This is a genomic window from Pseudoalteromonas sp. NCCP-2140, assembly GCF_023708065.1.
GTDB lineage: Bacteria > Pseudomonadota > Gammaproteobacteria > Enterobacterales > Alteromonadaceae > Pseudoalteromonas.
The window spans coordinates 461,371-504,315 of record NZ_BRCZ01000002.1 but is presented as its reverse complement, the minus strand read 5'-3'; the positions used below and the strand labels follow the sequence as shown (position 1 = coordinate 504,315).

General features: G+C 41.1%; 35 protein-coding genes, 12 tRNA genes and 2 pseudogenes (1 of these 49 only partly in view). 21 read left to right on the top strand and 28 right to left on the bottom strand.

Annotation, left to right across the window (positions count from 1 at the left end; translation table 11 throughout):
* From NFU46_RS06205 to NFU46_RS06185, 5 genes are all read right to left on the bottom strand, one after another.
* Positions 1-73 (bottom strand) — tRNA-Glu (locus tag NFU46_RS06205).
* A gap of 168 nt (positions 74-241) precedes the next feature.
* Positions 242-317: transfer RNA gene (locus NFU46_RS06200), tRNA-Glu, on the bottom strand.
* A gap of 169 nt (positions 318-486) precedes the next feature.
* Positions 487-562: transfer RNA gene (locus NFU46_RS06195), tRNA-Glu, on the bottom strand.
* Positions 563-692: 130 nt separating this feature from the next.
* Positions 693-768 (bottom strand) — tRNA-Glu (locus NFU46_RS06190).
* Between the two features lie 39 nt (positions 769-807).
* Positions 808-883 (bottom strand) — tRNA-Ala (locus tag NFU46_RS06185).
* A 642-nt stretch (positions 884-1,525) separates the two neighbouring features.
* Here NFU46_RS06185 and NFU46_RS06180 point away from each other — a divergent pair.
* The 10 genes from NFU46_RS06180 (at position 1,526) to NFU46_RS06135 (ending at position 7,962) form a co-directional block, all read left to right on the top strand.
* A tRNA-Val gene (locus tag NFU46_RS06180) sits at positions 1,526-1,601 on the top strand.
* 36 nt (positions 1,602-1,637) lie between these two features.
* A tRNA-Val gene (locus NFU46_RS06175) sits at positions 1,638-1,713 on the top strand.
* 67 nt (positions 1,714-1,780) lie between these two features.
* Positions 1,781-1,856, top strand: a tRNA-Val gene (locus NFU46_RS06170).
* 37 nt (positions 1,857-1,893) lie between these two features.
* Positions 1,894-1,969, top strand: a tRNA-Val gene (locus NFU46_RS06165).
* A 43-nt stretch (positions 1,970-2,012) separates the two neighbouring features.
* Positions 2,013-2,088, top strand: a tRNA-Val gene (locus NFU46_RS06160).
* A 52-nt stretch (positions 2,089-2,140) separates the two neighbouring features.
* Positions 2,141-2,216 (top strand) — tRNA-Val (locus NFU46_RS06155).
* Between the two features lie 101 nt (positions 2,217-2,317).
* A tRNA-Val gene (locus NFU46_RS06150) sits at positions 2,318-2,393 on the top strand.
* A gap of 605 nt (positions 2,394-2,998) precedes the next feature.
* Positions 2,999-4,633, top strand: coding sequence for a response regulator (locus NFU46_RS06145; RefSeq protein WP_251600623.1), 1,635 nt, complete (start codon positions 2,999-3,001; stop codon positions 4,631-4,633).
* Between the two features lie 6 nt (positions 4,634-4,639).
* Positions 4,640-6,016: an extracellular solute-binding protein gene (locus tag NFU46_RS06140; RefSeq protein ID WP_130166749.1), complete on the top strand. Its 1,377-nt coding sequence runs from the start codon at positions 4,640-4,642 to the stop codon at positions 6,014-6,016.
* Positions 6,013-7,962, top strand: coding sequence for an ATP-binding protein (locus NFU46_RS06135; RefSeq protein WP_251600620.1), 1,950 nt, complete (start codon positions 6,013-6,015; stop codon positions 7,960-7,962). The genes NFU46_RS06140 and NFU46_RS06135 overlap by 4 nt, the downstream gene beginning before the upstream one ends.
* A 29-nt stretch (positions 7,963-7,991) precedes the next feature.
* Here the strand turns inward: NFU46_RS06135 and msrB are convergent.
* A pseudogene (msrB, locus tag NFU46_RS06130) lies at positions 7,992-8,354 on the bottom strand (peptide-methionine (R)-S-oxide reductase MsrB); the annotation flags it as partial.
* Positions 8,355-8,373: 19 nt separating this feature from the next.
* On the opposite strand from msrB, the pseudogene NFU46_RS20520 reads away from it, so the two are divergent.
* Positions 8,374-8,454: pseudogene (locus NFU46_RS20520) on the top strand (hypothetical protein); the annotation flags it as partial.
* A 61-nt stretch (positions 8,455-8,515) separates the two neighbouring features.
* Here NFU46_RS20520 and NFU46_RS06125 read toward each other — a convergent pair.
* From NFU46_RS06125 to NFU46_RS06080, 10 genes are all read right to left on the bottom strand, one after another.
* Positions 8,516-8,968, bottom strand: a complete 453-nt coding sequence (locus NFU46_RS06125) for a hypothetical protein (protein ID WP_251600616.1) — start codon at positions 8,966-8,968, stop codon at positions 8,516-8,518.
* Positions 8,969-8,977: 9 nt separating this feature from the next.
* On the bottom strand, positions 8,978-9,466 hold the full coding sequence (locus NFU46_RS06120; RefSeq protein ID WP_054553711.1) for a DUF2919 domain-containing protein: 489 nt from the start codon (positions 9,464-9,466) through the stop codon (positions 8,978-8,980).
* Positions 9,463-9,807 carry a DUF3392 family protein gene (locus tag NFU46_RS06115; RefSeq protein WP_058586219.1) on the bottom strand — a complete coding sequence of 115 codons (345 nt, stop codon included), beginning with the start codon at positions 9,805-9,807 and terminating at the stop codon, positions 9,463-9,465. Before NFU46_RS06115 ends, NFU46_RS06120 begins: the two co-directional genes overlap by 4 nt.
* Positions 9,800-11,821, bottom strand: a complete 2,022-nt coding sequence (gene ligA, locus NFU46_RS06110) for an NAD-dependent DNA ligase LigA (RefSeq protein WP_175082781.1) — start codon at positions 11,819-11,821, stop codon at positions 9,800-9,802. The genes NFU46_RS06115 and ligA overlap by 8 nt, the downstream gene beginning before the upstream one ends.
* Before the next feature lie 82 nt (positions 11,822-11,903).
* The gene (gene zipA / locus NFU46_RS06105) at positions 11,904-12,638 is read right to left on the bottom strand and encodes a cell division protein ZipA (protein WP_251600613.1); all 735 of its coding nucleotides are present in this window, start codon (positions 12,636-12,638) and stop codon (positions 11,904-11,906) included.
* A gap of 33 nt (positions 12,639-12,671) precedes the next feature.
* Positions 12,672-16,070 carry a chromosome segregation SMC family protein gene (locus tag NFU46_RS06100; protein WP_251600611.1) on the bottom strand — a complete coding sequence of 1,133 codons (3,399 nt, stop codon included), beginning with the start codon at positions 16,068-16,070 and terminating at the stop codon, positions 12,672-12,674.
* A 60-nt stretch (positions 16,071-16,130) separates the two neighbouring features.
* Positions 16,131-16,862, bottom strand: a complete 732-nt coding sequence (locus NFU46_RS06095; RefSeq protein WP_175082784.1) for an RNA methyltransferase — start codon at positions 16,860-16,862, stop codon at positions 16,131-16,133.
* A 128-nt stretch (positions 16,863-16,990) separates the two neighbouring features.
* Positions 16,991-17,437, bottom strand: a complete 447-nt coding sequence (locus tag NFU46_RS06090; RefSeq protein ID WP_251600608.1) for a flavodoxin — start codon at positions 17,435-17,437, stop codon at positions 16,991-16,993.
* Positions 17,424-18,197 carry a tRNA pseudouridine(65) synthase TruC gene (truC, locus tag NFU46_RS06085; protein ID WP_063527466.1) on the bottom strand — a complete coding sequence of 258 codons (774 nt, stop codon included), beginning with the start codon at positions 18,195-18,197 and terminating at the stop codon, positions 17,424-17,426. The genes NFU46_RS06090 and truC overlap by 14 nt, the downstream gene beginning before the upstream one ends.
* 1 nt (position 18,198) lies before the next feature.
* Positions 18,199-18,513, bottom strand: a complete 315-nt coding sequence (locus NFU46_RS06080; protein WP_251600605.1) for a YqcC family protein — start codon at positions 18,511-18,513, stop codon at positions 18,199-18,201.
* 106 nt (positions 18,514-18,619) lie between these two features.
* Here NFU46_RS06080 and NFU46_RS06075 point away from each other — a divergent pair, with 106 nt between their 5' ends.
* Both NFU46_RS06075 and NFU46_RS06070 read left to right on the top strand, forming a co-directional pair.
* Positions 18,620-19,648, top strand: coding sequence for a DUF3549 family protein (locus NFU46_RS06075; RefSeq protein ID WP_251600602.1), 1,029 nt, complete (start codon positions 18,620-18,622; stop codon positions 19,646-19,648).
* Positions 19,649-19,948 (top strand): DUF3301 domain-containing protein, encoded by a 300-nt coding sequence (locus NFU46_RS06070; protein WP_054553721.1) that lies wholly within the window; start codon positions 19,649-19,651, stop codon positions 19,946-19,948.
* A gap of 661 nt (positions 19,949-20,609) precedes the next feature.
* Here NFU46_RS06070 and NFU46_RS06065 read toward each other — a convergent pair.
* The gene (locus tag NFU46_RS06065; protein ID WP_054563618.1) at positions 20,610-21,257 is read right to left on the bottom strand and encodes a GNAT family N-acetyltransferase; all 648 of its coding nucleotides are present in this window, start codon (positions 21,255-21,257) and stop codon (positions 20,610-20,612) included.
* A 147-nt stretch (positions 21,258-21,404) separates the two neighbouring features.
* Between NFU46_RS06065 and NFU46_RS06060 the strand changes: the two genes are divergently transcribed.
* The 3 genes from NFU46_RS06060 (at position 21,405) to NFU46_RS06050 (ending at position 22,830) form a co-directional block, all read left to right on the top strand.
* The gene (locus NFU46_RS06060) at positions 21,405-21,635 is read left to right on the top strand and encodes a DUF2789 domain-containing protein (RefSeq protein ID WP_036969581.1); all 231 of its coding nucleotides are present in this window, start codon (positions 21,405-21,407) and stop codon (positions 21,633-21,635) included.
* Between the two features lie 155 nt (positions 21,636-21,790).
* The gene (locus NFU46_RS06055; protein WP_055021916.1) at positions 21,791-22,057 is read left to right on the top strand and encodes a hypothetical protein; all 267 of its coding nucleotides are present in this window, start codon (positions 21,791-21,793) and stop codon (positions 22,055-22,057) included.
* Positions 22,057-22,830, top strand: coding sequence for a Zn-ribbon-containing protein (locus tag NFU46_RS06050; protein WP_175080957.1), 774 nt, complete (start codon positions 22,057-22,059; stop codon positions 22,828-22,830). The genes NFU46_RS06055 and NFU46_RS06050 overlap by 1 nt, the downstream gene beginning before the upstream one ends.
* A gap of 61 nt (positions 22,831-22,891) precedes the next feature.
* Here the strand turns inward: NFU46_RS06050 and syd are convergent, their stop codons facing one another.
* Positions 22,892-23,431 (bottom strand): SecY-interacting protein, encoded by a 540-nt coding sequence (gene syd, locus NFU46_RS06045; protein WP_054563617.1) that lies wholly within the window; start codon positions 23,429-23,431, stop codon positions 22,892-22,894.
* A gap of 59 nt (positions 23,432-23,490) precedes the next feature.
* Here syd and queF point away from each other — a divergent pair, with 59 nt between their 5' ends.
* Positions 23,491-24,336, top strand: coding sequence for an NADPH-dependent 7-cyano-7-deazaguanine reductase QueF (gene queF / locus NFU46_RS06040; RefSeq protein WP_251600599.1), 846 nt, complete (start codon positions 23,491-23,493; stop codon positions 24,334-24,336).
* Between the two features lie 68 nt (positions 24,337-24,404).
* Here queF and NFU46_RS06035 read toward each other — a convergent pair whose 3' ends face one another.
* Positions 24,405-25,439, bottom strand: coding sequence for an isoaspartyl peptidase/L-asparaginase family protein (locus tag NFU46_RS06035; protein ID WP_054563615.1), 1,035 nt, complete (start codon positions 25,437-25,439; stop codon positions 24,405-24,407).
* Between the two features lie 125 nt (positions 25,440-25,564).
* Positions 25,565-26,269 (bottom strand): SapC family protein, encoded by a 705-nt coding sequence (locus tag NFU46_RS06030; protein WP_054563614.1) that lies wholly within the window; start codon positions 26,267-26,269, stop codon positions 25,565-25,567.
* Positions 26,270-26,512: 243 nt separating this feature from the next.
* Here NFU46_RS06030 and NFU46_RS06025 point away from each other — a divergent pair, with 243 nt between their 5' ends.
* On the top strand, positions 26,513-27,223 hold the full coding sequence (locus NFU46_RS06025) for a DUF6445 family protein (protein ID WP_251600596.1): 711 nt from the start codon (positions 26,513-26,515) through the stop codon (positions 27,221-27,223).
* A 38-nt stretch (positions 27,224-27,261) separates the two neighbouring features.
* Here the strand turns inward: NFU46_RS06025 and NFU46_RS06020 are convergent, their stop codons facing one another.
* The 5 genes from NFU46_RS06020 to pgi all read right to left on the bottom strand — a co-directional run bounded on the left by NFU46_RS06020 (position 27,262) and on the right by pgi (position 36,204).
* Complete coding sequence (locus tag NFU46_RS06020) at positions 27,262-28,773, bottom strand: tryptophan halogenase family protein (protein WP_251600594.1); 1,512 nt, start codon at positions 28,771-28,773, stop codon at positions 27,262-27,264.
* Between the two features lie 76 nt (positions 28,774-28,849).
* Complete coding sequence (locus NFU46_RS06015) at positions 28,850-31,390, bottom strand: TonB-dependent receptor (RefSeq protein ID WP_405030611.1); 2,541 nt, start codon at positions 31,388-31,390, stop codon at positions 28,850-28,852.
* A 711-nt stretch (positions 31,391-32,101) separates the two neighbouring features.
* Entirely contained in the window at positions 32,102-32,812 is a 711-nt protein-coding gene (gene pgl, locus NFU46_RS06010) for a 6-phosphogluconolactonase (RefSeq protein WP_251600590.1), read from the bottom strand.
* 5 nt (positions 32,813-32,817) lie between these two features.
* Positions 32,818-34,290: a glucose-6-phosphate dehydrogenase gene (gene zwf / locus NFU46_RS06005; RefSeq protein ID WP_054563610.1), complete on the bottom strand. Its 1,473-nt coding sequence runs from the start codon at positions 34,288-34,290 to the stop codon at positions 32,818-32,820.
* Between the two features lie 267 nt (positions 34,291-34,557).
* Entirely contained in the window at positions 34,558-36,204 is a 1,647-nt protein-coding gene (pgi, locus tag NFU46_RS06000; RefSeq protein ID WP_251600587.1) for a glucose-6-phosphate isomerase, read from the bottom strand.
* A 348-nt stretch (positions 36,205-36,552) separates the two neighbouring features.
* Here pgi and NFU46_RS05995 point away from each other — a divergent pair, with 348 nt between their 5' ends.
* Positions 36,553-37,584 carry a LacI family DNA-binding transcriptional regulator gene (locus tag NFU46_RS05995; protein ID WP_175080223.1) on the top strand — a complete coding sequence of 344 codons (1,032 nt, stop codon included), beginning with the start codon at positions 36,553-36,555 and terminating at the stop codon, positions 37,582-37,584.
* A gap of 67 nt (positions 37,585-37,651) precedes the next feature.
* Here the strand turns inward: NFU46_RS05995 and NFU46_RS05990 are convergent, their stop codons facing one another.
* From NFU46_RS05990 to NFU46_RS05980, 3 genes are all read right to left on the bottom strand, one after another.
* On the bottom strand, positions 37,652-39,907 hold the full coding sequence (locus tag NFU46_RS05990; protein ID WP_251600584.1) for an aminotransferase class V-fold PLP-dependent enzyme: 2,256 nt from the start codon (positions 39,905-39,907) through the stop codon (positions 37,652-37,654).
* Between the two features lie 118 nt (positions 39,908-40,025).
* Positions 40,026-41,093, bottom strand: coding sequence for an AI-2E family transporter (locus tag NFU46_RS05985; protein ID WP_062566945.1), 1,068 nt, complete (start codon positions 41,091-41,093; stop codon positions 40,026-40,028).
* The gene (locus NFU46_RS05980) at positions 41,086-41,304 is read right to left on the bottom strand and encodes a hypothetical protein (protein ID WP_054563605.1); all 219 of its coding nucleotides are present in this window, start codon (positions 41,302-41,304) and stop codon (positions 41,086-41,088) included. Before NFU46_RS05980 ends, NFU46_RS05985 begins: the two co-directional genes overlap by 8 nt.
* A 155-nt stretch (positions 41,305-41,459) precedes the next feature.
* On the opposite strand from NFU46_RS05980, the gene NFU46_RS05975 reads away from it, so the two are divergent.
* Positions 41,460-42,125 (top strand): hypothetical protein, encoded by a 666-nt coding sequence (locus tag NFU46_RS05975; RefSeq protein WP_251600582.1) that lies wholly within the window; start codon positions 41,460-41,462, stop codon positions 42,123-42,125.
* Position 42,126: 1 nt separating this feature from the next.
* Positions 42,127-42,945, top strand: partial view of a M48 family metalloprotease gene (locus tag NFU46_RS05970; RefSeq protein WP_251600579.1) — the 5' portion only. The gene runs 642 nt beyond the window's last position; only the first 819 of its 1,461 coding nucleotides appear in the window; its start codon is at positions 42,127-42,129; its stop codon lies off the right edge, out of view.

Genomic DNA, 42,945 nt, shown 5'->3' with positions numbered 1-42,945 from the left:
CGTCCCCAAGGGGATTCGAACCCCTGTTACCGCCGTGAAAGGGCGGTGTCCTAGGCCTCTAGACGATGGGGACACATAATGTGTCACTAGGACAACTGAATAGTTAAACTCGATTCAGACGAGCTCTTAATAACACAACACTTAAAGTGAGTGGCGTCCCCAAGAGATTCGTACTCTTGATAACGTCGTGCATAGATTGCGCGGTGTTCACCGCCCCACTACACATAACCTACTTAAATAGTGGCGTCCCCAAGGGGATTCGAACCCCTGTTACCGCCGTGAAAGGGCGGTGTCCTAGGCCTCTAGACGATGGGGACACATAATGTGTCACTAGGACAACTGAATAGTTAGACTCGATTCAGACGAGCTTTTAATAACACAGCACTTTTAGTAAGTGGCGTCCCCAAGAGATTCGTACTCTTGATAACGTCGTGCATAGATTGTGCGGTGTTCACCGCCCCACTACACATAACCTACTTAAATAAGTGGCGTCCCCAAGGGGATTCGAACCCCTGTTACCGCCGTGAAAGGGCGGTGTCCTAGGCCTCTAGACGATGGGGACACATAATGTGTCACTAGGACATTAAATGATAGTTTGACTCATATCGGAGTTAAGGTTACTAAAATAACATGTAAGTACTCGAGACCAACATATTTATTCTCTTGGCAATTGCTCACTTACTAAGAGTAAGTGGCGTCCCCAAGGGGATTCGAACCCCTGTTACCGCCGTGAAAGGGCGGTGTCCTAGGCCTCTAGACGATGGGGACGCAGAAAACTGCAACCCTAGGACAAACACTATGCAAATCTGGTGGAGCTATGCGGGATCGAACCGCAGACCTCTTCGCTGCCAGCGAAGCGCTCTCCCAGCTGAGCTATAGCCCCGACTTGCATACACACCACCAATTAATGTTGGTTGTGTATCGCTGAGTGCGGGGCGCATTCTATGCAGCCCCCCAAATAAAGTCAACAGTTTTTTATCTAAGTTTATTTAAATGATTTAAATTTCAACAAGCTGACTAAATATCAATCCGTTGCGGAGGTATTTTATACAAAGTGCTATCAAATTAGCTATTTTGGGCTAATTGCATCGCTGGTTTGTTATCAATGACTCTCTGCTTTTGAGTTTACTCTCTAAAAAAAGGTATACATTTATATGCAAAATAAAATTCGTTATTTAAAGCTTTAAATAAAACGACTTTCCCCTTCCCTGCTTTGTTTTAATAGTGCTAACTAGAATGCAATTAACTAATGCAAATTTATCGGTATGAAAAAACTGTTTTAAAAATTTACTGTATTCATATCATTTGGAATGATTTACCTAGGTCATAAAGCTATAGATCCAAGTCTAAATATAAGCTTATGAATATAAATTGCATATTTGTTCGCCAAAAAATGCTTAAATGCCATGTCATTGTTTATAAAAGCTGCATCTAACACATTTTTACTCATTCAAGTGTTGACACATTTACAACTCTATCTATAATAGCGCCCCACAACAACGCAGCAATGAGTTGTTTTAGATATGGGTCGTTAGCTCAGTTGGGAGAGCATCGCCCTTACAAGGCGAGGGTCACTGGTTCAAGTCCAGTACGACCCACCATTATTCCCTAATGGTGTTCATATCTAAATTCTTAATGGGTCGTTAGCTCAGTTGGGAGAGCATCGCCCTTACAAGGCGAGGGTCACTGGTTCAAGTCCAGTACGACCCACCATTTACTTTCTCTTTATAAAGAAAGTTTTGGTGGTCCTTCCATTAAGAAAATATGCTGTATGTAATATGGGTCGTTAGCTCAGTTGGGAGAGCATCGCCCTTACAAGGCGAGGGTCACTGGTTCAAGTCCAGTACGACCCACCATTTTTAAAGTGGTGTTTCATATTACAAAAATCTAAATGGGTCGTTAGCTCAGTTGGGAGAGCATCGCCCTTACAAGGCGAGGGTCACTGGTTCAAGTCCAGTACGACCCACCATTAAACAAACTTTGATGGTGTTTCCATTTAGATTATTCTTCGCGGGTCGTTAGCTCAGTTGGGAGAGCATCGCCCTTACAAGGCGAGGGTCACTGGTTCAAGTCCAGTACGACCCACCATTTACTTTTTAAAGCAAAAAGTTAAAAATGGTAGCGAAGAAAAAGATTATATGGGTCGTTAGCTCAGTTGGGAGAGCATCGCCCTTACAAGGCGAGGGTCACTGGTTCAAGTCCAGTACGACCCACCATTACTTTTTGAAGCAGAGAGCATCGCAACTCTTTACAACGAAAAGGCTCGGTGGTTAAGTTCAGTAAAACCAACCATTTAATCTTCAAAAAATTTATATGTGGGTCGTTAGCTCAGTTGGGAGAGCATCGCCCTTACAAGGCGAGGGTCACTGGTTCAAGTCCAGTACGACCCACCACATATAAATACTTTCTTTAAAGCTTCCTTATCTTTCTAGTTTTCAAAAGCATCGCCACTCTTTACAAAACACAGGCTCGATGATTCAAGTTCAGTACGACCCACCACATATAAACACTTCATTAAATACTTTCTTTAAAGCTTCATTATTTTATCTCTAGTTTTCAAAAGCATCGCCACTCTTTGCAAAACACAGGCTCGATGGTTCAACTCCAGTACGACCCACCACATATAAAACCTCCTTATTTTATATCTAGTTTTCAAAAGCATCGCCTCTCTTTACAAAACACAGGCTCGATGGTTCAAGTCCAGTACGACCCATCACATATAACAACCGCTTCTACTATCTAACTTCTACTATCTAACTTCTACTATCTAACTTCTACTATCTAACTTCTACTATCTAACTTCTACTATCTAACTTCTAATATCTAACTTCTAATATCTAACCTCTAATATCTAACTTCTAAAACCTATCACTCACTACTCCCTTTATTGATATAACCCAAAGCTAAACTTTAAATCATTGCAAAAGCTGTAATTTGCCTTGTCAGCAGCTAGACTGTTTATTATAGTCATCGTTAATGTCACTTAGTCGCAAGTCCAATGCCTGCAAAGATTTTTTCGAAAGCCAAAATTTTAATAGTTGAAGAGCAGCCACTTGCTCAAAGCTATATGAAACAGTCCTTAGAGGGATTGGGGTTTCGTCAGTTGCGTTTTGCTGAGCATGCAATTGCAGCAAAAGAACAATGTCAAATTGAGCAATTTGATCTCATCGTTTGTTCCTTTAACCTTAGTAAACATCAAGATGGTTATCAGCTTTATGAAGAGCTGAAAATGAAGCGTCTTATAAAAAACTCTACCGGCTTTATTTTTATTTCAGCTGAAACAAGCGGCTCGTTAGTTCACAGTGTACTCGAGCTACAACCGGATGATTTCTTAGTTAAACCCTTTACAATTAACGAATTAAAAAATCGTATTGAAAAAGTGTTATTGCGCAAAAGTAACCTACATCAAATTTATCAACTTATTGATGATGGGAATGACTCCAAAGCAATTAAACAAATTGATGCCTTGCTGCAAAACAAAGGTAATAGTTACAGCGCCATTCTGTTGAGATTAAAAGGCGACGCCCTACTTCGCCTTAAGCGCTTTGAAGATGCCAAAACATTTTTTAAATCAGTGCTCGATATTCAAAAATTTACTTGGGCAAAAGTTGGTTTAGTCGAAGCGCTTATTGCTAATAATGAACATACCCTAGCACACCGCATGCTTAAGACGATGTTGCAGCGCAGTGAAACGAGACTAGTTGCGCTTGATTTACTGGGTCGATTAGAAATTAAACTCAATAAGTTTGATGAGGCTCAGGACTTTTTTAGTAAAGCTGTTGAGATTGCCCCACGTAACATTGACCGCCAAAAAGCCCTGAGTCATGTATCATTGCTTAATCATGATTATGAAAAGAACTATTTAACTCAAAAAGATATTGCCAGTTACGCAAAACACTCAATTCACGATAACCCTGATATATATTTAAATGCGGCGCGCGCAGGGATTGACTTTGCTTTAACGACGGATCAAACCGATCAAGTTAATCGTATTTCAAGACAGACAAACCAGTACTTAAGTGATTTAAAAAAGCAGTTCCCGAATAGTAATAATCAAACACAAATTGATGTTCTCAATGCGCGTTTGCATTATTTAAAAGATGAACATCAAAAGGCTAAAGCACTTATCAATCAACTTGATGAAAGTGACACTCAAATTCGTTCAGTAGATGGTGCGCTCGATAAAGCGAAAGCATTTCATGAGCTTGGTTTTCACCACAAAGCACAGATGCTATTTAACCAAATAATAACTCACTGTGAACGCCACCCATCATTTAGCGATCCGGTGTATTTACGTTATATTCAACAACAACAAACTGAACGACGAGATATCAAGCTCGGTCCGAAAGAGCTCAATAATCACGCTGTAACACAATTTAATAAAGGTCAGCTCAATACCGCACTTGAAGCCTTCACCCAAGCATTTAGGATCATGCCTAAAAATGCCAGCATCGCTTTAAACCTTCTGCAATGTTTATTCGATACAAATAACCAAGGCCAATCATTTAATTTAGCGCTCGCGAAAAAATGTTTTGCCTTGCTCGATGCACAAACATTAGAAGATGAACAAGCAATCCGCTTTGAAAAAATTAAAGCCCTGGCTGCAAAGTTAAAAATTAAGCTTGCTGAGTAATTGCGTATGGCATCTTCTTTGTTTAAATTTAAAAAGCCCCTCCTAAGCGTTGCGCTTTTAATATTCTGCCAATACAGCTTTGCCTCAGCAACATTACAACATTGGCAACAAGCCAGTATCAATTGGCAAAGTAAAGCAGGTAGCCATATCAATATTTTGGCTGATGAGCAGCCTGCATTTATGGCGTTAAAACCCTACATTCCTTTATTTGAGCAGCTAACGGGGATTTCTGTTGGCTTTCATGCTTTGGAACAATCACAAATGCGTGTTCGTCGCCATCAAGATTTAAGCGAGGCTTCAGGGCTTTACGATGTACTGCCGATGGGGATTACCTTTTTAGGTGAAGCGCAAAGCCAAGGCTGGATTGAGCCCTTGCAGCCTTACATTGATAACCCAAAACTGACAGACAAAACTTGGTATCAGTTAGAAGACATTAGTGAGCGTAGCCTAGCGCTTTGTAAAATTGATAACACGCTATATTCGTTACCATTTGATTTTTCTGCGCCGATTTATTTTTATCGCAAAGATCTTTTCGAACGTTTTAACTTAGCAGTTCCCGATACCTACGAGCAACTACAAGCAACCAAGGTTAAGTTACAACGGGAAATCGACCGCACCCCTTCTTTAAATGGTATGCATGCATTTGCCTCACGGACATTGCCCGGTGCAGGATTAAACACTTGGACTGTATTACCTGTTATGCGTGCTTATGGCGCTGAAGTTATCGACGCGCAGGGCCAGTCAGTTTTTAATAGCCCTGAAACGGCACAAAGCCTACAAGTGTATCGCGACCTAGTAACAGGGTTCGGCAATCCAGATAACAGCCGCTTACTGCATTTTTATGAAATTCGTCGCCTGTTTAAAGAAGGCCGCCTTGCCTCGGCCTTTTTGGCTTCTCATTTTTATAATGAAATAGATACCGCCGAAGAGTCAGATATTTGGAATAAATGGGAAGCTGCCCCCTTGCCTGCTGGTCCAATCGCCAGAGAAACATCTCCTTGGGCATGGGCATTTGCAATTAATAGCAAATCAACTAACAAAGATGCTGCATGGTTATTTATTCAATGGGCAACCAGTGAGCAGACCGCCGCACTACTTAGTACTGGTGGCTCACCGCCTAGACAAAAAGTGTGGCACGAAAAGCTGTTTACTCTCGTAAACAAACCTGGCTTTAATAAAGCCATGTTATGGGTGTTTGAGCATGCAACGCCTGATCGCCTTCAGGCTGGCATGGTCGAGTTTCCAGTTATTGGCGAAATTATTTCGCAAACCTTTAGCCAAATTTTCTATGGTGCAGATATAAAACAATCAATCAAAAGCACAGACGCAAAAATTAACGCTAATATGCAGGCATTAAAAGTACGGAGCAATATTGAGCAATGAGAGTAAGTATTGCCCACAAAATTTTAATGATCATTGGCTTTACCATTACCCTTATTTTAGGGGCAAGTACGTCGTTGCATGTAATGGAGCTTAAAGAGCAAACACTTTTGAACATGAGTGAAAAAGCTGATGCGATTGTCTCGCCCATGTTGTCAGAAATAAATAGCCTCACAAAAGATAATACCGTGGGGAGTTGGGTGCTTAAAATTCAGGGTCTTACCCTAAAGAACATTTTAAAAAATAATACTTTTGATGATTTAAAAACGATTTACTTTATCGACCAAAATAATTTTATCGCCGCCCACCCGGATAACAGTAAAGTAGATACCCTAGAAACTAACCAAGAGCTGCTAAAACAGCTCAATCCTAAGCATAATGTCATTGTAGCCATGGAGCAGCAATATGTTATTGCTGTGCCAATTAGCAACTTTCAGGGCGAAAATATCGGTTACGTTATGGTGAGTTTTTCAGATAAAGACTTAGCGTTAAAGACCAAATCGATTATTAGCAATGCGGTTTCGCTGTTTGCTATTTACCTGTTAACCGCACTTATCATCGCCTATATCATTATTCGCCGTATTATCTTGCAGCCCATTGATCAGCTCGTGGAGTTTTCTCATGCCGTGACCACGGGTGATTTAAACTGCCCTATTAATATAAAGAGCCAAGATGAAATAGGTACTCTCGCCAGTGGCTTTAAAATGATGCGCGCTGCGGTTAGACAGCAGATAAACAGCATGCATGAACAACATAGTTTGCTTGAAGACACCGTTGCAAAGCGCACTCAAGAGTACCTTGACGCTAAAGAGCAAGCTGAGCAATCAAATCAGGCTAAAAGTCGCTTTTTAGCTAATATGTCGCATGAGTTAAGAACTCCGCTCAATGCAGTGCTAGGTTTTAGCCAATTACTACAAGATAGCGAAACAGATAAAAATAAGCGTCGTTATTTAGAAGCAATATCAATCTCTGGTAATTCACTGCTTAATGTTTTGAATGACATTCTCGATTTATCAAAAATCGATGCTGGTAAAATGCAACTCGATATTGAGCGTGTAGAAATCCCTAAAATGTGCCATGAGCTTAATATGATGTTTTTACAACTCAGTGCGCAAAAGGATCTCGACTTACAAATAAGCTCTCACCCAGAGTTAACAACCCCTGTGTTACTTGATAGCAATAAAGTTCGCCAAGTACTAACCAACTTAATCAGTAATGCCATTAAGTTCACTGCACAAGGCAGTGTTAAAGTGTATTTCGATTTTAAAGCCCACGATGACAACAGCAATATTGATATCAAAATTCATGTCACAGACACAGGTAAAGGTATTCCCAAAGATCAACAAGATCTTATTTTTAATGATTTTGAACAAGTACAAGGCCAACGTAGCTCGGAGTTTGGTGGTACGGGTTTAGGTCTTGCGATTTCACTGCGTTTTATCAAGCTAATGGGTGGTGAGTTATCGGTGATCAGCGATAAAGATAAAGGCAGTGAGTTTATCGTGTCTTTACCAAATGTTGAATTAGCTGAGTCTAAAAATGAAGTGAAACATCGAAACTACCCTGCTATTTCGAGCTACCACTTTAATCCTGCTCGCATTTTGATTGTTGATGATATTCCCTACAACCGTGACTATTTAGAGTCCTTTTTATCGCGCTGGAGCTTTACCGTAGACACGGCTATCAATGGTGAAGATGCCCTTAAAAAAATTGAGCAGCATCAGCCTGATTTAATCATTATGGATTTAAAAATGCCGGTAATGGGCGGGTTAGAGGCAAGTCAGTTAATTCGCAGTGATGATCGCTTCAAGCATATTCCGATCATTGCGGTTACAGCATCGGTATTAAAAGATGATAAGGCGCAATCCAGTATTTTGACAGACTACATAATCAGTAAGCCAATTCACCGTGAGCACCTTATTTTCATCATTGCTCAATACTTAGATTAGGTAATGATTAGATAGAGATTAAACACGCATTAGTCGCGTTTTTTCATCGCTATAGCATTCATGCAATAGCGTAAGCCACTTGGCGGTGGACCATCAGGAAATACATGTCCTAAGTGTGCATCGCAAACATTACATACGGCTTCAATGCGCTGCATACCATGGCTAGAGTCCGCTATATAGGCAATGCTTTCAACACTGCTAGGCTGAGTAAATGACGGCCAGCCGGTGCCACTATCGAACTTTTCATCGCCATCAAAAAGTAAGTTGTCACAACATACACACGCATATTGACCTGGTTCAAATATCGTACATGAATCAGAGCTGTGCGGACGTTCGGTGCCTTTTAAACGGGTTACATAGAATGCATCTTGTTCGAGCTCAGCTTGCCATTCAGATGGCGATTTTTCGACTCGACGTGAAGGTGTTGGGTTACCGTTATGGGCAAACTCTAAAATATCTTGCCAAGTTAACATAATGCTCCCTCAGGGTTGAATACAACAGTTGCACAGTACATCACAAGCACTACGAAGGGCAAGCAACGTGCGTCTAGTAATTACTGTGTTTGTAACTTGATATCTATTTGTGCACGTTCACGCTCAGAAAGTAGTTGTGCTAGATGACTATTTATTTGGCTGCTGTTAACACTTAATACCGCGGTTATCAGCTGGTCATTGACATCAGTTACATGGATTATACCTTCGCCGATTTCAATCTGCTTAATTTGGCCAATTAAAACAAACTCAGCTTTGCGTTTAAAATCGAATAAACCAGCCAGACTTATCAGCGCTAGCTGATTTACATCACGCTTTAGTAAATCAGTAATGGGGTTACGCGCTACAAATAACGGCGTGACTCGATAGAGGCTTGATAGCGTTATAAAGCCCCATAACATCACAAACAACGAAAATGCAGCACTTTGCCAAAGTGGCGTAAATACCCATAAAACAATTAATACCAGCGCGATAGTGAGTGAAATTTTTGCTAAAAGCTTATTAATTGCCAACATATTGCAGCCCTATTTCTTTTCGATTGGATCTGGCCAATCATTAAAAAAGACCGACAGATATCTGCTTTTTAATAAATATAACAGTACCCATAACACCAGCACCATTTGACAGGCTAAGAAAAACGAAAACTGATAGTGACTGTGCGCAGCCTGATAGGTTAACCAACTTAAATCTGTGATTGCACACAAAATTAATGGCCAGCGCATAAAACGCCATATAGACGCGAGACGTTTCGCACTTTCAGCATTTTCTTGAGGTCGGCGTAAACAAAAGATCACCGCCGGTAATAGGGCGATTGCCGCAATGGCAATGGCTGTAAAGAAATCGCTTTTCGACTTAAAAAACAGCGACATGATATCTAAATCAGGGCGACGACTCAGCGCCGCCATAATCCATATAAAGTAACTGCGTAACAACACTAATAACGTTAAATGAAACGCCACTGGGGTTCGATAAGCACCGTGTTTATCCCAGTATTCTGGACCGTAGCGATTCATATTTGGTTCTTCTTATCGGCAATGATGCCAAGTACAAAAAACGCAGCTGTAAGTGTAAGCGCCAGCCATTTAACACCGAGTAGCAGTAGCAACTTACTTAAAAATGGAGTTACAAACACCACTAGTAAGCCCATGCCAAACCCTGTGACCAACACAAAGCAAAGCACGCGAATAATAAAGTGACGACGCGCGACAAAGCGCTTGGTCACTTTAATAATATCGTTTGCATACAAGGATATAAAACACACCACCAGCAATAATGAAATATTGTAAAGGTGTGGTTGCAGCCAGCTGCCGATTGTTAAAGCAACTGACGACAATGCCTGCAATAGACTATCCATTGTGCTCACTTAAAAGCGCAATAAGGTCAGCCTCAGTTAACACATCAATGCCTAAGTCTTGTGCTTTGGTTAATTTTGAGCCCGCCTTTTCACCCGCAATAAGCGCATCTGTTTTAGCAGATACACTACCCGATACTTTTGCACCTAACGCTTGTAAACGTGCTTTTGCATCATTACGATTAAGCTCACTCAATGTGCCGGTCAGTACGTAAGTTAAGCCAGCTAATGGCTGCGCATCGGCGCTCGGCGCTGTTAATTCTGGCCAGTGAATACCTTGCTCAACTAACGCATTTACAACTGCCATATTGTGCTCTTCGCTAAAGAAGCCACGTACATGCTTGGCAACGATTTCACCCACGTCACTTACTTCAGTTAACGCATCAACGCTTGCTTGAGTAATTTTTTCTAGCGTTAAAAAGTGGTTTGCTAAGTTTTGCGCGGTTGCTTCACCCACTTCGCGAATACCTAACGAATATAAGAATTTAGCTAAGGTTGTTTGCTTAGCATCTTGCAGCGCATTAACTAAGTTCTTAGCAGACTTTGGACCCATTCGCTCTAGTGATTCAAAATGGCCTTGTTTAAGAATAAATAAATCAGCAGGCGTTTTGATCAGTTCACGATCAACGAGTTGATCTACAATTTTGTCGCCCAAGCCATCAACATCAAGTGCTTTACGTGACGCAAAATGTTTAATTGCTTGCTTACGCTGCGCTTGGCACACTAAACCACCGGTACAACGGGCAACCGCTTCACCTTCAATGCGCTCCACATGTGAGTCACAAATTGGGCAAGTAGCAGGAAATTCAATGTCTTTAGCATCGTCAGGGCGACGTTCAAGGACAACTTGGGTAATTTGTGGAATAACATCACCTGCACGGCGAATAATCACGGTATCGCCAATTTTAACGCCTAAACGAGCAATTTCATCGCCATTATGAAGCGTTGCATTCGATACCGTTACGCCACCTACAAATACCGGCTCTAATCGTGCTACAGGGGTAATTGCGCCTGTGCGCCCTACCTGAAACTCAACATCAAGTAATTGGGTGATTTCTTCTTGTGCCGGGAATTTAAAAGCAATTGCCCAGCGTGGTGCTCGTGCCACAAAGCCTAAACGCTCTTGTCGTTTTTTGTCGTTTACTTTAATAACCACACCGTCAATTTCGTAGGCTAGGCTACTTCGACGCGTCAAGATATCTTGGTAATAATCAAGTGCAGCTTGCTGACCTTCAACGAGCTTTGTTTCTGGGCAAAGTGGTAAACCCCAATCGGTAAGTTTAGCAAGCTGTTGGTAATGATCTTCTGGTAACTGCCCATCGGCAACAAGCCCAGTGCTGTAGGCATAAAACATCAGTGGACGTTTTGCTGTTACTTTAGAGTCAAGCTGTCGTAAGCTACCGGCAGCAGCATTACGTGGGTTAACAAAGACTTTGTCGCCACGTTTTTCGGCTTCACTGTTTAGTTTGGCAAAACCAGCGCTGTCCATAAATACTTCACCGCGCACTTCAAGCTCTGCTGGGAAGTCATCGCCACGTAACTTAAGCGGCACATTACGAATTGTTTTCACGTTTTGAGTGATGTTTTCACCTACCATACCATCGCCACGGGTAGCAGCTTGGACCAAAACACCATCACGATAAATAATTGATACCGCTAAACCATCAAGCTTAGGCTCACAACAAAAAGTCAGCTCATTGTTATCCATTAAACGCTCTTTGATACGGCGGTTAAAGGCGGCAAACTCTTCTTCTGAAAAGGCATTATCAAGTGACAGCATTGGCACTTGGTGAGTGACTTGCTCAAACTTATCAAGTGCAGCGCCACCGACTTTTTGAGTCGGTGAGTCTGGGCTTTGAAACTCAGGATTAGCTTGCTCAAGGGCGCTTAATTCGCGCATTAAACGGTCATATTCAGCATCAGGAATGCTTGGTGCATCCAGCACATAGTAATTATGGTTATGCTCTTCTAACTGGGCACGAAGTTGGCTAATTTGCTCAAAGATAGGGCTGGACATGAAAACCTCAAAAATCTACATAAAAAAGCCACTTAGACGACTTAACGCCAAGTGGCCTAACACTTATCATTTATACGAACGTTTAAGCTGAAAAGCTGCGAACTTTCTCAACATACTCACGAACGCTTTCAACCGTCATTTCTTCACGGTTGCTATCTAAAATCGTTGCACCAAATTCATCAGCTAGCTTTTTAGCTGCACTGTGCAACATGTTGAATGCACTTAGACCGTCGCCATCACATGGTAAGGTCATAAATAAGCTAACACCTGCCGTACTAAACTGTTCCATATTATCAATATCGAACGTGCCTGGGTTGTACATATTCACTAAACGGAATAACACCGGACCTGTGCCTGCTGGGTCTAAGTGACGATTAAAGAAACCCTCTTCAGAATACTTAAAGCCTAACATATTAACAGCTGGCAATAATTGGCTGCCATCCATTGTTAAACCTTCTGGCATTTGTAAATGCACAATAATGAAATCGGTTGGAGCTTGTGCATCTGCCGGCTCTTCTTCAACTTCTTGTTGCTGAGTTTCTGCTTCTGGCTCTTCAACAACCTGTTCTGAAACAGCTGGTTCGTCGTGACTTTCTGCTGAAAAGCTTAAATCACCAAACTCTGGCTCATCACGCTCCTGCGGTTTGACAGTCGCAGACTCTTGAACCTCGCTGGTTGTTTCGTTCGGTTCAACCCGCTCTACTGAAGGCGTATCTGGGCTGTCCTTTTTACGCACCGACCATAAGCCGTGAATTAATAAACCACCAATGACAAATACACTGATTACGATTAAAGCCCATCTTAATTCTTCGGCCATCCCCTCACCTTTATTATTTGATATGCCTAAATTTTATGCATGTGCCATTTGCACAGCTTGTTCTATATCTACAGCGACCATACGTGATACACCTGGTTCCGCCATAGTTACACCGGTCAATCTGCCTGCCATTTCCATAGCAATCTTGTTATGACTGATATAAATAAATTGTACTGATTGTGACATCTCTTCTACCAAACGGCAAAAACGACCCACGTTCGCATCATCCAATGGCGCATCCACTTCATCTAGCATACAGAATGGAGCTGGATTGAGCCTGAATATTGAAAACACCAATGATAATGCGGTCAGCGCTTTTTCTCCACCACTAAGCAGGTGAATTGTCGAATTTTTCTTGCCTGGTGGCCTTGCCATGATGCTCACCCCACTTTCAAGTAGATCATCACTGGTCAATTCAAGGTAAGCACTACCGCCACCAAACACTTTTGGGAATAACTCCCCAAAGTCTGTATTTACTTGTTCAAAGGTCGCCTTGAAACGATTTTTTGTTTCTCGGTCGATTTTTTGAATCGCCCCTTCAAGGGTATTTAATGCTTGTGTTAAGTCATCAAGCTGCTGATTTAAATAATCGCTGCGCTGTTTAGCCTGCTCAAACTCATCTATTGCCGCTAAGTTCACCGCGCCAAGTTCATTTAAAGCTTGCGTGGTTTTTGTAAGCCTCGTTTGCATGCTATTTAAATTGGCATTGTCAGGCAGTTCTTCAAGTACTGTTTTTAAATTTTGTTCCAGTTCTTCAAGTGGCTCTAACGCAGCTTGCGCCTTCACGATTAAACTTTGCTCATCCAATGCTAATGCTTGCAACTGCTCTTGTAACGTCACCAACTCAGATTGCGATGATTTCAACGCTGTTTGCTTATCAGCAAGCTCCTTTTTAGCTTGACTCAAGGCCGCTTGCAAGTTTTTCAGCTCAACGTCACTTTGTTGATGCTTTTCAAGCAATAGCATAATTTGCTCTGCTACTTCTTCAAGCGGGATCACTAATTCTTCTAGTTGCTCGTTGAGCTCTAATACAGCTTCACTGGCAGCACTTTGTGCTGCATTTGCATGCTGTAGTTTGGTTTCGCTAAGTTGACATTCACTGCGAGCTTTTTGTTCAGCCAAATTTGCTTGATGTGATTGCGTTTTATATTGCTCAAGCATAGAAGCCACTTGGCGATAGCGGTTATTTGTCTCACCTTGTTGGTGTTTTGCTTGCTCTAACTCAGTTTCAAGTTCTAATTGCTGCTCTAGCAGTTGTTCTAGTAAACACTGCTGAGTTTGTTGCTGTTCGTCAGCATTTTGCTTTTGCTCAGCCAGTAAGGTTTGACGCTGTTGCAACTTAATAAGCTGGTTTTGCCACTGGGTTTGCTGCTCTAATAGCATATCGCGTCGAGTGCTGGCCGATGCAATCTGCTGAGCTGCTTGGTGAATTCGTTCTCTGTATTGCTCTTTGTCGGCGATAAGTGTTTTCTTGTGAGCTAGATGCTCATTTAGCAATTGCTGCTTAGTTTCTAATTGCTCGTTGAGTTCTTCATCTAACTGCTGAGCATCACTTAGCTGAGCATGCTTTAAAAGCAAAGAATTGTCGGCGTCTTTATTGGCATCGGTATGAAAGTTACGACCATGCATACAGCCCTCTTCATCAATCACAGCCAGCCAATATGGATCCGCCAAAATAGCGTCATCAAAACAAGGTTGAAATGCAAACCGTGCTAATAAATCAGGGTAAGCCCCCGATTCGATATAATTAGCTAATGACTCTTTTGGTAACTCATCATCAGATGCAGGCCAAACACTGTTAGGCTTTTTATGTTGACTGACCTTTAGATGCTCAAGGCCAAGTAGGGCTTGTTCAATTAGCGGCTCAAAACCAGAAGCCACCTTTAACTGCGCCAATAGAGAGACACTTTCGTTGTCGGTTTGCTCTGATAACAAAGAGTTAAGCGCAGCTATGCTGGCTCTATTTTCATTACTGTGCTGCTGAACCCGCTTTAAGTCCTGCTCTAAGTGCTGTTGCTCTTTATCCGCTTGTTCTAGATTTTGAGTGAGCTTATTCAGCGCACTTTGTTGCTGCGCAAGCTCTTTCGTCAGTGATTGAATTTGCTGTTGTTGCTCTGCAATTTGCGCTGCAACTGGAGTCGCTTCAAGTTCATTAATTTCAGCAGCAAGTTGTGCCTGCTGAGACTCAAGTTGCGCAACAGTCTGTGCAAAGTGAGCCTGTTGACTCTTTGCTACATTAATATCACTGCTATGAGCTTGGCTTTTCTGTAAGGTGCTTTGATATTGCTCATTGGCGCTTTGCGTTTGTTGCTGTTGCTGTGCAACTTGTTCTTCAACCTCTGCAACTTGCTCAGCGCACAGTAAACTTTGCTCAATCGCTTCTTGTAGCTGCTCTTGTAAAATGGCGGCTGAGGCGTGTTGCTCTTCTTGCAGCTCTTTATTTTGTAACTGCAGTTGTTGCTGTTTGATAAGGTTTTGGCTAAGTGTTTGCTGTTGCTGCTTTAAGCTGATCTGTTGCTGCTCTTTGCGGGTTAAATCAGTATGAGTTTGATGCTGAGCCTGCTGTGCGTCTTGCAGTTTTTGCTGCTCAAGCTGCACCTGATTTTCAAGGCTTGCTAAAACGTCATCGTGGCCAGAGTGCGCTTCTCTAAAGAACTGAATTTGCTCTTTAAGTTTATTAATTTGCTCAGCTTTATCGATTTGGTGTTGGTGTAACTTCTGCCACTTTAAAACCGCAATTTGCCCTTTTAAGGTGCGCTCAGTGGCTTTTAGCTCTCGGTATTTTTTTGCATCGACTGATTGCACTGCAAGTTTATCTAGCTGTGTTTGCAACTCCTGCCTTACATCAAGCAATCGCTCAAGGTTTTCGCGGGTGCTTTTAATGCGGGTTTGCGTTTCACGACGACGCTCTTTGTATTTTGAAACCCCCGCGGCTTCTTCTAAAAAAACACGTAAATCAGCCGGTTTACTCTCAATTAAACGCGAGATCATGCCCTGCTCAATAATTGCATAGCTGCGCGGGCCAAGACCTGTGCCTAAAAAGATGTCGGTAATATCACGCTTACGGCATTTGCTGCCATTTAGAAAATAAATTGACTGGCCATCTCGGGTCACTAAGCGCTTAATCGCCACTTGGTTTCGATCAGCAAAGGTATTCGGTAAATGGCCACTGGTGTTATCAAACACCAACTCAACAGAGGCTTGTGAAATAGGTTTTCGATTAGTTGAGCCGTTAAAAATAACATCGGTCATGGCATCGCCACGTAAGTTTTTAGCTGAGCTTTCACCGAGCACCCAACGCACTGCATCGATGACATTTGATTTGCCACAGCCGTTCGGGCCGACAACACACGTCATCTGATCAGGAAATGGGAGCTTAGTGGGTTCAACAAACGATTTGAAACCCGCTAATTTTATGGTGCTTAAGCGCATCTAATTGTTTTACCGATTTTTATTGTTATTCTTCAATTTAACCCATTTTAGGGTAAAAGGTTAAGCGTGGCGTTTAAAATTATCTAAAATAATACCCGTTGCCATCGCTACATTAAGCGATTCTGCTTGGCCATAAGCCGGAATAGTGATTTTATCAGTAACTAAGCTTTCGCAATCAGTACGTATACCATGAGATTCACTGCCCATTAGTAATACGGCATCTTGTTTAAGAGCAGTTTTGTGGATGTTCTCACCTTCTAAAAATGCACCATACACAGGAAGATTTAAGCTTGGTAAGTAATTAGTTAAGTCAGTTTGTGAGACACACACGCGAGCAAATGAACCCATGGTTGCGCTAATGGTTTTCGGGTTATAAGCATCCGCACTATCTGTGCTGGTAACAATATGCTTAATACCATACCAATCAGCAACACGAATAATCGTTCCTAAATTCCCCGGATCAGACACACCATCAAGGGCTAAAATAAGTCCCGATGTTGGTAATGCTTGCTGACTTGGCATATCAACAACAGCAATGGCTGCGTTGTTACTAACAAGCGTACTGGCTTTAGTTAGGCTGTCTTCATCTGCTTCAATGACTTGATGGGCTGCAAGCGCTGATTGGTGCGCAGAAATAAATGCAGGAGTCGCAAATATATGAGCAATACTTAACCCACTGTTTAGTAATTCAAGTACATTTTTTTCGCCTTGAACAAGGTACTGGTTATATTGCTTACGGTATTTCTTTTGACCTAATGCACGAATTAGTTTCAGTTGGTTTTTTGAAATCATAACAGCCTCATAAAATGATTCATTAGTATATCACCAAGGTCACAGATTCTGTACTCGAAAAACCAAAGGGGAAGTGCCAATTGCTTATTCAATCAGCACTTTTAAGAGAGACTAGCTGATAAGAGGTATTAACTAATTTTTGTCAGCCACTCATTTAACCATGGCTCAGTTACAGGCCAAGGTTCAAAATCTTCACAGGCATCAATTTCTAAACGATGACCAACAGGTTTTGCCTGTAAATCGCGAAATAGCTCATCAAAGCTGCGACCTGCACCACAAAACGTATCGCCATAGCTGCGGTCGCCCATAGCAATAATGCCGTATTGCTTGCCTGTTAACATAGGAAATTGATCATTTAATTGGCTATATAAAGCGATTAAGTTATCAGGAATATCGCCCTGACCCGTCGTTGAAGTGATCACTAAAATATGTGACGCAGCCAGCATGTCATCGACCGTGCCATTTTCAACTAATTGCGCTTGATGCTCAGTTTTTTCAATAACTTCAATAACTTGTTCACTTAAACGCTCAGCACCGCCGTAAACACTGCCGACAAAAATACTAATGGTTGCCATAATAATCCTTTTCTTCTGTTGGCCAGCCAAGTTGCTGGCAAATCGTTAACATTGCATCGCCTAAAGGCGCTCTAATTGTTATTGGTTGTTTGCTATAAGGGTGCACAAACTTTAATTCAGAGGCAAATAACATTAAACGACGAAGCTGAAAATGCTCTCTAAAAAATTGATTATGCTGATTATCACCATGATTTACATCACCAATAATTGGCAATGATAAATGTTTTAAATGACGACGAATTTGATGTTTGCGGCCAGTTTTTGGAAAACACTCCACCAGCGAGTAACGAACTGTTGGGTATTTACCAATTGGAATAGGCAAGCTTGCTTGGTGCAGGCAATGAAATTGCGTTTGTGCTTCTTGCGGTGCTTTATTTTGATCAGCAAACTTGTCAGCGATTTTATCAAGCTCTTCTTTTAAAGGTTTATCTAAGAAGATTGATTCGTTTAAAAAGCCTCTTACTAAAGCTAAATAACGCTTTTCAATTTGCCCATCAATAAATAACTGATTCATATCACGGGCTGCTTCTGAACTTAACGCAAACAGTAATACGCCTGAGGTTGGTCTATCTAAACGATGTACAGGAAACACGTGTTGACCAATTTGGTCACGCAGCATTTGCATCGCAAATTGGGTTTCGTGTTTGTCTAAAAACGAACGGTGAACCAATAAACCGGATGGCTTATCAATCGCAATGTAATTTTCATCGCGGTACAGAATCGTTAACTCATCAAATTGTGGCTTAACACTCTCTTGCATCTTAGTCATCACTCAAAAGTTGATCGAGTTTTTGTAAAACGTTAATCACATCATTACCGCCGCTGTGTTGTGCCAACATCATTTCAGCCATAGGCGCAATTGCAAAATTACGGGGTAAAGGCTGAGCGAGTGTGATTAAGGCATGCATTTTTTCAAGAAAAACAAATTGAAGCCATTGCTCAAAAGCCAGGGTGTCATGACAAAACGGTACACTAGAATTGAGTGCACTTGGGTCAATCGGTGTTGTTTGCCAAAGTGAATGGCGTTGTAATGTGGATTCTAATTCGCGCAGCAGCGCCAAAGTCTGTTGATGCATTGTAAAACTCTTAATACCTTTGTGCTTAGTATACCCTGTTCCAAGGCGCCATGGTATGGCGTATAATTCGCGGCTGATATAGATTAAAAACGGTAATTGAGATTTTATGACTGAGCAGATCGCCACATTAGGTCAACTTCTGGATGCAGCAGGCACCACTTGGCGTGCCTTCGATATTGGCAGACACATCACTAAATTAGACAAAAAACAATTTCTTGCCATTGAAGAAACAAAAATCCCTTACCCATACCCGCTTGCTGGTCATGCTTGGCTTGCTATTCAATTTTGGAATGTAAAAGCGTCTAAAGAACCTTATGTATGGTTTTTAAAATTCCCCCTAGATGAGCAAAGCCGTCTTGTAAGCGCAAGCCGCGATCATTTCGCAAATATGGTAATTGAAGCGCTTGGTACAGAAATTACCGGTGAAAATGCCGAAGGCAAATTAGACAACAACCCGTATGTATTTACGCCAAACGCCAACAAGTTAGCGGCATTTAATGCACAGGTTAAATGTTTACTTAAACAAAGTGCTTCACAGTATTACGAATATGCGCAGCTGTATTTTTCAGGCAAACTGGGATTTGATAATTGGCAAAGTGTTGCAGTACAAGGTATTGCAGACTTTGCGATGCGTTTAGATAACGACAACAATTTAGCAAATCTACAAGCCGCTTGGGGGCAATTACCAGTCGAAGTATTACAGCCGCTAAGTGCAATGCTTGAACATGTTGCAATCGAACCCGTGTTTGCAGAGCAATTGTTAGCCTATGGTTTAAACGCCATAGCAAATAAAGACGACATCGCCCTTGTTGCAGCTCTTAGAAGCCTATCAAAAACACCAGCACAAGGTTTAACTGCGCAACTTGTTGATGCTGTATTACGCTCTGATATGAATACCCAGTCAGATGTACTATTAACGATTGCGGGGCGCTGTTTTAGCACACTTGAAGACCCAGAACGCTTACACGTGTTTATGGATTGCTGTGCACACCACACTGAAATTGAACAACTGTTTGTGAGTATTTTCACCGATTTAGTTGCAATTCCTAGTATTCGCCCTCACCTACTAGGTTTATTAAGAAAAGAAAATCGTAGCGAAACACTCGCTCGAGCAATTGGAAGGTTATTTTCGTAAATGGCAGGCTTGTGGACACTCATCATCATTGGCAGCATCATCTACTTTTTTTGGTTAAACAGAAAAGTGGCCGAAGCAGCTAATCTTCATGCACAAAGACAAATTGAGCAATTAAATGTGCAATTGATGAGTGTTGCTTGCAATAAGCGCCGACTTGGCATTTTAAAAAGCGGTAAACCAGGTATAAAAAGCGAATTTATTTTTGAGTTTTCAAGTGATGGACAAAACGTGTATCAAGGCGTTTTGATCATGGAAAACGAATTACTTAAAAGCGTAGTAATACCGCCGCATAAGATTTAAGTTGCGAGTTGCGAGTTTTACAAAATAATTGCCTGTTTGAGAAGTGTAACCTCCACAAAGAACTAAGGCGTAGCTAATAGCCACGCCCCAATCTTGCTACTTCCATGATTAAGTATCCTTACTTATGCCGAAGCTGCCTTTTTATCTTTCCCCTGAACGGGTATACATCCGATACACCCACCATGCTACTTCATGTAACATTTAACACATCCTAGTGCCGTCCTCTTGCCGTCAATGGCTATCCACTTCGTTTTCCAAACGCTCCTTTAGCTTCCTGCTAAAATCATCCTTTGGTCAGTCCTTTTCAATCGCTCCGCGATTGTACTGCATCCTGGCAGTGTCCTCGTTCTTCCTTGCTTCCCTAGCTCTTGTCCCTTTGCTTCCTGCTAAGCATCTTGCTTTGTTGCCATAATCCTAATCCTTGGCATCAGTTCAATCGTTGAACCTGTGTCTTCTTGACATGATTAAGTTTAGAGAAATGCGGATATCTTGGTAGGCATAAAAAGTAATTTTTTCTAAGTCACAAAAATGACAAAAACAATAAATCCTTTAAAATCATCACAATAAGCAATTATGGGTACAAGTTTAAAGGCATTAAACTGATAAAACGCACAGCAATGTGAGATTTATCTCACATTGCTATTTCCAAAACGTCCTTTTGTCAATTTGCTGCTTTGAACATCAAGTCACCTTCGACTTGGTTAAAGCTCAAGGCCTTGAACACTTCAAACCCTTCAGAGCTAAAGAATTCACGCTGTTCAGAGCGAGTAACAAATACGGCTAAACCACTTGCTTGATTGCTTGACTCAACTAAATCATCAAGCCCTCGTAGCAGATATCTGCCTAAACCTTGCCCCTGAAAATGTGGGTCAACGGCTATAAAGGCTAAAAACAGATAATGACCTTTACTCGAAAGCGCTTCGCGAATAGTGCGCTCTTTTTCTATAAGCTGATTGGTTTGCAAGTAACCCGCACTAAGCATCAGTTTTAAGCGCCAATGCCAGTATCGTTCAGCTTGTAGTTCACTTGCCGAATCGAATACACAGGCAATGGCTTTTAATCTGCTTTGTGAGTAAAGACCTATTAGAGGCTGCTTTTCTTGCCAGAAACTTGCTAGCTCTTCACGTACTAAAGCACGTAATTTAGTTTCATATTTACTTGGGTTATCTTGTTGAAAACCTAATACATTCTGAAGAACGGGATCATCATGATAGGCTTGATAAATAAGGCTTGCGGCAGTGCTGATATCTTCAGCACTAAGGTATTGCACACTTAAGGTTTCGGGTTCAGCAACTGTCAAAATACTCATCCTTTTATTTGTTTTATTATTTTCGTACTAGACTATAAGGTATATACCTAACAGCGATTAAAGACAAATTCAGCGTAAGTTAAACTGCGGTTCATCATCATTAAGTTCAAGCAGTAATAATTATCGCCATACACAAGGAGCAGAACTATGGATACGACAAAACATGATATTTCGACCCTATTTGCACAACTTGGTTTACCGAGCAAAGAAAGTGAAATAGATGCTTTTATAGCATCCCATCAACTGTCTGATACAACCCTATTGCAGGAAGCGCCTTTTTGGGATGAAGCTCAGCAACACTTTTTAGCAGAATCACTTGCAGAAGATGGTGCTTGGAGCGAGGTGATTGATGAATTAGACGCAAGGTTACGCCAGTAACGCCTGCGACCAAATTTACGAGCTTAAATAACATTCTTTTAGCTCGTAAATTAGGAAAGTAATTTCACTCCACATCTATTATTGCTACCATACGCGCGCACTGCAGCCCATATACTGCGGTGCTTTTTAGTCTTTATAAAAGAGTTTATACAAAAATGAATGCCGTTGTATTTGATGCAATTAAAACCCTTCTTGATGAAGGTAAAACCCCGACAGTTGCCTTAACTAAAAGTAAGCTAGCCCAACCAATGCCGATGCCTGTGATCATCGCTGCGGTTAGCCAATATAAAAACAATCCGGATTCAATTAATAATTTCATCAATAACCCGTCAAATGAACAACTGAGTACACCAAAAGAAAGTCAATTGGATCGTATTGAAGCTAAATTAGATAGGTTATTAGCACTGCTTGAGAAAAAATAATGTTTGTTGTCGATCTGACTTTTGATTGCTACCAAGATACTACCTTAGAGCTTGCTGAGCAGGCGATAAACCGCCTAGTGAATGCGCTTCGTTTTAACGGCCAAATAATTGGTGATGAATTTCCAACGGTTTTAAAAGATGGATTTTTCATTACTCGTGTAATGTGCCCAACTGAAAATGCGATGCATCCGCTCAACCATAGCCCGTTTGTAAAACATAGCATTGAGCAATTAAACACTGCAGGCTTACTGGCACCAAAAGTTAAAGTGGTCGGCCAAGACATTCACTCAAATGGCGCAGACATGTGTCATGATCCGTCGTGCTATATTTTGTATACCACGTACGTGCACACCTGTAGCCCGCTTTATTGTGGTGATGACTTTTTGCCTGTGCCATTATTTCGCATTCCAGCAATTGCCAATGGCGATTACAAAACACTCATTAAATGGCAAGAAGACTGGCAAGCGTGCGATCAAATTCAGATCAATGGTGCAACCCGTTGTGAATTTCCTGCGCTTGAAGAGCTAACTAGCATCAAGAGTGACTTATACCGCCGTGGTCGCGATATCACGAAACGTATTAGTTTTCTAACCAAGAAGCCGGTTTATTACTATTTATACCGTGTAGGCGGCGTTGACAAAGAGTCAGAGCTTAAACGTCGCTGCCCAAGCTGCGATGGCGAGTGGAAATTACCAGAGCCATGGTTTGGCTTATTTGATTTTCGTTGTGAGCCCTGTGGCATTGTTTCGAATATCTCGTGGGACTTTCAATAACCTAATAAAGGTAATAACCAGATACACGAAAGGGGCAACCGCCCCTTTTTACTTATTGAATTTACACCGTTACTTTGTCTAAAAACTCACTGATGCTATTCGCTAGCACATGATGTGGTTTTTTACCCACATACTCTAAGCAAACCTCACCGCTTTCGACTAATACAGTGATCAGCAGATCATCTTGCTCTGTAAGACCAATAAATACGGTTTCTGGCTGCTTTAGCTTGCGCTTCATTAACACGTGACCGGTAATATTTTGCTGTAAGCGGCTAAAATCATCTTCATTCCATGCTTGTAGCAGTTCAATGTGATGATCATCAATACTCAATAACAAATTACCCGCATAGACATGACCAAACAATGGGCTTAAATCTTCAGGAAACGATAACTCTAGTGCCTTGGCTAAGTCTTCTAAACTGCCAGCAGGTTGTTGTGGAACTGCACACCACTGAATAAGCCCCTGCTCATCTACTTCGCCCTGCTCACATGGACTTGGCCATGCTGTATCATGTTCAATAACAGGAAGCTTTCCTGTGCGTTCGAGGCATTTTTCACTAAATGCTTGATGTAACTTATCTAGTTTTGTAGAAACAGACATACTGCGAAACTCATTGGCTTTAGGTATAATGCCGCCATTGTAACTACAAAAGTGTAAAGATGACAGATTACAGCAACTCACCCGAACTGAAAAACAGTGTTCTTGGTAAAAGCACAGAGTATGTAGATACCTACACACCCAGTTTACTGTTTCCTATTGCCCGTAAATTAAACCGTGATGCATTAGGTGTTAGCGAAGATAACTTACCGTTTAAAGGCCAAGATATTTGGACTGGCTATGAATTATCGTGGCTAAATAGCAAGGGTAAGCCAATGGTCGCTGTGGCAACGTTTGTATTTCCTTGTCAGAGCAGCCATATCATTGAGTCTAAGTCATTCAAACTGTACCTAAATAGCTTTAATCAAACACGATTTGAGACGCTAGATGGCGTACATCAAGCGCTTAGCAAAGACTTGTCAGATGCAGTTAATGCACCGGTGAACGTTACTTTATACCAAGCAGATGATTTCAATTGTTTGCCATTTTCAGCGTTACCGGGCGAATGTATTGATGATCTGGATATCGAAATCACCAGCTATGATATTGATGCAAGCTCACTTCGCCATAATGGTGATGAGATTGTCTCAGAAACCCTACACAGTCACTTACTAAAATCGAACTGTTTGATCACCTCACAGCCTGATTGGGCGAGTGTGATTATTCGTTATAAAGGCCAAGCGATTTGCCATGAAGCCTTATTAAAATATTTAATTTCATTTCGAACTCACAACGAATTTCATGAGCAATGTGTAGAGCGTATTTACTGCGATTTAATGCAGCAGTTAAACCTTGAAGAGTTAGAAGTGTATGCCCGTTATACACGCCGTGGTGGTTTAGATATCAACCCTTATCGCTCAACGAATCAAGATGAAACACCCTTCAAGGTAAAAATTAATCGCCAATAACTTTGGTGACAATAAAAAACCGAGTTGTGAACTCGGTTTTTTATTGTCTAAAGATTCGTTACAGATAATTACTCGTCTTTAAAAATACCCACATAAGTTGGTGATGTATTTGATTTACTCGCACGGTACATACCAGCGGTGTTAAACGGCAAGCTAATGTTACCTTTAGCATCAATAATGATCACACCGCCTGTGCCACCTATAGGCATTAATACATCGTGGATCACTTCGTTCCCCGCTTCTACAATAGTTTTACCTTGGTATTTTACGCGAGCACAAATATCAGCTGCCACATTGTAGCGAATAAAGTACTCGCCATGCCCTGTTGCAGATACTGCACATGATTCGTTTTCAGCAAAGGTCCCCGCACCAATCACTGGTGAGTCACCTACACGACCAAAACGTTTTGCTGTCATACCACCTGTAGAAGTACCTGCAGCGATATTACCGTTTTTATCAAGTGCAACTGCACCGACAGTGCCCATTTTGTAATTAACCGGCAGGGCTTTGTGTGCAGCTTGGTAGTCTTTGCTAGTTACTTTTTGTTTATCGAGCTTTTCTTTTGCTTTTAATAACGCTTTATAACGGTGCTCAGTATCAAATAGGTTGTTTTCAACCAGCGGCATACCTTGAGTTTTTGCAAACTCTTCAGCACCTTGGCCGCTGAGCATAACATGCACTGATTTTTCCATCACTAAGCGCGCCAAGTTAATTGGGTTTTCAATGTGTTTAACCCCAGCAACAGCTCCAGCTTGGCGTGTACGACCATCCATAATCGATGCGTCAAGCTCATGTGCACCGTCATAAGTATATACAGCACCGCGACCAGCGTTGAAATACGGCGAGTTCTCCAGCACATTAATTGCCGCAGTGATAGCATCTAGGCTCTCACCACCCTTTTCAAGCACGGCATAGCCTGTTTCAACGGCTTCTTTTAGTTTTGCACGGTAAGCTTTTTCTTGCTCTGGCGTGAAGCGGCTCTTTTCAATTGTTCCTGCACCACCATGAATGGCGATAGCAAAAGGTTGATCACTACTGTGGCTTAAAGTACTAAATGATAATGCGCTAAGGGCAATGGCTGAGGTGAGTAATGTTTTTAACATAGGGGCACTTATATTTATTTTAGTTTGTAAGCCCAATGTGAATAATTCGGCGCTGCATTTCAAGCTTTAACCGACGAAAGAAACAAAAAAAGCGCCTAATGGCGCTTTTTTTCAGCTGTTTAAAATTAAGCTTGAGCTGCTTTTAAACGTGCTAAACGTGCTACTTGGTGAGTAGACGTTAAGAAAGAGTAGATAGGTGCTAAGTAGCCACGCTTACGAAGGTCTAAGAACTCTTCATCACTTAGTGAGTTAAGTTTTTTCTCGTCAACAAGGTAGATACCGTTGATATCTTTTTTCTCACCTTTGATTTCTACAGTTAGCGTTTGAGCTACTAGTAGTTCTTTGTCTGCAAGGTACTTAGTGAATGCTTCAGTGACCTGAGAGAACTCGATGAAAGAAACAAGCGCTTCTTTACGACGCTTAAGGTACTCAGTTTCTTCACCGTTTTCGAAAAGTGCATTACCTGTTTCTTCGCTTACAAGCGGGCTTGCTTCGTCGATTACGATACCAAATTGGTCAGCTTCTGGGTGCTTAACAAGACCTAGTGGGTAACGAGTCATAGACATAGGTGCAAATGCAGCTGTCCATTTGTCGTCTTGAATGAAAAGGTTCTCGCCTGGCTCTAGACCAAATAAAGCAACTGCTTGGAATTGACCTGATTCGTTGTTTTTAACAAATGCCATTGGGAATTCATTTGCGATGCGTGCAAATTCGTGTGCAACCACAGGTACTAAGTGCTGAGTTTTCATGAACTCAATGTTGATGCCATTTTGAATTTTAGTGTTGGCATGTTTTTCGTTATGTAAAGGCTGTACTTGTTGCTCCGCCATGATACTGCTCCATTAATTTTATAATATGTTTTTGCTGTTAGTGCCCAAAGCCTATAGGTTTTGGCAACAAAAAGGAAGTGAAAATTTTGTGGCAGTTTGTACATTATAAATTAACAAATTTACCTACATTACCAATCATCCCCAAATGATGAAAAAACAAGCTATAAGCAAGTAAATATTATCACGCATAAGCCACTATTTTTGTTAGTATATTCAACAATTATGGGGAGACTAAGGCAAACAATGGAAGGCTATCAATTAAATAAAGACTATAAAGTAAGCAGCGTTTTCATTGCTGAAATTAATGAGACTGTCATTATTGTTGATGACTTTTTACACACCCTCGAGCCTATTTATCAATTTGCCACAGATACGGCCTATTTCCAGCCTTTTGGCAGCGATGGCACACTCTACCCCGGTAAGCGAGATGAAATGCCTGCGCCTTACTACCGAGCTTTTGAGCAGCTACTTAACGAGCTTTTAGAGCAAGGGATCATTACAAGCGGTGAAAATAATTTATATCTTCACCGCTGTAAGCTTTCATTAGTTACTCAAAATGCGAATGAATTAAATACCTTGCAGCGTATGCCACATATTGATTCAACGGATGATAAAACATTTGCAGCAGTGCATTATTTATCTCCTAAAGAATGGGGCGGCACAGGCATATACAAATACCTCCCCGAGAACATAATTAAAGTGACAGCTGATAACCAAAATAGCGTGCATAACATGATTGCTGATACAGAAAAATACAGCGCAACTCATCAAGGCTATTTAAATGAAACAACAGCGCTTTTTGAAAAAGTGGTGGATATTGAAGCGAAGATTAATAGGCTCGTAATTTATAAGAGCAACCTATTGCATAGCGCAGCTCTTTTTAATCACAAAGAGTACAGCAATGATACAAGCAACAGCCGTTTATCTATCTCTTCATTTTTTAGAATTAGCTAAGCTGACTAATACTTTTTTAGCCAGCTCAGTTAATCAAATTAGTACTTCTGTAAACCAAATTTCTTTATTTTATCTAATAGTTCTCTGTGCTTAGGTAGCTCGCTTAATAACTGCTTGACGCGTTGCTGTTTAAATTCAGCAACTTGTTGATTGTCGCTCTGCTTAGATTGCTGTTTGGCAGGCACATAATGCATACCAAACAATACATATAAGTAGTTTTCTAAGTCGAATAAATCAAACTTACTGGCAAAGTCTTCGCGTACTGGTGTAAAGCGATGCCAGCGTGCTAGGTTATTTTTTAGTTTGTCTGATAACTGGTCGGCTTTTTTGTTATCACGCCAAAAGGCTGAATCAGTTCTATCCGAAATACAGTAATGCATTTTTATAAAATCGAACGTTTGTTGCCATACATAATTCACCTGCTGATTATAATCATCAGCAACTAAGTTAATTTCATCTCGGGTACGCGGAAAACGCTTTGCTAATAACCCCGCAGAAAAGTCTGCAATTAAGATGGCAGTTGCTTCAAGTGGCTCAACAAATCCTTGCGACAACCCTATAGCGACACAGTTTTTGTGCCACATTTTTTCTCTATGCCCTACTTTCATTGGGATCTTTCTTGGCGTTAAGTGCTCAAATTTATTACCTAAATAATGATGCAATTTAGCGTGTGCTTGCTCATCGCTCATATACTTAGATGAATAAACAAACCCCACTCCTCTTCGCTCTGTGAGCGCAATATCCCAGATCCAACCGGCTTGGTGTGCCGTAGCAATAGTGTAAGGCGGTATTTCATCATCGCTTTGTGTCGGTACTTGCAATGTGATTGCAGTATCAGTTAATAAACTATCTGACTTATCAACAAAGCCCACCCCTAGTTTTTGCCCAATAAAGGCAGCCGAAAAGCCTGAGCAATCAATAATAAAGTCAAACTCTAAGGCGTTACCTTCTGAGTCGATTAGGTGTGTAATAAAACCTTGCTCATCACAGCTGACATCTTTAATTTCTGCAAACAGGTGTTTTACAGCAAAATGTTGCGTGGCATGGCTTCCTAAGAATGCAGCAAACTTTTTAGCATCAAAATGATAGGCATAGCCATTGATACCTGCATATTGAGGTGTCGCAATTGTTTTCGGTGCTAGGTTATTTTCACAACACGCATGTTGCTTAGAAACAAAGTCTGCGTAATCATTACCGTTACCCTCAGCAAGCCACTGCTGCGTTAACTCCTCACCGAATATATGTGGGTGATCAAATAAATGATGGTAAAAGTTAGCACCATGTTTGTGTTTATCTAGCCAATTTACAAACTTGATTGACTGTTTAAAAGTAACATCACATTCATTGATAAAGTCACTTTCACTGATACCAAACTTTTGTAAAGAGTTGCGCATCGAAGGAACAGTACCTTCACCGACACCTATGCTGGCAATATTAGGAGACTCGATTAACGTGATCTCAATGCCACTTTGCAAAAGCGCATGACCTAAATGGTTAGCGGCTAACCAACCTGCTGTTCCGCCACCAACAATTGCGATTTTTTTTATCATTTTTACTCGCCCACTTTTTACTCACAAAAAAGCCCAGTGCGAGCTGGGCTTTCTTAATTTCGTTATCTAAATCAGATTAGAAACGTAGTGATACACCTAGCTTGTAGCGTGCTTCACCTTCAAAGCTCCATGCTGGGTAGCCGTTACGAAGCTCAGGAACGACTTCTGCATCAGAAGGAGCAACACCGATTTGTACGCTGTCTTCTTCAGTTAAGTTAACAGCTTCAAACGTTACGTCAATGTTGTCAGTTACGCTGTAGTTAGCACTGAAGTCAAGAGTACCGTATGATTGGTGCTCACGGTTACCATAGAAACCAGGTAGCTCACGGATCATGTACTCTGAACGCCAGTTATAAGCTAAACGTGCTGAGTAAGTATCTGTTTCATAGTAACCCACTAAGTTCACAGTATGCTTAGACGAATCTGAGAATAATGGGATCATATCTGGGTAATTTTCAGCTTCTGATGGTGCATCTACGAATGTGTAGTTTGCTGAGTAACCAAAGCCACTGTCAAAGCCATCTTGAATTTGTAGCTCGATACCTTCGATTTGGCCACCACTTGCATTAAGCTTAGTAGATAGCGTCCAGTTATCACCTTGAGTATCTGGGTCTACAACACCGATTTGTTGATTCAAGATTTGGCTTGAAGTAACAAATGATGTGATGTCTTTGAAGAAGTAAGTTGCACTTACCATACCGTCACCATCAAAGTACCACTCGATACCTAAATCAGCTTGAGTTGCTTTGAATGGGTTAAGGCCTACGTTACCTTTAGTTAGTACTTCGTTATTTGCTGTACCATCAGCGTAACCTGCAAAAGATGATGCAGAGAACATATCTGTGTAGTTAGGACGTGCAATAACTTGTGCAGCAGAGGTACGTAAAATTACATCTTCAGCTAAATCGAATGCGATATTGATGCTAGGTAATACGTCGTTGTAGCTCGCTTTATCTGTGCTTAGTGAACTTTCGTACTCACCATTTGCAAAACCGTAGTAATCTGATTCTGCATCTGTAGAGATATAACGTAAACCGAAGTTACCGCGGATAGATTCTGCAGAGAACTCAGCCATTGCGTAAACTGCGAAGTTTTCTTCTTCGATTGTACCGTAACCTGAGCGGTATACAGCTGAATCATTATCGAAGCTTGCAATTGCAGCACGTGCATCAGCTACCATTTTATCAAAATCTGGCTCAGGTAAAGTGAAACCTGCACCTGATGACATTGTACCTGAGTAGTAAGTCTCACCATCACCACTTGGTAATGTATCAACTAAAGTAGTTGAGTAAGTCTCTTGTTTTACTTCATGGTCAGCCCAACGGAAACCTGTTTTGATTGCTGTGATAGCACCAAAATCAACAGGGAATGAAAGGTCTAACTGTGCGTAAGTTTCTTCATCTGTGTTAGGTTGCTTTTTAAGTGCCCAACCAGCTGGAGATAATGGACCTGCAAAATCTGATGCTTCAAAGTATTTGTTATTGATATCAATTTTGATTACATCACCAGTAGCATCATAAGTACCAGCGTAATCAGATGGAACACCGATGAAGTTACCGTAGTTTGCTGTTAGGTCTGTACCACCTTCTGATTCAGTTGTACCGAAACGACCTTTTAATGTGAAATAGTCACCCTCGTATTTAAGGCTGAAATCAGCAGTGTCAGATGACATGCTTGCGATACGCGCCCAAGTTTGAGTCCAACCTGGATTTACACCTTCACCAGTACGACGGTAGAAAGTACATGTACCTGATGCATTTGTTTGCTCACAAGCTGCTTCTTTGTCGTCAGGGAACATTACGAAGTTAGAGGTATTTGCATTGTTTGCATCTAACTCAAGGCTCATAATGTTTAAGCCTAGCTCTAGGTTATCTGTAGGACGATACTGGAAAGTTGCATTTAATGCTGTACGCTCACGCTCTTGTTGGAACGTAGTAGGAACAATATCACCCCAACCGATCAGTGATTCGATACCGTTACGTTGGTAGTTTGTTTCAGCCCAAGATACTGAACCTAATAAACCGAATGTTTCTTCGTCATTTTTCCAGCTAAATAAGCCAGAAACTTGAGGGTCTGTTTCTTCAGAGATTGTGCCGTAGTCGGCTTTTGCACTTAAGAAAGTTGTACCAGCGTCAAGATCAAGTGGCTTACGAGTGTTAACAATAACAGTACCACCAACACCACCTTCTACAACGTCAGCTTGAGAAGATTTATAAACTTGGATTTCACCAACTAATTCAGGTGGTAAAAGCGTGTAGTTGAAGCTACGGTCGATTGATTGTTGGTCATACCAACCTGTTGATGCAACAGTTTGACCGTTTAAAAGTGTGCGTGTTAATTGGCTTGAAGCACCACGAATAGACACTTGCTGACCTTGACCGAATTGACGGTTAACAGCAACACCTGAAATACGACCAAGTGCTTCACCTACATCGCCATCAGGAAACTTACCGATGTCTTCTGCAGAAACAGCATCGACAACGCTGTCAGCAAAGCGCTTAGTATTCATTGAAGCTTCAAGTGAACGGCGAATACCGCGAACTTCAATTACTTCAACATCTTCTTGAACTTTAGTTTCTTCTGCTGCGTATGCAGCGCCAGTGAACCCAGCACTCATTACGAGGCCGATATTAACTGCTAATAAGCTTTTCTTAAAATTTTTAGCTAACACAGGATTCCCCTTGAATCATTTTGTTGGTTTTTTATATCACTTCTGCCCAGTGATGATGACAACGCTGTCATCTAGTAACAAACCATACACTCTAAATTACATTTGTGCTACATCTTTTTGGTTAATTTGTGCAAAAAATTTACAACGAAATAATCAAGTTATTGATATAACTAATATTTAATATTGAGTTTTTAAGAATTGTTACAAATAAACGGCGCAAATATAGCATGAGTGATATTGCAGATGAAAAGACCAAAAGGATGAGTTTTTGAAATTAGCTAAAAATTACATGCATTTTTGTAAGCTTTAGTTTCCACTGGGTATTTATTAATCATAACTAAAAGTTATATAAAACCTGTTATCTAACAATAAATTAGCCTAAAAAACTAACCTATTTCTAAAAGCATGCTGTCATGTACAAATTATTTTTAACTTTTTCTGGGCAGAATGAGTTAAAGGGGATATTGAGAATAATAACTAATAACAATGACAGCGTTGTCATTTTTAATTATATAGAGCCATTTTGTACTTGTCTAACACTTTATCGGGCTATTTAAAGAAATCGTATTTATTCAATACGGTTCGTTACAGGTGAGAATTTAAAAACAAAAAAGCGAGCATAATAGCTCGCTTTTGACATTGACTTTAATCGGACGATTAAGGCGCCCAATAAACTTCAATATTGATATGTGGGTGATTCAATACTGCACGTAAAGGCATGTCAGCAACTGCACCGCCCTCTTTCGCTTGCTTGTAAACAGCGAGCTTTTCTTCACCGCTAATTAAAAGCTTCACTACTTTAGAGTCTGCAATCGCAGCTAAAGTTAACGTCATACGTTCAGTGATTTTACCTGTTACATCGCTTTCAATAGCGTTAATTGCACATACTAAATCACCAGTCGCAAGGCCGTGTTCAAGACCTTCAGCATGTGGGAAAAGAGAAGCCGTATGACCATCTGGACCCATGCCTAAAATTGTCACATCAAAAGGACGCTTTAATGCTTTGTATGCAGCTTCACATTCTGCTACACCATTTTGTGCCGTTAATGCGTCATTTTTCATTGTTACGAAATTAGCTGCAGCGCCATGGTTTTGTAATAGCGTGCTTTTGATAAATGCTTCATTACTTTTTTCATGATCAGCATCAACCCAACGCTCATCAACCATAGCAACATCAATGTTTGCCCAGTCAAGTTCAAGGTTCGATAAGTGCTTATAAGCAGGTGCTGGCGATGAGCCACCCGATACCATTAGTACCGCACGACCATCTTCTTTAATACCAGCAACAAGGCTTTGTTCAAGGCTTGAAGAAAGCTCAGCTGTTAATTCGTCTTTGTTTGCAAAGAATTTTTCAACAATTGTTGCCATCTTAATTACGCCTTATCGCCTGTGTTAAACCAAACGTGGTTGTTTTCTTCTAAAAGCTCATCTGCATCTTCAGGGCCCCATGTACCAGCTCGGTATAACGATGGTGCACCTTTTTCTTGCCAACGCTCAATGATTGGGTCAATCCATTTCCATGCTTGACGCACTTCATCACGGTGAATAAACAGTGATGGGTTATTTGCTGCGGCATCTAACATTAAGCGCTTGTAAGCATCTGAATGGAAACCATTACTGTACGCTTGCGATAACTCAATGTTCATGGTTACTGGTTCTAATTGCATCTCAAGGTTATCAAGGCGCTTAGACATCAGTGTTAATTGAATTGTTTCTTCTGGTTGCAGGCGAATAACAAGACGATTTGGCTCAATGTTACCTACGTTGTCGGTATAAACGTTGTGAGATACTTTTTTGTATTCCACAACGATTTCAGCACAACGCTTTTTCATACGTTTACCAGTACGAAGATAGAAAGGCACACCAGCCCAGCGCCAGTTATCGATGTGCGCACGAATAGCAACAAAAGTTTCTGTTTTGCTCGCACCTTCGTTTAACTCTTCTAAGTAACCTGGGACGATTTTACCGTCTAAGTTACCAGGTACGTACTGACCACGTACAATGTTTGCATCAACATCTTCAGCCACTAACGGACGTAACGACTCTAGTACTTTTAATTTTTCAGTACGGATGCTGTTTGCGTTTAATTTGTTTGGAGATTCCATTGCCACTAAGCAAAGTAATTGTAGCAAGTGGTTTTGAACCATATCGCGTAATGCACCCGCTTTATCGTAGAAACCAGCGCGGCTTTCTAGGCCCACTGTTTCTGATAAGCTGATTTGGATGTTATCGATTGATTTAGCATCCCAAAGGTTTTCAAACAGTGAGTTTGAAAAACGCAGTGCCATTAAGTTTTGTACAGTTTCTTTACCTAAGTAATGGTCAATACGGAATACTTGCTCTTCTTTGAAGTATTCAGCAATTTTTGCATTGATTGCTTCAGCAGACTCACCACAGTAACCAATCGGTTTTTCAACAACAACGCGTGACGTTTCTGTGATCAGACCTTTCTTAGATAAGATTTCACAACAGCTACCGTACACTGCAGGTGGTAATGAAAGGTAAAAAACACGAGACTTATCAGCATCGTGTTCATCAAGGATATCTTTTAGTTTATCCCAGTCGTCATCGGCTTCAGTTACATTCGTTACAACTGGCACAAGATAAGCTGAAAATGCTTTCCAATCTTTTGCGTTGTACTCACCTTTACCTAAAAAGTCTTGTAACGCTTTATGTGCTGTTTCGATGTATTCTTTACGTTTGCTTTCTTCACGTACCGTAGGAAGGATACGAGAACCTTGAGGAAGGTTGCCCTCTTGATAAGCGCGATACATTGCAGGAAGTAACTTACGTAACGCAAGATCACCGCCGCCCCCAAAAATTACGATATCAAATGGATTTAACATATATCACTCTCTACATTGGCAATGCCATGTTAATCGACTCATGCAGTATGGCAGTGCGTGTTGTTATCTGGTTGATTGGCTGTGTTAGATGATCCCTTTAACAAAGCCTGTTGAATTTGTTGTAAGTAGTTTACTCATTATTCTTATGTTGGCTGAAGTAAATGAGTCTTAGGGGCTCTGTAAATCCTCTCACAAAAATACAGGCCCTAAGAACTCCAGCGCTACCCGTTCAAAGGTATTCGGTTTGCAGCTGTTGCTGCGAATCTATTACTGCTTACGATGTGTTTTATAGTAAGCGATCAGTCCGTTGGTTGAGCTGTCGTGTGGATGACTGACTTCGTCATCAAATAATTCAGCTTCAATTTTAGAGGCAAGTCCTTTACCTAGCTCTACACCCCATTGGTCAAATGAACAGATTTCTAAGATAATGCCTTGGCAGAAGATCTTGTGCTCATAAAGCGCAATTAAACGTCCTACCGTTTTCGCATCAACTTTATCTAACAACATTGACGTTGTTGGGCGATTGCCTTGGTGAATCTTATGATTCAATAATTCTGCAATTTCTGCTTCAGATTTACCTTTTGCGGTTAAATCTGCAGTTACTTGCTCTGCATCAACACCGGCCATCATAGCTTCGGTTTGTGCAAAGAAGTTTGATAATAAAATATCATGGTGCTTACCAACATTTACTTGCGGCTCAATTGAGGCAATAAAGTCAGCAGGTACAATTACATTACCTTGGTGCAGACATTGGTAAAAAGCATGTTGACCATTAATACCTGTCATACCCCAAATAATTGGAACCGTCGTGTAAGGAACCGTTTCACCAGCAAAAGTAACATGCTTACCGTTACTTTCCATCTCACCTTGCTGTAAATACGCCGGTAACATGTGTAGTGCTTGGTCATACGGTAAAATAGCTTGTGCCGTATAACCTAAAAAGCTAGTGTTCCAAACACTTAAAAGCGCCATTAACAATGGTACGTTATTTTCAAATTCAGCATTTTTAAAATGCTCATCAATTTCAAACGCACCTTCTAGGATCTCTTCGAACGCGTCGAAGCCTAGGTACAGGGCGATTGGTAATCCTATCGCACTCCATAAAGAAAAGCGACCGCCGACCCAATCCCACATTGTGAATACGTTTTCATCAGCGATACCAAAGGCCGCTGTTTTTTCTAAATTGGTGCTTACAGCTACAAAGTGCTTAGCAATATGTTCTTGCGCTTGTGCTGTTTGTAAAAACCACTCAACAGCCGATTTAGCGTTAGTCATGGTTTCTGAGGTTGTAAATGTTTTAGATGAGATAACAAATAATGTTGTCTCAACATCTAAACCTTGTAAAACAGATGCAATTTGAACACCATCAACATTTGATACATAGTGAACATTTAATGTGTCGTCAGCATAAGCAGCAAGTGCTTCGGTTGCCATTTGCGGACCAAGGTTTGAACCACCTACACCAATAGCAACAACATCTTTTACAGCTTTACCTGTGTAGCCTAACCACTCGCCACTGCGTACTTTGCCAACAAAGGCTTTCATTTTAGCAAGCTCAGCGTTAACAGCGTCTGTTACGTTTTCACCATCAACCATTACAGCTGTGTTAGCGCGGTTACGTAAAGCAGTATGAAGTACAGCACGGTCTTCAGTAATGTTAATTTTCTCACCACTGAACATCTTGTCGCGCCATGCGCTGATGTCACACTCTTTCGCTAAGGCAATTAATTGTTCAAAAACCGTCTTATCAATTTGTTGTTTTGAGTAATCGAATAATACACCTGGGATCTGAGCAGAGAATTGCTCGAAACGCGTGCTATCTTTGGCAAATAAATCTTTAAGATGAATTTGTTTCATCTTCTTGGCACTTTCAGATAGTGCTTGCCAACTAGCTAATTGCGAACGGCTGCTCATATATATAATCCCCTCAAAACTTGCAACAAACTGATTTTTAACTATCTTTTTATTAATGTTGAATAAAGACAGCAATTAAAAACACGATGAAAATTAACACTAAGTTAAAATGACAACGCTGTCAATGTTCTACTTTTACATTTTATAGTCGAGATAATAGCGCAATTTTTCTCTTTTGACACCGGTATCATAAAAATTATCTCAATTATTTTACTGCTAATTTGGTAGAACATTAGATACACTAACTAACTTATATTAAATATTGATGTACCTATTCAGAAAAAGCGCTCTGGTGAACACTTTTCGATATTATTATAATACAAATATAACTAACTATAAAGTAACAGTATGAAAGTAACCATAAATGATGTAGCCAAACTCGCTGGTGTTTCAATGAAAACCGTATCGCGAGTAATTAATAAAGAGCCATCGGTCAGAAAAAAAACGTACGACATAGTGATGGACGCTGTTAACACGTTGAACTATCAACCAAACCTTGCAGCTCGAAACCTAGCAGGCACATCGTCTTTTACTGTTGGTTTAGTTTATGACAACCCGAATGCTTATTATGTCATCGATATGCAAAATGGTGTGTTGTCGCGCTGTAAAGAAGAAGGCTATGAGCTGGTGATTCATCCATGTAACTACCTTGATGGCAACATGGAAGAAGACTTTAAAACCATGATCAAGCGCTCTCGCTTAGCAGGCCTTGTATTAACGCCACCGCTGTCAGAGCAAAGCAGTATCATCGAGATGCTTGATGAAATGGGTATTCATTATGTACGCGTACTCTCTGGTCGCCCTACAGAAGAAGACCAAGACACTTGTATCTATGTGAACGACTACGCCGCTGCGTACGAAATTACTTCTCACCTACTCTCGCTAGGCCATAAGAATATTGGTTTTTTATGTGGTGACAAAGAGCATAAATCAACAACTGAACGCTTAGAGGGTTATCAGGCCGCATTAAAAGATCACAGCATCTCGATGAATGATGAGCTGATCTATGAAGGCCAGTATTCTTTTGAATCAGGTGTAGAAGGTGCAAAAGCATTGCTGGGTGAAAATAACCCTAAAAACATCACTGCCCTTCTTGGCGGTAACGATGAAATGGCAGCAGGCGCGTTATTCGCCTCACGCTTAATGGGAATCGAAATTCCACAACAATTATCAATTACCGGCTTCGAGGACTCACCGTTCTCGCGTCAGACTTGGCCTAAACTCACTACAGCTCATCAGGCGAATGATGTGATTTCGCAGCATGCAGCGCGTTTACTGTTTAGAAAAACCCGTGGTGCACGTAATCAAGATAAAGACATCATCACGACCTTTACCCCTTCATTAGTGGTACGGGAAAGCTCAGGCCCAACCTCAGCTTAATTTATTCAAGTTACGAAAAAGCCGCTCCATAGCGGCTTTTTTTAATTAAGCAAATTGGTATTACTTATTAAAGCAATGCTAAACCGCCATTTAAGTTATAAACGTTTTCAAACCCTAACTGCGACAAGTTGTTTGCGGCTTGTTTAGAACGATTACCACTTCGGCAAACCAAAATGTAGCTATGGTCTTTCTCAAGCTGCCCTTGCACGATGGCGTTTGCCATACGACTGAGTGGAATATTGATCACTTTACTATCAGCAACTGTGAATATTTCAGCCAAATTATTCGCACCATGCTCATACGGTTCACGAGTATCAATTAAGTAAGTGGCTTTATCGTTTAGCATTACTTTAGCATCACTTGCAGCAAGCTGTTTCATTGGTGCACTTTCAAGTGTTTCAACATAGCCACAAAGAGAATGACTTACAGTATGCTTTTGGTCATCCGCATGTTGCTTTAATTCAACAAACTCATCATCTGATACTTGTTCACTTAATAGTTTTGCTAATAACGGCGTCGTTGCCTTTTGAGCATGCCAATCCATAGCAAAACATTGCTGATAATCATGCCCTGAACAAATTACCGTAGAATCTTGCACTGCCATAGCAAGTTGTTTTAATGATTGAGCCATTTTCGCAGCATCGCCGCCGCTAATTGCCGTATTGCCCAAGCCACCTGGTAGGATTAAATCACCACAGAAGCAATAGCTGATATCACCGCTTTGTGTATCTGACAATAAATAGCTAACACTATCGTCACTATGACCCGGTGTCGCTACTTTAGTTAAGCGTGCATCGCTTAATTCGATGGTTGCTGAATCTTTAGGCCAGCCAAGTTCATCTATTTCATTAGCAACAAAGCGTTCTGCGAGCTCTTTTGATAATAAACAACGAGCCGATAAACGCTCTTGGTGATTATGGGTATCTAAAATCGCTTTTACTGTTAGACCTTGTGTTGCGACTATTTTCGCCATACGCGGAATAAGCTCGATAATAGGATCAATCACCACTGCGTTTTTATCGCTGTCTACATATAGCCAACAGCACGCTGCTTGATGACGTAGCTGTGTTAAGCCAATCGCACACACTTCGTGTTGAGGCGATGTACTATCAGATACAACTAAGCAGTTTGCTTCTAGAATCGGTTTTAATGAACGAATTTTATCGCAAGCAAAATCAATCTCTTGCTGATTCACAGCAGGGCCAAACGACATACGTATCGCGTTTTCACTTTGCCAATCACTGGCTCCCATCGCATCTAAAACAAAGCTACGGTTTGCGCCTGAGCTACATGCAGAGCCACCACTCACACGGATACCCGCCGCATCAAATAAATCCATCACTTCTTTACTGGTTAATTCGTTCACAGCAAAGTTTAATGTTGTTGGCACTGAATGCTCAAAACTGTGATTAAACGTGATGCTACCAAAAGTGTCTGTTAATGCAGCTAATAATTGCTCGCGAAAAGCATGTAGCTGCTCAATTGGCTTGAATGTTTGGTTTTGTTTATCAAGTAATAACGTGAACAGCTTATTTAAACCGGCAATGCCTGGTAAGTTTTCGGTGCCTGAACGCATACCGCTTTCTTGACCGCCGCCAGCAATAAATGGTGTATACGCACTGCCTTTACGAATATAAAGTACGCCAATACCTTTAGGGGCATACAATTTATGGCCAGAAAATGGGGCGTAATCAATGGTAGTTTGGCTTAGCGCTAAGTTGGTTTTACCTAATGCCTGCACGCAGTCAACCATCCAAGCCACATGAGTGTTTTCACTACGAATGACTTGCTCAATAGCGCTTAAATCTTGGAATACACCGGTTTCGTTGTTTACTGCCATGGTACAAATCATCAATGCATTCGCAGCATGTTTACGAATAAACTCGTGGTCTAAAATACCGTTTTTATCTACTGGAATAGCTATTACCTGTGCGTTTATATCAAGCACGCTGTTCCAATGTTTTAGGGTATTTGGCACCGCTTTATGTTCTGTTGCCCCATAAAGTAATACCGGATTCTCGATTTGATGACTTTTTGCAGCAATAAGCGTAGAAACAACCGCCGTTTGAATACCTTCTGTTGCACCAGAGGTAAATAAAATATCACCGTCGGTAGCGCCAATGACTTCACGTGCTTTGTTACGCGTTTGTTCTAATAAGTGTTTTGCTTGAATACCCGTAATATGAGAGCTTGATGGATTACCAAAACAGACTTGCATCGTGTGCGAAACCACATCGGCAATTTCAGGAAGTACAGGAGTCGTTGCATTCGCATCTAAATAAATTTGCTGATTAGCATCGTCAGGAAGGTAAAAATTTGCCATGTAAAACGCACCATATTACTAAAAGATATATCTTATAACCTATTTTACATTTTTCACGGCTAAATTATAATAATCAATTAGTCAGTAAAGTGCGTTTTCTATACTTTTTAAGACTAAGCTAACCTTCTATTAGCTCAACCTGCTTAGAAGACCAGGCATTTATAAGCGCTTTTACTAATGAAGCCAGCGGTATTGCGAAGAACACGCCCCAAAAGCCCCATAAACCACCAAAAAACAATACCGCAACGATGATAAACACTGGGTTTAAATCTACCGCTTCAGAGAACAGTAACGGCACTAACACATTGCCATCAAGTGCTTGGATCACTCCATAGATAATTAATATGGTCCAAAATTGTGTTTCTAAACCAAATTGGAATAACGCCACCGCAGCGACAGGAATGGTCACCAATGCCGCCCCAACAAATGGAATAAGCACCGATAAGCCAACCAACACTCCGAGTAAAGCCGCATAGCGAAGATCAAGTACTGCAAAAGCAATAAATGATGCTGTACCAACAATTAAAATTTCAAATACCTTACCGCGGATATAATTCATGATTTGCTGATTCATTTCTTGCCATACTTGAATGATCAAGCGGCGCTGCTTAGGCAATAAGCGTTCGGCACTTTGTGTGAGCTCTAATTTATCTTTAAGCATAAAGAACACTAAAAGCGGCACTAAAATCAGATAAATCAGCCAAGCTGCCACGTCTTTTATCGAGGTAAGTGACACCGATAGCACCAACTGACCAAACTCAATCGCTTTGGTCTCTACACTGGTAACAATTGATTTAACCTGATCTTCAGTAATCAAACTTGGGTAATCTTCAGGAAGATGTAAAAGCAGCGCTTTACCTTTTTCAATCATGTAAGGGGTTTCTTGAACTAGGTTGCTGGTTTGCTGCCAAAGCACAGGCCCCATGCCGACAATAATCATGATCATCAAGCCACTGAATACCAACATAACAAGAATCGTTGCGGTAAAGCGTTTTAAACCCAGCTTTTCTAAGTGAGCAACAGGCCAATCAAGTAAATAGGCAATCACCAAGGCAACTAAAACTGGCACGATTAACGAACCAAAAAAGTAGAAAAATGCAAAGGTTGCAATAAGCAGTAACAACAAGGTTACTGAATGGGGATCAGAAAATTTATTTTCGTACCAGGCTTTTACATACTCAAACACGAATGGGCTCCACAGTTAGTACACCTAATTCTAGGTCAATTTTAAAATGGTAATGATGTTTTTCTAAAAATCGCTGCATATCGTCCGTTGCCTCAGCAGCATTAAATGTAAAAGTCACGGGTTGTTTAATTGATGTTGCCTTATTCAACCCTAATTTAAACTGAATAAATTGTTGAGGGCACTTATAGCCTCTTAAATCAACCGTTAACATAGCGAATCAACTGCGTTATTAATATGAATAATAAGTATAAGATGTAGGCAGTTTGCGAAAATAAGTCTTTATAATGAGAAACTGCTCATATTTTTCTTAAAACACGCAAAACAATAGTTTATCCTTAATCTATAAATGGTAGTAAAGGAAACACTATGCCTGGCTCGCATAATAAAGCGCAATTACCTGCGAATCCAACTCTTAAAGAGATAAACTGGTATAAAAAACAAATAAACTGGGGCGAGCTGCCGCCTTTTTATCATCTGGTGGCATCATCGGTTAGCGAATCTGAAGGGATTTTAGACCACGGTTTTGATAATGCCGTAAAGCAATTAATTAACCCACGTAACTGGAACCTTGATTTATTAGGTGGTCATGAGACTGACATGGGCGAAATTGTCTGTGAGCAAAAGCCGCGCATTGCTTTGCATCAAAGCTTCACGGACCGAGGTTTCGAATTATGGGCCTACCCTTATGTAAAAGATATTACGGTAGACCAATACATCAAAGACAACCGCTTTATGGAATTTAAGGTGTGGGATCCGCACACCATGAAAAACCTTATTCGCTTTAACCAGCTTCATAAATTCATCGCTTTTTACTTTGAAAGAGGCGATAAAGCTGACAAAGCCTTAATTCTGCACGCCCATAAAGTAGCGCATAAAATCATAACTTTTTTACAACGAGAGTTGAACGTTGTTAAGCTAGATGGAGTCACAATAAAAGATTTCTATCAATTGTGCGAAAAAGACAGCCGAGCATGCAGCGACGAAATAGACATAGCAAAAGTCATGTTAGGTGAGCAAATCAACAAGGAATAAGATGCGACTAAAATCAGCCTTTATTACACTGTGCAGTGCATTGCTGACATTTTCAATACTGCATAGTGAGCCGTTGAAGGCGCAAACAAACTTCAAGCTGCCCGATTTAGGGACCTCAGCTTTACAGGCTTTGCCGATTGAGAAAGAACAAGCGATCGGTGAAGTGATGATGATGCAAATTCGTGGCTCATCACCCGTTGTAAATGACCCTGTTCTTGATGAGTACCTGACCACTTTGGGCCGTCGTTTAGTAGCAAACGCCAACGATGTGCGTTTTCCATTTTCATTTTTCTGGTTAAACAACGCTGAAATTAATGCTTTTGCCTTTTATGGTGGCCATGTAGGTGTGCATACGGGTCTTATCGCACAAGCCGATAACGAAAGCCAATTTGCCTCAGTACTTGGGCACGAGATAGCTCACGTAACGCAGCGCCATTTAGCCCGTCGTATTCAACAGCAGCAAGATAACAGCGCGTTAACTATAGCAGGTATGATAGCGGGTATTTTAGCAACCGTTGTTGCACCTGATGCCGGCATAGCCATTATCTCAGCAAACCAAACACAAGCGGCATTTAGTCAATTAACTCATAGCCGTGCTGCTGAACAAGAGGCAGACCGTATTGGTATGCAGACCTTAAACAATGCAGGGTTTGATCCTCGCCAATCGAGCGAATTTTTAACTAAGCTTGCTGCACAAATTCGCTACAAATATAAGCCGCCAGCCTTTTTGCTCACTCACCCATTGCCTGAAAGCCGTGTTTCTGATGTACGCTTACGTGCCGAGCAGTATCCAAAAAGACACTACTCCGACAGCCTAGAG

What these genes read in the sequence shown, in the direction of transcription:
- NFU46_RS06145 (WP_251600623.1), top strand. Translation starts at nt 2,999, where the DNA reads ATGCCTGCAAAGATTTTTTCGAAAGCCAAAATTTTAATAGTTGAAGAG.
- NFU46_RS06140 (WP_130166749.1), top strand. Translation starts at nt 4,640, where the DNA reads ATGGCATCTTCTTTGTTTAAATTTAAAAAGCCCCTCCTAAGCGTTGCG.
- NFU46_RS06135 (WP_251600620.1), top strand. Translation starts at nt 6,013, where the DNA reads ATGAGAGTAAGTATTGCCCACAAAATTTTAATGATCATTGGCTTTACC.
- NFU46_RS06125 (WP_251600616.1), bottom strand. Translation starts at nt 8,968, where the DNA reads ATGTTGGCAATTAATAAGCTTTTAGCAAAAATTTCACTCACTATCGCG.
- NFU46_RS06120 (WP_054553711.1), bottom strand. Translation starts at nt 9,466, where the DNA reads ATGAATCGCTACGGTCCAGAATACTGGGATAAACACGGTGCTTATCGA.
- NFU46_RS06115 (WP_058586219.1), bottom strand. Translation starts at nt 9,807, where the DNA reads ATGGATAGTCTATTGCAGGCATTGTCGTCAGTTGCTTTAACAATCGGC.
- ligA (WP_175082781.1), bottom strand. Translation starts at nt 11,821, where the DNA reads ATGTCCAGCCCTATCTTTGAGCAAATTAGCCAACTTCGTGCCCAGTTA.
- zipA (WP_251600613.1), bottom strand. Translation starts at nt 12,638, where the DNA reads ATGGCCGAAGAATTAAGATGGGCTTTAATCGTAATCAGTGTATTTGTC.
- NFU46_RS06100 (WP_251600611.1), bottom strand. Translation starts at nt 16,070, where the DNA reads ATGCGCTTAAGCACCATAAAATTAGCGGGTTTCAAATCGTTTGTTGAA.
- NFU46_RS06095 (WP_175082784.1), bottom strand. Translation starts at nt 16,862, where the DNA reads ATGATTTCAAAAAACCAACTGAAACTAATTCGTGCATTAGGTCAAAAG.
- NFU46_RS06090 (WP_251600608.1), bottom strand. Translation starts at nt 17,437, where the DNA reads ATGGCAACCATTAGTATTTTTGTCGGCAGTGTTTACGGCGGTGCTGAG.
- truC (WP_063527466.1), bottom strand. Translation starts at nt 18,197, where the DNA reads ATGCAAGAGAGTGTTAAGCCACAATTTGATGAGTTAACGATTCTGTAC.
- NFU46_RS06080 (WP_251600605.1), bottom strand. Translation starts at nt 18,513, where the DNA reads ATGCATCAACAGACTTTGGCGCTGCTGCGCGAATTAGAATCCACATTA.
- NFU46_RS06075 (WP_251600602.1), top strand. Translation starts at nt 18,620, where the DNA reads ATGACTGAGCAGATCGCCACATTAGGTCAACTTCTGGATGCAGCAGGC.
- NFU46_RS06070 (WP_054553721.1), top strand. Translation starts at nt 19,649, where the DNA reads ATGGCAGGCTTGTGGACACTCATCATCATTGGCAGCATCATCTACTTT.
- NFU46_RS06065 (WP_054563618.1), bottom strand. Translation starts at nt 21,257, where the DNA reads ATGAGTATTTTGACAGTTGCTGAACCCGAAACCTTAAGTGTGCAATAC.
- NFU46_RS06060 (WP_036969581.1), top strand. Translation starts at nt 21,405, where the DNA reads ATGGATACGACAAAACATGATATTTCGACCCTATTTGCACAACTTGGT.
- NFU46_RS06055 (WP_055021916.1), top strand. Translation starts at nt 21,791, where the DNA reads ATGAATGCCGTTGTATTTGATGCAATTAAAACCCTTCTTGATGAAGGT.
- NFU46_RS06050 (WP_175080957.1), top strand. Translation starts at nt 22,057, where the DNA reads ATGTTTGTTGTCGATCTGACTTTTGATTGCTACCAAGATACTACCTTA.
- syd (WP_054563617.1), bottom strand. Translation starts at nt 23,431, where the DNA reads ATGTCTGTTTCTACAAAACTAGATAAGTTACATCAAGCATTTAGTGAA.
- queF (WP_251600599.1), top strand. Translation starts at nt 23,491, where the DNA reads ATGACAGATTACAGCAACTCACCCGAACTGAAAAACAGTGTTCTTGGT.
- NFU46_RS06035 (WP_054563615.1), bottom strand. Translation starts at nt 25,439, where the DNA reads ATGTTAAAAACATTACTCACCTCAGCCATTGCCCTTAGCGCATTATCA.
- NFU46_RS06030 (WP_054563614.1), bottom strand. Translation starts at nt 26,269, where the DNA reads ATGGCGGAGCAACAAGTACAGCCTTTACATAACGAAAAACATGCCAAC.
- NFU46_RS06025 (WP_251600596.1), top strand. Translation starts at nt 26,513, where the DNA reads ATGGAAGGCTATCAATTAAATAAAGACTATAAAGTAAGCAGCGTTTTC.
- NFU46_RS06020 (WP_251600594.1), bottom strand. Translation starts at nt 28,773, where the DNA reads ATGATAAAAAAAATCGCAATTGTTGGTGGCGGAACAGCAGGTTGGTTA.
- NFU46_RS06015 (WP_405030611.1), bottom strand. Translation starts at nt 31,390, where the DNA reads ATGAGTGCTGGGTTCACTGGCGCTGCATACGCAGCAGAAGAAACTAAA.
- pgl (WP_251600590.1), bottom strand. Translation starts at nt 32,812, where the DNA reads ATGGCAACAATTGTTGAAAAATTCTTTGCAAACAAAGACGAATTAACA.
- zwf (WP_054563610.1), bottom strand. Translation starts at nt 34,290, where the DNA reads ATGTTAAATCCATTTGATATCGTAATTTTTGGGGGCGGCGGTGATCTT.
- pgi (WP_251600587.1), bottom strand. Translation starts at nt 36,204, where the DNA reads ATGAGCAGCCGTTCGCAATTAGCTAGTTGGCAAGCACTATCTGAAAGT.
- NFU46_RS05995 (WP_175080223.1), top strand. Translation starts at nt 36,553, where the DNA reads ATGAAAGTAACCATAAATGATGTAGCCAAACTCGCTGGTGTTTCAATG.
- NFU46_RS05990 (WP_251600584.1), bottom strand. Translation starts at nt 39,907, where the DNA reads ATGGCAAATTTTTACCTTCCTGACGATGCTAATCAGCAAATTTATTTA.
- NFU46_RS05980 (WP_054563605.1), bottom strand. Translation starts at nt 41,304, where the DNA reads ATGTTAACGGTTGATTTAAGAGGCTATAAGTGCCCTCAACAATTTATT.
- NFU46_RS05975 (WP_251600582.1), top strand. Translation starts at nt 41,460, where the DNA reads ATGCCTGGCTCGCATAATAAAGCGCAATTACCTGCGAATCCAACTCTT.